This window comes from Pedobacter sp. KBW01, assembly GCF_003852395.1.
Taxonomy (GTDB): domain Bacteria; phylum Bacteroidota; class Bacteroidia; order Sphingobacteriales; family Sphingobacteriaceae; genus Pedobacter.
The window spans coordinates 1-57,671 of the sequence record NZ_QAJQ01000020.1 but is presented as its reverse complement, the minus strand read 5'-3'; the positions used below and the strand labels follow the sequence as shown (position 1 = coordinate 57,671).

The 57,671-nt window shown below is 40.3% G+C and carries 46 protein-coding genes and 1 tRNA gene (1 of these 47 running past the window's edge); 14 read left to right on the top strand and 33 right to left on the bottom strand.

Translation table 11 applies throughout. The annotated features are described in order from the left end of the window. From DBR40_RS19300 to DBR40_RS19290, 3 genes are all read right to left on the bottom strand, one after another. A protein-coding gene (locus tag DBR40_RS19300) for a glycoside hydrolase family 28 protein (RefSeq protein ID WP_124561386.1) crosses the window boundary here: on the bottom strand, positions 1-375 show its 5' portion. Its footprint begins 1,203 nt before the window's first position; the window shows 375 of its 1,578 coding nt (coding positions 1-375); the start codon lies at positions 373-375; its stop codon lies beyond the left edge, outside the window. Positions 376-658: 283 nt separating this feature from the next. Next, the gene (locus DBR40_RS19295; RefSeq protein WP_124561385.1) at positions 659-2,212 is read right to left on the bottom strand and encodes an MGH1-like glycoside hydrolase domain-containing protein; all 1,554 of its coding nucleotides are present in this window, start codon (positions 2,210-2,212) and stop codon (positions 659-661) included. Continuing rightward, on the bottom strand, positions 2,212-4,947 hold the full coding sequence (locus DBR40_RS19290) for a hypothetical protein (protein WP_124561384.1): 2,736 nt from the start codon (positions 4,945-4,947) through the stop codon (positions 2,212-2,214). Before DBR40_RS19290 ends, DBR40_RS19295 begins: the two co-directional genes overlap by 1 nt. A gap of 354 nt (positions 4,948-5,301) precedes the next feature. Between DBR40_RS19290 and DBR40_RS19285 the strand changes: the two genes are divergently transcribed. From DBR40_RS19285 to DBR40_RS19265, 5 genes are all read left to right on the top strand, one after another. Beyond that, the gene (locus DBR40_RS19285; protein ID WP_124561383.1) at positions 5,302-6,066 is read left to right on the top strand and encodes an SDR family NAD(P)-dependent oxidoreductase; all 765 of its coding nucleotides are present in this window, start codon (positions 5,302-5,304) and stop codon (positions 6,064-6,066) included. A 35-nt stretch (positions 6,067-6,101) separates the two neighbouring features. After that, positions 6,102-6,956 carry a fumarylacetoacetate hydrolase family protein gene (locus DBR40_RS19280; protein ID WP_124561382.1) on the top strand — a complete coding sequence of 285 codons (855 nt, stop codon included), beginning with the start codon at positions 6,102-6,104 and terminating at the stop codon, positions 6,954-6,956. Between the two features lies 1 nt (position 6,957). Then, positions 6,958-7,287: an L-rhamnose mutarotase gene (locus DBR40_RS19275; RefSeq protein ID WP_124561381.1), complete on the top strand. Its 330-nt coding sequence runs from the start codon at positions 6,958-6,960 to the stop codon at positions 7,285-7,287. Between the two features lie 12 nt (positions 7,288-7,299). Beyond that, on the top strand, positions 7,300-8,121 hold the full coding sequence (locus DBR40_RS19270) for an amidohydrolase family protein (protein ID WP_124561380.1): 822 nt from the start codon (positions 7,300-7,302) through the stop codon (positions 8,119-8,121). A 148-nt stretch (positions 8,122-8,269) separates the two neighbouring features. Next, entirely contained in the window at positions 8,270-9,439 is a 1,170-nt protein-coding gene (locus DBR40_RS19265) for an alpha-hydroxy acid oxidase (RefSeq protein ID WP_124561379.1), read from the top strand. A gap of 312 nt (positions 9,440-9,751) precedes the next feature. Here the strand turns inward: DBR40_RS19265 and DBR40_RS19260 are convergent, their stop codons facing one another. Next, positions 9,752-10,903, bottom strand: coding sequence for an aldose epimerase family protein (locus DBR40_RS19260; RefSeq protein ID WP_124561378.1), 1,152 nt, complete (start codon positions 10,901-10,903; stop codon positions 9,752-9,754). A 201-nt stretch (positions 10,904-11,104) separates the two neighbouring features. Here DBR40_RS19260 and DBR40_RS19255 point away from each other — a divergent pair, with 201 nt between their 5' ends. The 3 genes from DBR40_RS19255 to DBR40_RS19245 all read left to right on the top strand — a co-directional run bounded on the left by DBR40_RS19255 (position 11,105) and on the right by DBR40_RS19245 (position 12,758). Further along, positions 11,105-11,776, top strand: a complete 672-nt coding sequence (locus tag DBR40_RS19255; RefSeq protein ID WP_124561377.1) for an HAD family hydrolase — start codon at positions 11,105-11,107, stop codon at positions 11,774-11,776. 2 nt (positions 11,777-11,778) lie between these two features. Continuing rightward, complete coding sequence (locus DBR40_RS19250; protein WP_124561376.1) at positions 11,779-12,480, top strand: NUDIX hydrolase; 702 nt, start codon at positions 11,779-11,781, stop codon at positions 12,478-12,480. Positions 12,481-12,685: 205 nt separating this feature from the next. Next, positions 12,686-12,758: transfer RNA gene (locus tag DBR40_RS19245), tRNA-Lys, on the top strand. 233 nt (positions 12,759-12,991) lie between these two features. Here the strand turns inward: DBR40_RS19245 and DBR40_RS19240 are convergent. The 11 genes from DBR40_RS19240 to DBR40_RS19190 form a co-directional block, all read right to left on the bottom strand. Beyond that, positions 12,992-13,561: a hypothetical protein gene (locus DBR40_RS19240; RefSeq protein WP_124561375.1), complete on the bottom strand. Its 570-nt coding sequence runs from the start codon at positions 13,559-13,561 to the stop codon at positions 12,992-12,994. Positions 13,562-13,767: 206 nt separating this feature from the next. Next, the gene (locus DBR40_RS19235; RefSeq protein WP_124561374.1) at positions 13,768-14,118 is read right to left on the bottom strand and encodes a ferredoxin; all 351 of its coding nucleotides are present in this window, start codon (positions 14,116-14,118) and stop codon (positions 13,768-13,770) included. 175 nt (positions 14,119-14,293) lie between these two features. Next, positions 14,294-14,650 carry a hypothetical protein gene (locus tag DBR40_RS19230; RefSeq protein WP_124561373.1) on the bottom strand — a complete coding sequence of 119 codons (357 nt, stop codon included), beginning with the start codon at positions 14,648-14,650 and terminating at the stop codon, positions 14,294-14,296. A gap of 40 nt (positions 14,651-14,690) precedes the next feature. Beyond that, complete coding sequence (locus tag DBR40_RS19225; protein ID WP_124561372.1) at positions 14,691-15,344, bottom strand: hypothetical protein; 654 nt, start codon at positions 15,342-15,344, stop codon at positions 14,691-14,693. Positions 15,345-15,674: 330 nt separating this feature from the next. Next, positions 15,675-16,103 (bottom strand): DUF1801 domain-containing protein, encoded by a 429-nt coding sequence (locus DBR40_RS19220; protein ID WP_124561371.1) that lies wholly within the window; start codon positions 16,101-16,103, stop codon positions 15,675-15,677. Positions 16,104-16,566: 463 nt separating this feature from the next. Continuing rightward, a complete protein-coding gene (locus DBR40_RS19215; protein ID WP_124561370.1) occupies positions 16,567-17,433 on the bottom strand; it encodes a class I SAM-dependent methyltransferase in 867 nt (288 codons plus the stop codon). 555 nt (positions 17,434-17,988) lie between these two features. Beyond that, the gene (locus DBR40_RS19210) at positions 17,989-19,485 is read right to left on the bottom strand and encodes a sulfatase family protein (RefSeq protein ID WP_124561369.1); all 1,497 of its coding nucleotides are present in this window, start codon (positions 19,483-19,485) and stop codon (positions 17,989-17,991) included. Then, positions 19,486-21,138: a RagB/SusD family nutrient uptake outer membrane protein gene (locus DBR40_RS19205; protein ID WP_124561368.1), complete on the bottom strand. Its 1,653-nt coding sequence runs from the start codon at positions 21,136-21,138 to the stop codon at positions 19,486-19,488. Between the two features lie 11 nt (positions 21,139-21,149). Further along, positions 21,150-24,473, bottom strand: a complete 3,324-nt coding sequence (locus DBR40_RS19200; RefSeq protein WP_158674085.1) for a SusC/RagA family TonB-linked outer membrane protein — start codon at positions 24,471-24,473, stop codon at positions 21,150-21,152. A 171-nt stretch (positions 24,474-24,644) separates the two neighbouring features. Next, positions 24,645-25,808, bottom strand: coding sequence for a FecR family protein (locus tag DBR40_RS19195; RefSeq protein WP_233603937.1), 1,164 nt, complete (start codon positions 25,806-25,808; stop codon positions 24,645-24,647). A gap of 80 nt (positions 25,809-25,888) precedes the next feature. Continuing rightward, positions 25,889-26,452 (bottom strand): RNA polymerase sigma factor, encoded by a 564-nt coding sequence (locus DBR40_RS19190; protein WP_124561365.1) that lies wholly within the window; start codon positions 26,450-26,452, stop codon positions 25,889-25,891. Between the two features lie 729 nt (positions 26,453-27,181). On the opposite strand from DBR40_RS19190, the gene DBR40_RS19185 reads away from it, so the two are divergent. After that, positions 27,182-29,005, top strand: a complete 1,824-nt coding sequence (locus DBR40_RS19185) for a M60 family metallopeptidase (protein WP_124561364.1) — start codon at positions 27,182-27,184, stop codon at positions 29,003-29,005. 106 nt (positions 29,006-29,111) lie between these two features. Here DBR40_RS19185 and DBR40_RS19180 read toward each other — a convergent pair whose 3' ends face one another. From DBR40_RS19180 to DBR40_RS19150, 7 genes are all read right to left on the bottom strand, one after another. Further along, positions 29,112-29,648, bottom strand: a complete 537-nt coding sequence (locus DBR40_RS19180; RefSeq protein WP_124561363.1) for a DUF3347 domain-containing protein — start codon at positions 29,646-29,648, stop codon at positions 29,112-29,114. 1 nt (position 29,649) lies between these two features. Next, positions 29,650-32,100 (bottom strand): zinc-dependent metalloprotease, encoded by a 2,451-nt coding sequence (locus tag DBR40_RS19175; RefSeq protein ID WP_124561362.1) that lies wholly within the window; start codon positions 32,098-32,100, stop codon positions 29,650-29,652. A gap of 4 nt (positions 32,101-32,104) precedes the next feature. After that, positions 32,105-33,529 carry a RagB/SusD family nutrient uptake outer membrane protein gene (locus tag DBR40_RS19170; protein WP_124561361.1) on the bottom strand — a complete coding sequence of 475 codons (1,425 nt, stop codon included), beginning with the start codon at positions 33,527-33,529 and terminating at the stop codon, positions 32,105-32,107. 10 nt (positions 33,530-33,539) lie between these two features. Beyond that, positions 33,540-37,088, bottom strand: a complete 3,549-nt coding sequence (locus DBR40_RS19165) for a SusC/RagA family TonB-linked outer membrane protein (protein WP_124561360.1) — start codon at positions 37,086-37,088, stop codon at positions 33,540-33,542. A 95-nt stretch (positions 37,089-37,183) separates the two neighbouring features. Next, positions 37,184-38,347 carry a FecR family protein gene (locus DBR40_RS19160; RefSeq protein ID WP_124561359.1) on the bottom strand — a complete coding sequence of 388 codons (1,164 nt, stop codon included), beginning with the start codon at positions 38,345-38,347 and terminating at the stop codon, positions 37,184-37,186. Between the two features lie 60 nt (positions 38,348-38,407). Further along, positions 38,408-39,001: an RNA polymerase sigma factor gene (locus DBR40_RS19155; RefSeq protein WP_124561358.1), complete on the bottom strand. Its 594-nt coding sequence runs from the start codon at positions 38,999-39,001 to the stop codon at positions 38,408-38,410. A gap of 172 nt (positions 39,002-39,173) precedes the next feature. Then, complete coding sequence (locus DBR40_RS19150) at positions 39,174-41,327, bottom strand: GH92 family glycosyl hydrolase (RefSeq protein WP_124561357.1); 2,154 nt, start codon at positions 41,325-41,327, stop codon at positions 39,174-39,176. 223 nt (positions 41,328-41,550) lie between these two features. On the opposite strand from DBR40_RS19150, the gene DBR40_RS19145 reads away from it, so the two are divergent. Both DBR40_RS19145 and DBR40_RS19140 read left to right on the top strand, forming a co-directional pair. Then, a complete protein-coding gene (locus DBR40_RS19145; RefSeq protein ID WP_199748387.1) occupies positions 41,551-43,815 on the top strand; it encodes a glycosyl hydrolase family 95 catalytic domain-containing protein in 2,265 nt (754 codons plus the stop codon). A gap of 218 nt (positions 43,816-44,033) precedes the next feature. Then, a complete protein-coding gene (locus DBR40_RS19140; RefSeq protein ID WP_124561356.1) occupies positions 44,034-44,387 on the top strand; it encodes a nuclear transport factor 2 family protein in 354 nt (117 codons plus the stop codon). On the opposite strand, the gene DBR40_RS19135 is transcribed toward DBR40_RS19140, so the two are convergent. From DBR40_RS19135 to DBR40_RS19125, 3 genes are all read right to left on the bottom strand, one after another. Beyond that, a complete protein-coding gene (locus tag DBR40_RS19135; protein ID WP_124561355.1) occupies positions 44,388-44,582 on the bottom strand; it encodes a hypothetical protein in 195 nt (64 codons plus the stop codon). After that, a complete protein-coding gene (locus DBR40_RS19130; protein WP_124561354.1) occupies positions 44,569-45,765 on the bottom strand; it encodes a GAF domain-containing sensor histidine kinase in 1,197 nt (398 codons plus the stop codon). The genes DBR40_RS19135 and DBR40_RS19130 overlap by 14 nt, the downstream gene beginning before the upstream one ends. Positions 45,766-46,014: 249 nt before the next feature. Beyond that, complete coding sequence (locus DBR40_RS19125; protein WP_124561353.1) at positions 46,015-47,439, bottom strand: glycoside hydrolase family 125 protein; 1,425 nt, start codon at positions 47,437-47,439, stop codon at positions 46,015-46,017. Positions 47,440-47,710: 271 nt separating this feature from the next. On the opposite strand from DBR40_RS19125, the gene DBR40_RS19120 reads away from it, so the two are divergent. Further along, positions 47,711-48,898 carry a DUF1624 domain-containing protein gene (locus tag DBR40_RS19120; RefSeq protein WP_124561352.1) on the top strand — a complete coding sequence of 396 codons (1,188 nt, stop codon included), beginning with the start codon at positions 47,711-47,713 and terminating at the stop codon, positions 48,896-48,898. Here DBR40_RS19120 and DBR40_RS19115 read toward each other — a convergent pair. From DBR40_RS19115 to mutS, 4 genes are all read right to left on the bottom strand, one after another. Next, positions 48,895-49,500 (bottom strand): thioredoxin family protein, encoded by a 606-nt coding sequence (locus tag DBR40_RS19115; RefSeq protein ID WP_124561351.1) that lies wholly within the window; start codon positions 49,498-49,500, stop codon positions 48,895-48,897. The genes DBR40_RS19120 and DBR40_RS19115 overlap by 4 nt on opposite strands. Before the next feature lie 6 nt (positions 49,501-49,506). Continuing rightward, positions 49,507-49,974, bottom strand: a complete 468-nt coding sequence (locus DBR40_RS19110) for a TlpA disulfide reductase family protein (RefSeq protein WP_124561350.1) — start codon at positions 49,972-49,974, stop codon at positions 49,507-49,509. Positions 49,975-50,122: 148 nt separating this feature from the next. Beyond that, a complete protein-coding gene (locus tag DBR40_RS19105; RefSeq protein ID WP_124561349.1) occupies positions 50,123-50,623 on the bottom strand; it encodes a C40 family peptidase in 501 nt (166 codons plus the stop codon). A gap of 63 nt (positions 50,624-50,686) precedes the next feature. Continuing rightward, entirely contained in the window at positions 50,687-53,299 is a 2,613-nt protein-coding gene (gene mutS, locus DBR40_RS19100; protein WP_124561348.1) for a DNA mismatch repair protein MutS, read from the bottom strand. Positions 53,300-53,486: 187 nt separating this feature from the next. Here mutS and DBR40_RS27140 point away from each other — a divergent pair, with 187 nt between their 5' ends. Together DBR40_RS27140 and DBR40_RS19095 are read left to right on the top strand one after the other, a co-directional pair. Then, entirely contained in the window at positions 53,487-53,615 is a 129-nt protein-coding gene (locus DBR40_RS27140) for a hypothetical protein (RefSeq protein WP_255420126.1), read from the top strand. Between the two features lie 80 nt (positions 53,616-53,695). After that, complete coding sequence (locus DBR40_RS19095) at positions 53,696-54,013, top strand: HPF/RaiA family ribosome-associated protein (RefSeq protein WP_233603936.1); 318 nt, start codon at positions 53,696-53,698, stop codon at positions 54,011-54,013. Positions 54,014-54,092: 79 nt separating this feature from the next. Here DBR40_RS19095 and DBR40_RS19090 read toward each other — a convergent pair whose 3' ends face one another. From DBR40_RS19090 to mqnE, 4 genes are all read right to left on the bottom strand, one after another. Then, positions 54,093-54,695, bottom strand: coding sequence for a hypothetical protein (locus DBR40_RS19090; RefSeq protein WP_124561347.1), 603 nt, complete (start codon positions 54,693-54,695; stop codon positions 54,093-54,095). After that, positions 54,692-55,438 carry a menaquinone biosynthetic enzyme MqnA/MqnD family protein gene (locus tag DBR40_RS19085; protein WP_124561346.1) on the bottom strand — a complete coding sequence of 249 codons (747 nt, stop codon included), beginning with the start codon at positions 55,436-55,438 and terminating at the stop codon, positions 54,692-54,694. Before DBR40_RS19085 ends, DBR40_RS19090 begins: the two co-directional genes overlap by 4 nt. Before the next feature lie 45 nt (positions 55,439-55,483). After that, complete coding sequence (locus DBR40_RS19080) at positions 55,484-56,107, bottom strand: histidine phosphatase family protein (RefSeq protein WP_124561345.1); 624 nt, start codon at positions 56,105-56,107, stop codon at positions 55,484-55,486. A gap of 107 nt (positions 56,108-56,214) precedes the next feature. After that, the gene (gene mqnE, locus DBR40_RS19075; RefSeq protein ID WP_124561344.1) at positions 56,215-57,408 is read right to left on the bottom strand and encodes an aminofutalosine synthase MqnE; all 1,194 of its coding nucleotides are present in this window, start codon (positions 57,406-57,408) and stop codon (positions 56,215-56,217) included. Positions 57,409-57,671 lie beyond the last annotated feature (263 nt).

Here is a 57,671-nt window from a genome sequence, read left to right as displayed (position 1 = left end):
GATATTTTCGGCTTTATAGGCGTAAAACAATGGCGAGAAACTGCTTACATCTACCCCTTCGTAACGGCTCTTCACCATCGGAAGGTAATCGTCGAAGTTATCGCTAAAATGAAGCTCAGCGCCGGCATCAATCAAAATCGTGATGTTGCTTTTTAAATGGATTGCGCCAGTTAAATATTTACCTGCAGGGAAATAAATGGTACCACCACCTGCTTTTGATGCTGCTTCGATGGCATTTTTAATGGCAGTAGTGGCGAGCTTGCTGCTGTCGTTTTTAGCGCCATACTTGATTACATTATAGTAGCTCTGTGCACTAAGGCTTACGGAAGCTGTTATCGCAATTACAAAAGTTAAAGTCCTGATTAAATATTTCATCTGCTTTGTTAATAAATTTCGTCATGCTGAATTTATTTCGGCATCTCTATATCGTCCTCGTTTGTAACGAGGACGGACCTGATTAGCAATTTTATCGCTTAATTTCCTCATCTGTCCGTAGAGTTCCGAAGGGCTCTACGGATTTTCGCATGGAAAAGAGGCTCTGACTCGTTCTTTGTTACTGAGTTGTAAACTCAATTCTATTCGCCAATCCGTAGTGACGCGTTGCTTAACACTACGGACAGGGCTTGCATGTGATCAGCGATTTCATCGCTTCATCCCCTTAATTCAGCTGCACTTTTATTGGCTTCAAGTCTTTGCCTTTAAAAATCACTTTACCATCTGCAAATACCAGAAATCCTTTGCCTTTATTGTATTTAGTTCCGGTTTTATCCCACAATACTGTTAAAGTTTTGTTGTGGTATGAAACGTTATCAAGCATAAACCAATCCCATTGGTTTTTAGGGATTAGCGGATATATTTCCAAAGTATTGTCTGTTCGTGGTTTAATGCCAACCAGGTTGTTGATGATTAAATCGCAAAAAGTAGAATGGTTATAAAAACTACTTCTCGGATTATCGCCTTTTAACCATTCGCCATTCTTTTCATCCTGATATTCACCAATATAAGGCTTGCCGTTTTTAGTATGCGATGCAGCGAATTTATGTAACGCTGCATAAAATACGCTGGCATTCATTTTACCATGCTGCTTGTAATTGGTAAGCAGGTTCGCCAATCCTTTCAGGGTTTGAGAACTGGCAAATGGCCAAAGCGCACCGTCCCATTCGCAACTGTGACCCGAGCCACGTGTTCTGAAGGTTGGGTTTCTCCGTTCAGCTGTAGTTAAGCCCCAGGGCGCATTAAAACCTGCGGTATCCAATAGCTGATCCCAGGCTTTTGCATAGGTAGCTTTATCATCAGGTAAATTAAAATCCCAGGGAATAAAGCCAATGGCTTCGCGAACCTCGGCATGACCTCCCTTTGCTTTTCTGGTTTCGAAAAAGGCCGAGGCGGGGTTCCAAAGGCTATCCTGAACCAGTTTCTTAACCGAGTCCGCTTTGAGGTTGTATTTGCTAACTAAGGTTTTGTTGCCAAGCATTTTACCAATCTTACTTAAAGCAATGGCATTTCCATACATGTAGCTGTTAATGGTTGGTCGCTGGTTCTGGTCTTTCCGCGATCCGCTGATCGACTCTTCCATCCCATCTTTCACATCGTTCTGCCAGAACAATCCGTTTTTAAGTTTACGTTCAGCTTCCCATTTGGTATAATCTTTATCCAACGCAGGCAGAATTTCCTTTAAAAATTCCTGATCAGGCTTTACCAGATTGTTTTGATATACCGCATCGTCGATCCAGCTGCTAAATTGGTGAAAACGCTGCTTCGTTTGACCTACATCAGCATGGTACAACCAAAATTTCACATAATCCTGCAGGTAACTGTTGTCTTTTAACCACCTGCCCTCGTAAAGGTGATGACCTAAGGCACAGCTAATTGAGTTGTATTTGCCAGCATGTTTAACCGGTTCTATGAATTCAGTAAAGATGAACCCTTCCGGTGTTTTTACCAGATGCTTGCGGTAGGTCCACCAGCGGTAATAATAATTTTGTTCCAGCACTTCATCCGGGCATTCAAATAAAGGGATTTGACCTGCCAGCCAGGTAAATGCTTCGGCATTGGGAACATAGTTTTTTACCGCTTCCGTATCAATTGAATTGAAATAGGTAACGTATTTCTTCAGCTTTTCTGTTCCTAAAATAATTTTTTGCTGTGCAAAACCGGTAATAGTGCATAACGAGAGTGTCGCAGCAGCTATCAAATTTCTTGTATTTATCATTATTCAAATAACCAATCTATGTCTTTTCCCCTGCCATCTAAACCAGCGTTAAAAATCCGGAGTTCCTGTTTATCATCAATAAAACCTAAAACCAAACAAGCTCCTTTACCTAAAGTTAAGCTATGTGTTCCGGCTGCAAAAGCGTAAGCGTGCACATTTACCGGAGGGAAACCATAAGGCACCAGAGCATTTGATATTTTAATTTCCGACTGACCATAATTATTGGCGCTTGCATCGGTTTCCAACTGTGGCGGCGCAAGGAATTGCGAATTCTTCTGATTGAAAAAACCTACCAGTAATTTTACCGGCACAGCTGTACTGAACTTAATTTCAGTTCCGTTTTTGATCTGATCTGCTTTAGCCAGTTTAATGCCTTTTAAACCCAGCAATTCATCGGCAAGCTCTTTAATTTTAACGGTTGTGTCAGTAAAAACAACAGCATCTTTGGCTAAAATATAGCTTTCAGGATGGTTTAAAATCTTTACTTCGGCAGCTTTATAGGTTACCGTTTTAGCTGTTGCTCCTTGTTTAACCGATTTTAGCGAATCGATACTGTGTTTAAAATGGTTGAGCTCTTTAGTAAAAACCGGTAACATTTCGCGCCAGTGTATAAATGTTTTATCAACCCCGCGCATGGGGATTTTGCGTTGTTTGGTTTGCATGCTATTGGCATACAGGTAGCTTTTTTCGGTGCGTTTAACCAGTTCGGCATAATGTGTTGCGCTTTTTTCGAGAAACGGAAGTGCCTGATCAAGGTCTGCTACGCTGTTAGAATATTTATAACGTAAAATCCAGAGTGCAGCTTTTACCTTTTCGGCATAAAAGTTCGCCATGGCATCGTAACAATACATGTCGTTTTTAAGGCGGTTAAATTCTGCGGTATCTTTGGTTACCGTTGGTGCAGCGTTTTGTATAGCAGTTAATGCTTTCTGACCATGCGCTACCACTTCTTTGGCTATTTGTACAGGTGTTTCGCCAATGTGCCCCTGCTTTTTCCATTCTTTTTCGGCGTAATCGATAATCATTTCGCCTTCAGGTGCTTCCGATTCGTACATTAAAGTAAATACACCATAACGGAAAGGGTTAATCAATTGCGTCATTAACATGCCCAGTGTTAAGGTTTGGCGGTTTCCATCGGTGATGCCGTATCTGCGCAAGAGTTTGGGTGAGATTTCTCCCGATTCTTCATAAGCATTTAATATGGCTTTGCCGCCAGTTAATGTGGTGCCATATTTATTGGCTAGTGCCTTACCCCAGTAATTAACTTCCTGGTTGCGGTCTCTTTGCGAATTCCATGCATACCTGGCCCATTCTTTATACCAGATCCAATCGCGGTCTACCTCCAGTAAGCGTCCTTTTACTTCGTCGGCAGTGTAAGGCCAGTCCCAATAGCTGGCTTGCGGGTACAAGTGTAAGCCTTTAGCACCATAAATCTTGTTCATGGCCTGTGCCGATTTCTGAATAAAATCAGCCGAACCATATCTGAAAGGCTCTAAATTGGCCAGAATGTGTACGTTAGAGATGTTTACTGTACCGATTGAGGCCAGTTTACGGTTCAGCTCTGCCCAGGCACCGCGTGGTGTGTAGGTGGTTAAAGCTTCGCCGTTGAATTTATTTTCGGTGTACAGGTTTTTATATAGCGGTAATGCGGCTTTCATTACGCTTGGCGCATCGGTATCGTGTGCGCGCAATACAATAGGTGGCTCTTCTTTTATCCTGGCAGCTTTTAATCCGTCTTTTACACCCGGGATAATGGTTTTGGTAAACCAATCGATATCATCCTGCCCCACGCCTTCCATAGCTTCGCCCAATGCAACCATTAAGCCTACATTTGGATATTTTTCTACAAATGCTGCGATCGATTTTTGGGTATAATCGGCAATTAACGGAATAATCGGACGGTTACGATCTTGTGTTTTTAATCCATGTTTATCAGCAAATGGCTTTGGGATAATGATATTGTAGAACATCTGGATCACCCAAATGCCACGCTTATCAGCTTCGTGGGTTAAAAACCTGAAAATTTCCTCGTTCTTTTTAAGTGTGGCATCGTCTACTTCTACTGCGTAAGGATAGGCTTTTAGTCTCAATAAAGAAGAAAATGGATGGCCGTTCCAAAGATAAAGCGAATTGTAACGGTTTTCTACCATCATATCCAGGTATTTAATCCACAAGGCTTTGTCGTAAAGCCAGGGGAAAGTTTCTGGTGTGTAGGGATATTCGTAAACATCGTGACCAGGAAGATAATCGGGCTTTTGCAAGCCAATACAAGTTCCGCGGAGTACCATTTCGGGTTGATCTGAAACGGCTAATGCAGTTGGTAATTTACCTGTTTCGTTAATTTTATCGGCCAGTTCAATACAGCCATATAAGGTGCCCGATGCATCATGACCTGCTATATATAAGGTGCCACTTTTATCTGTATAAATGGTATAAGCTTCTTTTTTTGCATTGGCTATTTTGCTTTTTAAGGCAGCCGGAAGTTTGCTGGCCAAAACCGCATCAGTAAATATGCCGATGATGATACCTGGTCTGCTTGTAGCCTTTTGGCCTTGCACGGTTATGCTGGCCTGATAACCAATTTTATTTAAGGCTTTTAAAACCTGCTCTGCGCCAAACTTTACCCTTACATGCGCAGTTGCTGGTATTAATATATTTTTTTCGGCGCGACTAGCCGCACTTGAAAAAGAGATCGATAAAAAATAACAGGAAATAAAAATCAGAAAATTTCTCATGCAATTGGCTCTTATAACAAACCCTTAAAAATTAGGATTTTGTGTAATATTTGGTTGTAATATTATTTAAATATAAAAATAATATTCAAATATAAGTAAATTAGCCTTTGGCTTTTGTAAAATTTATGCAAGGTAAAGCCCTTTTAAAGGTTTGTGGCAGGTATGACAATATCTGTTAATATTTAGACAAGAAGATAAAATTTTTAATCAACAATATTTATTTTATTTGTAGTCGTATTCTAATCAATTATAACATTAAGTCCGTTTTTTAGGCGCTGGTAAGCTCAATTTATAATTTAAGGATGCCAAATCAAAATACGTATATTACATTATCAATCAATTTAAACAACAAACATGTTTTCACTCAAAAATAAAAAAGCAGTAGTTACAGGCGGCGGAAGTGGGATTGGCAGGGCTATTGCAACTATTCTGGCCAAACAGGATGCCGAAGTACATATCATCGAACTGGGTACAGCACAGGCACAAGATACACTTGATGAAATTAAGACTGCCGGCAAACAGGCTTTTAGTTATGCCTGCGATGTTTCAGACCACCAGGCGGTTAAAGCTGTTTTTGAACAGATTGGAAGCATAAATATTTTAGTAAATAATGCCGGTATTGCACATATTGGTAAAGCCGATACCACCGAAGAAAGCGATTTTGACCGTGTAATGCGCGTAAATGTTAAAGGTGTTTACAATTGTTTGTATGCTGCCATTCCGCAAATCCGTTTGGCTGGCGGTGGCGTGATCATCAATATGGCTTCTATTGCAGCACTAATTGGCTTACCCGATCGTTTTGCTTACAGTACCGCAAAAGGTGCAGTAAAAGCCATGACCATGAGCGTAGCTAAAGATTATATCGGCGAAAACATCAGGTGTAATTCAATTTCTCCGGCAAGGGTACACACGCCCTTTGTAGATGGCTTTTTACAGAAAAACTATCCGGATAACATCCCCGAAATGTTCGAGAAATTATCTAAAACACAACCTATCGGCCGCATGGCTAAACCTGAAGAAATTGGTGCGCTTGCTTTATATTTATGTAGCGACGAAGCTTCGTTTATTACCGGCTGCGATTACCCGATTGACGGTGGATTTACTACCCTGAACAATTAATACCCTATTTTAAATACAATAAAGAACCTTTTAACATGAAATTAATACGATTTGGCGAAGCTGGAGCAGAAAAACCAGGAGTAATTATCAACGATAACTATTTCGATGTATCTGCATTGGTTAGTGATTATAACGAAGAGTTTTTTGGTGGCGATGGCCTTGAAAAATTAAAATCAGCTATTGCATCGGCTGATTTACCACAAGTAGATAAAGGTGTACGCTTAGGTCCTGCTTTGGCACGTCCCTCTAAAATTATCTGTGTTGGTTTAAATTACAAAGACCACGCGGCAGAAACTAATGCCCCTATTCCAGCCGAACCCATTTTATTCTTCAAAGCTACCAGCGCTATTGTAGGCCCGAATGATGATTTGGTGATCCCTAAAAACAGTAAAAAAACAGATTGGGAAGTAGAATTAGCTATTGTTATTGGTAAAAAAGCCAGTTACGTATCAGAAGAAAATGCCTTAGATCATATTGCTGGTTATGTATTGCACAACGATTACAGCGAACGCGAATTCCAGCTGGAGCGTAACGGACAGTGGGTGAAAGGAAAAAGCGCCGATACCTTTGCACCAATCGGGCCATTTATTGCTACACAGGATGAAATTGCTGATGTACACAACTTACGTTTGTGGTTAACCGTTAACGGCAAAACTTTACAGGATGGAAATACCTCGAACCTGATTTTCAATGTGCCGTTTATGATTGCTTATATCAGTCAGTTCATGACTCTTTTACCTGGCGATGTAATTACCACAGGTACACCTGCTGGTGTAGGTTTAGGACAAAAACCTGAGCCATGGTATTTAAAGGCAGGCGATGTAGTTGAATTGGGTATTGATGGCCTGGGTACAAGTAAACAGACTGTTAAAGCTTACATCGAAAACTAATATGAAGAGATATTGCCTGGCGCTCGATCTGGTTGATGATGAGCAGCTTATTGTAGAATATAAGCAATATCACCAATCAGTTTGGCCTGAAATTAAAGAAAGCATTATTGCTTCCGGGATCGAAAACCTCGATATATATTTAACTGGTAACCGGTTATTTATGATTATGGAGGTAAACGAAAGCTTTTCTTTTGAAGAAAAAGGAAAGGCCGATTTAGCCAACCCCAAAGTGCAGGAATGGGAAACTTTAATGTGGAAATTCCAGCAGGCATTGCCAGGTGCCAAACCGGGCGAAAAATGGATCTTAATGGATCAGATATTTAAACTTTAGTGCTTTTACAATATGATTGATACCCACGTACACTTTTGGAATTTCGACCCTGTTAGAGATAACTGGATTAATGAGGATATGCAAACCATCCGTAAAGATTTTTCTCCTAAAAACCTCTTAAGGGTGTATAGCGATTTGAATATTACCGGATGCGTTGCAGTGCAGGCCAGTCAATCGGAAGAAGAAAACGATTTTCTTTTAACCCTGACCGGAGAGAACGAAATTATAAAAGGCATTGTAGGCTGGGTTGATTTGTTAAACCCTGATCTTGATGAGCGCTTAAGCTACTGGAACAATCATAAAACCATTAAGGGCTGGAGGCACATCCTGCAGGCTGAGAACCGGGATTTTATCCTCAATCCAGCTTTTATTGCTGGAGTTAAACAGTTGAAAAAATACAATTATACATACGATTTGTTGTGTTATCACGACCAGTTGGAAGCCATTATACAAATGGTTGATCAAATTCCCGATCAGCCATTTGTATTGGATCATTGTGGCAAGCCAGATGTAAAAAGTCAGGATTTGAAATTGTGGGCTGAAAACATTAAAACTTTGGCTGCAAACCCCAATGTGCAATGTAAAGTATCGGGTTTATTAACTGAAGCAGACTGGAAAAACTGGACAGAGCAAGAACTGTTTAACGCCTTTGATGTAATATTTGAACATTTTGGCCCTGAACGCGTAATGTATGGCAGCGACTGGCCGGTAATGTTACTCAGCAGGCCTTACGAGGATTGGTTTAATTTAGTAAATAAATATACCGAACGTTTCACTGTTGCAGAAAGGAGATTGATCTTTTCTGATAACGCGAAGGTTTTTTATAGTCTTTAAAGACTGTTTTTAAGCCCCTTGTGGCTATTACCTGGCACTTAAATTCTCCAGAAACCAAACATGGCCGATAGTGCAGGATGGAGATTACAATATATAGTGTTAGTTTTCGGTTTTTAACACCCCTGCGGCCAAGATAATAAATTTAATAATGAGCAAAAAAATTACCTTTCCTTATCATTCTCAATATCCTTCTGTAGCTGACCTTAGAAGTAAAGCAAAAAGAAGAATACCAAAATTTGCATTCGATTATTTAGAAGGCGGCTGTAACGAAGGGCTAAATCTGGTCCGTAACGAAACTGATTTCGATAATATATATTTAAAACCTAACTATTTACGTGTTGGTGGAGATATTGATATGTCGGTTGAGCTTTTTGGCCGCAAATACAGTGCTCCTTTCGGTATTTCTCCTATCGGTTTGCAAGGCTTAATGTGGCCCAATGCGCCCGAAATTCTAGCTAAAGCGGCAGCTAAACACGATATCCCCTATACATTGAGTACGGTATCGACCAGTAGTATCGAACGGATTGCTGAAGTTTCGGAAGGAAAAGCCTGGTTTCAGCTTTACCACCCTACAGAAAATAAACTTAGGGATGATATTTTATCACGTTTGAAAGCAGTTGAATGTCCGGTTCTGGTTGTGCTGGTAGATGTGCCTGCCTTCGGGTTAAGGTACAAGGAAATTAAAAGTGGCCTTTCAATACCACCTAAAATGTCGGTAAACAACATCTTACAGGCATTTGCAAGACCATTATGGGGTATAAAAACACTACAGCATGGTATCCCCTCTTTTGCCACCTTAAAACCTTATATGGAAAAAGGAATGGACATGTCGCAGCTGGGACAGTTTATGAACCGAACGTTTACAGGGAAGGTTGACATAGAAAAGGTTTCGGCCATCCGCGAAATCTGGAAAGGGCCATTGGTATTAAAGGGCATAGCTACTGATGAAGATATGCAGGCAGCTATACAGATTGGTGTGGATGGGGTTATTGTTTCCAATCATGGCGGGCGACAAATTGATGCTGGTGAATCATCGATTAACTCTTTAATTAAACTCGCCGGAAATGAAGCCTATAAATCAAAACTCAAGATCATGCTGGATGGAGGAATCCGTTCTGGAGTTGATTTGGCCAGGGCACATGCAGTAGGTTCTGAATTTAACTTTATGGGCCGCCCGTTTATGTATGGCGTTGGGGCATTGGGTAATGAAGGTGGAGACCATACCATCAATATGTTTAAAACCCATTTATACCAGATTATGCAACAGCTCACGATCGAAAAAATTTCGCAATTCCCTGAAAGGTTATTAGCGGTATAAGTTAATAGAGTGCCCAGGTACCAAAAACAGGATTATCCGAAGATTTGGTTAAAAATAAAAAAAGCTCCTGTATAGCAGGAGCTTTAATTTTATATACCGGTTGGTGAGACACCGAACAATAAGCGAATAAGAAAAACACTATTCCTTGCTCATCCGTGGCCAGAAAATAGTTGCGCTAATTCTGATCTATTGGTGAGTGAGATACCAAACAAGAAATATGTTATTCCGTGCTTATCCGTGCCTCCGTGGTCAGAAAAAAGCTACGCTAAATTCTGATCTACTAGTCGGTGAGACACCGGCCAATACCCGATCTTATTTCGAGAACTTATAAGTTGTACTGGTCTTATACGTTTCGCCCGGTTTAAGCACCGTCGATGCAAAATTCGGGTGGTTTGGGGCATCAGGGAAGTGTTGCGTTTCTAAACAGAATGCCGAACGGTGAGGGTAAGATTTACCACCTTTACCATCTTTATCAGCGCCCGTTAAAAAATTACCACTGTAAAACTGTAATCCAGGCTCTGTTGTAATCACCGATAACACAATACCTGTTTTAGTGCTTTTAACAACCGCTACGGGTGCTTTACCATCGTGATGGGTTAATGCAAAGTTATGGTCGTAACCTTTACCAAATTTTAATTGCTCGTCGTTATCGCCAATTTGTTTGCCAATCAATTTACTTTTGTTAAAATCGAAAGCAGTGCCTGCAACAGGTTGTAATTTACCGGTTGGAATCAGGGTAGAATCTACCGGCGTATAAGCACTGGCATCGATCACTAATTCGTGATCTAGAATTGTGCTGTCGCCTTCGCCGTTTAGGTTAAAGTAAGCGTGGTTGGTTAAGTTTACGATGGTAGTTTTATCTGTAGTGGCCACATAATCAATTTGCAGGGCATTATCGTCGGTTAGCGTATAGGAAACCTTAACATCCAGTTTACCCGGATAACCAGCTTCCCCATCCTGAGAAACATAGCTCAGTTCCAGTTTGGTGCTATCCACTTGCTTCGCTTCCCACACCTTGCCAAAAAAACCATCGGTACCGCCGTGCAAGGTGTTTACACCATCATTAAGCTGCAATTGATATTCTTTTCCATCTAAAGCAAATTTACCTTTGCCAATCCGGTTTCCATATCTGCCAATCAGTGCGCCAAAAAACGGTTCGCCTTTTTTACGATAAGCCCCGATGCTATCGTAACCCAATACTACATCAGTTAATTTATTGTTTTTATCGGGTACCAGTAACGAAACCACCCTGCCACCGTAATTGCTAATCGAAACGGAAGCCCCCTGCTTATTTTTTAATGTGTAAAGTTTAACACTTTTTCCATCAATCGTGCTGTTGTATTTTAACGAATCGTGCTGTGCGGCTGTATCGCTGCCTTTATCCGATTTGGAGTTGCAGGAAGAAAAAGCAAGGGCTAAACACAATGTAGCCACTGGTAACGCTTTAAGAAATGGTTTTTTCATCAGTTATTATTGGTTTTAGGGTGATGAAGCAGTCGTGATTTGTACAGATTAAAACCCGCATGCTTTCATATAGATTTATTTTTGGTTAACGCTAAAGTAGTAAAAAAATAATTAACGTTAAGTTAACGATTATAATATTATTTCTCTTAATATTGATCATCATTCCCTACATCAAAAAAAATCACATAATTTAGCAAGAATATGCACGATTTGAATTTCAGACCTAAAGCTTTTCTTTTCGATTTAAACGGAACCATGATTAACGATATGGAATACCATACGTTGGCCTGGTACAGCATTATGACCGAAGATTTAGGTGCAGCACTGGATTACGAAAGTGTTAAAAAGGAAATGTACGGTAAAAATCACGAAGTTCTGGAGCGTGTTTTCGGCAAAGGTAAATTTAGCGCCGCTGAGGTAGAACGCCTTTCAGTAGATAAAGAAAAGCGCTATCAGGCCGGTTATTTACCCCACTTGGCATTAATTGATGGGCTGGCTGGCTTTTTGGAGCGGGCAAAGGATGCAGATATTCCAATGGCTATTGGCTCAGCAGCCATTCCTTTTAATATCGATTTCGTGGTTGATGGTTTAAACATCCGCCATTACCTCGATGCGATTGTAAGTGCCGATGATGTGCAAACAAGTAAACCCGATCCCGAAACCTTTTTAAAGGCTGCAGCTGCGCTGAGCACTGCACCGGCTGATTGCCTGGTTTTTGAAGATGCGCCAAAAGGTGTAGAATCGGCCCTGAATGCGGGCATGCCTTGCGTGGTATTAACCACAACACATACCATTGAAGAATTTGAAGGTTATCCGAATATTTTAGGGTATATTACGGATTACAATGACACTAAATTAAATATGCTTTTTTAAACATGGGAAAATATTTAAATCAAAAACCTGTACTGGTTGCCGTAGACTGCATTATTTTTGGTTACGATGGCGAAGAACTGAAACTTTTGGTTATAAAAAGGGCCATTGAGCCAGTTAAAGATCAATGGAGCTTAATGGGGGGCTTTATCGGCGAAACCGAAAACCTCGACGGCGCTGCGAAGCGCATCCTCTTAGAACTTACTGGTCTGCACGATGTATATTTAGAGCAGCTGCACGCTTACGGTAGTCCCGATCGTGATCCGATTGAACGTACTGTATCGGTAGTGTACTTCGCCTTGATCGATATCAATAAATACAGCAAACAGATTAACGATCAATACCATGCCGAATGGTTTAAAATTAAAGATGTACCTGAACTGATTTTCGATCACAACATTATGGTTAAAGCCGCTATGGATAAAATCCGTTATCAGGCAGCCCTCCACCCTGTTTTGTTCGAACTTTTACCTAAACGTTTTACCATCCCGCAATTGCAGGCACTATACGAGCAGGTGTACGATGCACCAATTGATAACAGGAATTTTATCCGCAAAATAACTGCCAGTGGTTTGCTCATTAAACAAACGGAAAAAGATAAATCGAGCTCCAGACGTGGTGCTTTCTATTTTAAACTGGATAAAAACAAGCATAAAGCCCAGTTTCAATCCTTTTTGAACTTTATACCTAAGGCCACAAAACAGTAATTGGCTAAGCTTAAGCGCTCGTTTTTGTTCTGCCTATTTTTTTAAGAAAAAAGATGAAAAATATTTTCAGATCTTACAAATTTAAAATCAGCAGGTTACAAACAGATAACATTATTTTAACGCTAAGAACCAAAAACATTTTATAAAAACATTTGCAAAGAAAGGATAAATCTCTATATTTGCACCTCCTTAAACAAAGGGAAATGATTCCGTAGCTCAGCTGGTAGAGCATTACACTTTTAATGTAGTGGTCCTGGGTTCGAATCCCAGCGGGATCACAGAAAGCCTCACAGAAATGTGGGGCTTTTTTGTGCTTAAAAAGTGTCGGCGCTAATGCGCTTTCACATTTTTTTGTGGTATTAAATAAGTATAAACTTAAGATAGCGATAGAATTGCAGTTCTTCACACCTGGCGCAAGTCTTAGGGCAGCAAGGAAAAGAGCTAAGCATGATGCAAAAATGCATTGCTTAGCTCCTTAAGATAGCAAATTGTTGTTTCGAACTCGGCTTATTTAAAATTTCGCCGAAATACCAACATTGATAATACCGTTGTAACCAAAGCCCAATTCGGCGAAGGCGCCTATGTTCTTGCCTGCTCTTATTCCGAGTGCATTAACCTGGTAGGCAAAGTCTGTACTGCTGGCTGTATTTGTACTGTTTCCATTTTCAGGCTTAGTTTTAGCTATGGATGCGCCTAGGCTAATGCCAGAATACAACTGAATTGTTTTATTAACGTAACGGTAATCAGTTCTTGCCATAAAAACGTTGTAGGTATTCTTATAATCCGAGCCAGCTGTACTTCCGGCAGAAACAGTTGATTTTGATGAGGTGTTTGAATATAAAACACCAGCGGTTAGCCTTGCAGTAAGGTAATAATTTGCGCCAACAATGATTGGCCCAAAGCCATGAGATGTAGTGCTACTGGCATTACCACCTGTTATTAATGAAGTGCCCATATCTGATAGGCCATCTATGATTTCTTGCGCTGAACCTAGCCCATAAGCTCCGTAAATTTCAAATTTCTGTGCCCTAACTAAATTGGTAAAACCAATAAGCAATACTAAGAGTAATATTCTTTTCATATCTAATTATTTTGGGTCGTAAATAATATAATTATAAACATTAAGTTGTATTAATGGAAAACAATTAAGGAGCTTTTTAATGTATAAATCCAGTAGTAAAAGGCAATACACCTTAACTACGTTAATTGCTTAATGGTGGCTAATTTTATCATTAAGTAATTAAGCACATTAAGAAATGTAGAATCGCAGTTTTCAGCAATCCCCCGTTATAAACGAGAACGGTATTTACTTTTAGGTTTGTGATCACATTCATCAGCTAGTCCCGCCTCGTAAAGCCGTTTTAGTATTTCCTCATCCTTACCTCCGTATCGAAGCCCTGAGATACATGAAACCTGCATTGCGCTTATTGCCCTATTGAGTTCATCGGGAGTTTGTGGCTGCTTTTTAAAATAGCAATGTCCGTATTCGATTTTCGAATGTTCAATCAGATCTGGCGCTTCGGCTTCAGGTGCTCCACAAGTAATACATACCTGGTTCTCTACATAAAAATCTCCCTGAACGTTTTCTGGGTATCTGCCTGGTAGTTCCTTATCGAAAAAATTTCCAAATATTTTCATTATGCTATTATTGATTGTGGAGGAGTAACCACTTATTTAGCGTTTTACCAGCCAAATTTTCTTTCCTGCGCATTAAGTAATTTATCCACTTTCCTCCACTTAGGATCGAAGTCAATTTTATAAGTGAAAGATACGAATCTGTCTTCTGATTGCGCAGACATTGTTAAAAATTGCGCTACAGGTGCATCCTTTTCAGCATAAATAACATATCTATTCCTTTATCTGCTGCGAGCCTGGAAACTAAATGGCAAATGCACATTTTCTTTAGCCCATCTAAAAAGAAATCCTCAATTGTTCCCATATCCAAATCAGGATTATCTTCAGCAATTTTATCAGTAAGGTCGATACTTATCCTAATGTGATAAGGACAAAATTCTTTGAACTCATATTTGCTAAAAGCCTTATCAACCCAGCCTGTCCCTGGCTTACCGTTTGGCATGGTCAACTTTAGCAACGTAAATGAATGTTGTGGATATACCTTCTCTGAATAGCTCACTTTCTCCCAATCAATGGATGAGGACTTCTTTGCCAATATTTTTTTTTAAAAACTCCACGCTATTGGGAATAAAAATCTAGTTTGTAGAAGATAGAGACATCGGAAGTTTATTTGCAGGAGCTTTGCCGTAGTGGGCAGTGTACCATTCAATGAGTTTATCCGATTTAAACTGACTATTCCCATTCACTCCCCTAATAAACCGTTTAGCGGATTTGGTTCCATCTTCGCCTTTTATGGCCTGGCAAATAACATAATCTACTATAATTTTGTCATCTGGTTTTGGGCCTTTGTAAGCTAATATCGCACCATCTTTTCCAATAATGAATGGTGCAGGATCGCCAAGTTTCAAAATCTCTCTGAATTCAGCCGATGAAGCATTGTTAACTAACCTATTGGTATTTAATGTCGTATCAGAGCCTACATAAAGCGTAGCAAAAACTACATCCGGATATTTAGCAAAACGTTCCTTCAATAACAGGTATGATTTTTCTTGCTGCTCAGACAGTTTCTTATTTCCCCAAACATATAGATAAACCGTTTTTTGCGGGTACAAATTGCCAAATGTTTCACTCTTTCCATTCTGATTTACAATTTGGATATCAGAAATATGGGTACTGGTGTAATCATTGTAATCTTTAACCAAGAGTTTGGCGAAACCCTTAACCATCATGGTGCAAGAGCTGGTAAAAACGCAAAGCGCGAGGATAAGCAGGTAAGTAGATTTTTTCATAGTTTAAAATTTCTTTGGTGCTGTAAGTATCTAGGTAATTATGTTTTTAGGAAAGACGACGAGGATCAATAGAAGGTTGCATCGCTATTCATATTTTTGTTCATCACATGCTTATTTTAATCACCAAGGGATTGAATACATTAAGAAAGGGCTGTTTCATTGTCAGGATAAGATGTGCTAATTATCTGCTGAAATAAGCGGCTTAACTATCTTAATTGGTTGAAGGTGGCTTATTTTAATCATTAAGCAATTAGCACGTTAAGAAGGACTGTTTCAAATTCAGGATGTAATTAACGCTCAAATGTATTATGTAGTAATGATTGATATAGATTAAATCACTCCTCCCTCAACCCTATCGCGTATTGCTGTTTGAAGTACACTTACATCAATATCTTTCAAAGCTTTAAACTTAATGCAATAGCCTGTAACGCTGGCTTTGCCAATTGTTGCGCCGTAGGTTTGGGCTAAGTATAGCTTATCTTCAATCCCCATAATGTACACCGAAATACCAGTTGTATTGGCGCTGAGACCAATCTGATAAAAATCTTTGCTTCTGCCATCAGCATAGGTGATGGTGTAAAGCCCATACCCGATGTTTGGGTTGGAAACAATTTTACCTTCACTGTTTTTGCCATCGAGAAACCAGAGTTGAGCAGTTGGCATTAGTGCTGTAATGATGTGGTGTAACGCCTGCATGTCGCTGCGTTTGGCTTCGGGTTGACTGGTAATGTAAGCTTCTATTTGTGCAGGGATATTCATTTATATGTTGAATTATACTGTCAGGCGTGGCGCTAACAACAAATATATCGATTTTAACAATCGGATATTTATACCCTTATTTTTTTGTATCTTAGGGTAAAGAGAATGATTCCAATTTAATCGATCTGATTAAATTCCAAATAACCACTAAACCCCACCTTAATTCCGCATTCACCCCACGTTTAGGCCACCTTTTAGCCAGGTTTACTTCGTACCTGCTTCGCCCCGTGCTGGGGATTGCTTTGAGCATACAAGGTGAAATAGTAAGTACCATTGGCTATAGTTGTTGGCTTTGGTTGATAGGACTTTGGATTATAGGGTTAAGAACAACTAAATATTAGGTTGAGCAATGCTAATCATGGGCCGATTTTGGGGTAATTTTGTGTTAGCGGATGGTGAGCTATATCTGATGGTTTCAAATCTGTGATTTTCTATGCATCTGTGACAAAATAAAGCGAATTACCTAGCCCTTTTCACCCACAGCCACCAACATTTCGCAGGGTCCCTCAAAACCGTTTTCTGTTTCAAACTGTTTGAGCGCTGTTTCTATTTCATCCCATACCGTAACTTTCTCAGGTTCGGATAAACCGCTCATCATTTGATGCAAAGCCCCGAACGATTCTTTTTCAAATTGCAGGCATTGTTTAGCAGATTCGCAAATTAAAGGAGCATTAATCAGACACGATTTTACATCTTTAAACCCAGCCATAGAAAAAGCCAGCTCAATAACCCCTTTCTGGCTTAAACTAAAAGGCCCCGGCTGGCCCGGTAAAGTAGGTGGTAGTTTGGCATGTGTGCGGATAATAGCGGCCGGTATAGCGAAAAATGTATTCTTTTCGGGTACGGAATAAACAATGGCAGCTATTTTTCCTCCCGGTTTAAGTACCCGTAACATTTCTTTCAGGGCCTTTTGCTGATCGGGGAAATAAATCAACCCAACCCTCGAAATTACAACATCAAATGTTTCATCATCGAGCGTTAGCTTTTCGCCATCCATTACAGCGGTGTCAATGTTGCTCAATCCGACCTGTGCGGCCATTTGTTTGGCATATTCGAGAATATTAGCAGAAATATCGGTAGCTAAAACCCTGCCTGTTGGCCCCACCATTCTGGCAGCAGTAATAGATTGCTCTCCGGCACCAGCAGCAATATCAAGCAGGTTTTGTCCGGTAGTTACGCCAGCCATATTGAGCATTTTTTCGGTGGTTTTGCCCAGCCATTGGTGCAACAAAGGACTCCAGCGATACCAGGCCTCTGCCGCTTCCTGCCATTGCTGGTGGGTGGTTTGTTTGTATTTCAGAGGATCAAATGGTGGAGGGGTTGAATCCATAACTTTAATTATTGCTGCTACTTAAATTTAAGCATTGGGATTGGTATTAATTGTATAGCCAGTTTACAATTTAACCTACTGCTCTGGCCATTGCCCTGATCCGATTTTATACCTGGGAAATGAATATCGAAGCCCCGCGGCGTCAGGCGGAAAAAAGCCTGTGGATATGGAACAATAGTGAAAGCATTACGGTTCCCGCATACGCGGGAATGACGGACCTACGCAATAACGATAAGCGAATGGAATAACAAAGGCCCTTCGATTCCGCTATTATTGACAGACCCAATAGAAGAATCGTCATTTCGACTGAAGTGAACCGGTTTTTCACCGGTAGCGAACGGAGAAATCTATAAAGACAGATTTCTCGACTACGTTGCACTTCGCTCGAAATGACGACACCGAAGTATCCGGCATAGGAGATGCTGAAATACATTCAGCATGACGATCCTTTGAATAGCATCACTTGATAAACAACTTAAAACAAAAAAGCAGGCAGCTCCTTTTACGGAGTGCCTGCGCTATAAACCGATGCTTTTCACATCAAAATGTAGGGTGCTATTTACTTTTAATCTCTGCCAGTAAAGCAGCAAGTGCCTTTACTTTATCGGGATAAGTAGCAGCCAGATTATTTTTTTCTTCCTTGTCTTTACTCAAGTCATAAAGTTGTGGCGCATCCAGGTTTCCGGTTTCAATACCTACCGCCTTAGCATAAGCAGGTCCTTTTTCTGGTGTAATGTATTTCCAGTTATCTTTAATAATGGAAAGCGCTCCACCCTGCTCAATATAAACAGAGCGACCGGTTTTATTTTTTCCTAAAAAAGAAGCCAATTGGTTTTCACTATCCGTTGCCGTTCCAGCCGGTATTTTGGCCTGCAATAAGGCAGCAAAAGATTGAATAAAATCGATTTGCGATACCAGCGCGTCAGACACAGCCGGTTTAATACCCGCTGGCCAGTTGATGATAAACGGCACACGCGTACCGCCTTCCAGTGCGCTATATTTACCACCCCTAAGTGTTCCGGCAGGGGTATGTCCGTTGCGTCGTGTAACAGCCTCATCCTGGTAACCATCATCCAGCACCGGACCATTATCACTGGTAAATACAATCATGGTATTTTGTGCAATGCCCTGATGTTCAAGTTCCTTCATAATTTCTCCTACTGTCCAGTCTAATTGCAAAATAGCATCACCTCTGGCGCCTAAACCACTTTTATCTTTAAACATGGTTGCCGGCATACGCGGTACGTGCGGCTCAGTTAAAGCGAAATAAAGGAAAAAAGGCGATTGTTTTTTCGATGCAATAAATTGTTTGGCCTGCGTAAGGAAGGTGAAAGAAAGCTCTTCGTCTACCCAACGGGCCATTTTTCCACCCGTCATAAAACCGATGCGACCAATGCCATTTACAATGGTATTATCGTGCCCCTGTCCCGGTGTGCTTTTCATTTTTAGCAGCTCAGGGTTTTCCTTTCCGGTAGGTTCGTCGCCAATTTTCTGCTTGTAATCTACTGCAATCGGATCTGCCTTATCCAGCGCCACTACCTGATGATCCTGAAGAAAAACAGTAGGAACCCGATCGGCCGTAGCCGGAAAAATAAAAGAATAACCAAAACCAACTTCATTAGGTCCGGGTTTAATTTCTCCGTTCCAGTTTTTTTCTACCTGATCGCCAAGGCCCAGATGCCACTTACCCACAATTGCGGTTTGATAACCAGCTTCTTTAAAAACTTTTGGTAAGGTCTTCCTGTCCGTTGGAATAATCAATGCAGCATCGCCAGGAAGAATACCTGTTCCTTTTTTCCGCCATGGATATTCGCCAGTCATTAAGGCGTAGCGCGCAGGTGTACAGGTAGCTGAAGTAGAGTGTCCGTTGGTAAAGCGGATACCTTTGGCAGCAAGTTTATCCAGATTTGGGGTGTGCAATTTAGTTGCACCGTAGCAGCTCAGATCGCCATAGCCCAAATCATCGGCACAGATTAAAATTACATTGGGTTTTTTCTGGGCAAAGCTCTGCAGACCAAAAAAAGACATTAAAATCAGTAATGGAATTTTCATTTATTTAAGTTTAGGATTAATATTCACCTCGCTCTGTGGTACAGGCCAAAGTTCGTCCTGCCCAGTTCTGAAAGCTTTAGACGTTACAAACCATCTGCTGTAAGGATCTACAGCTGTTCCTTTTTTCCGAAGATTGGTTGCTCCCGGAAAAGCCGCACCGTAGAAATCGCCGTTCAGTACCTGTCCGATATTTTTCCAGCGTAACAAATCCCAATAGCGGATTCCTTCCAGTGCCAGTTCACTCCTTCTTTCCCTGCGTAAAATGGTACGCAATGCTGCCTGATTGGTTTCTGTTACTTTAGGCATGTTAACTGTGGCCCTGCCGCGAACTTTATTGATGGTTTCATCAAGCAAAGATTGATCGATAGCCGCACCAGATTCGAGTTTGGCTTCTAAATAGCTTAGCAAAACCTCTGCATACCTGATAATTGGTAAATCGACGCCCGAGTTTTGCAGGTCGCCACCACTAAAAGCCTCGCTGTTAAACTTTTTAAGTGCATAACCGGTACGGGTGGCTTGTTTGGTTGTAGTTAACTGGTCGGGAGAACTGCTGTCATCTGGATTACTGGTATAAACGATATTTTTGAAAGCCTGCCCGTTATACAATACCGTATATTTCAGGCGCGGATCGCGGTTAAGGCCTACATTGGCTGCATTGTACCTTGCATCAGCATAAGAAAAAGGCGTACCATCTGTAAATTCGTACGATTCTACCAAACTTCCCAGCGGACAGTATAAAACATAACCGCCCAGTTTAGCCGGATAATTATGCTGCATCATGGCATTGGGTGCCAGATCCTGAATGTATTGTGTGGCAAAAATAATCTCTTTACTGGTTTCGTTGGTGCCATTAAAAAGACTTTCATAATTCGGATCAATAAGGTTCTCATTGAGATCGATAAGCTGTTTATAGGTAGCTGCAGCTTCAGTCCATTTTTGTTGGGCAAGATAAATGCGGCCTAAAAATGCAAGTGCTGCCTGCTGTGTAGCCCTTCCACGTTCGGCAGCCGGCATGCTGTTCTGTTTCGGTAATGTAGCAGCAATGGCCTTAAATTCCGTTTCGGCATAGGCCTGAACCTGATCTTTGGTACTTTTGCTTACGGTATTGGCTTCGGTAAGGGTGAGTGTTTTTTCGACTAAAGGAACAGCGCCAAAATATTGCGAAAGATAAAAGTACTGGCAAGCCCTTATAAACCTGCTTTCTGCAGTCATTCGGGCTATTTTAGCAGCATCAATCGGTGCTTTGGCAATATTCTCTATAAAGTAGTTACACCTTGCAATACGTTTGTAACTTAAGCTCCAGTAATTGGCCAGGTAACTGTTGGTTGCCGTTAGCGTGCCATTGGTGAGTGTATTAAAACCCGAATTGTCTCCTCTCCTGTCGTAAGCATTATCGGTAGCAAATTCGAGGTAAAGCAAACCATGGTAAGACCACCAATCGGTAGCCGAAAACTCTGCACTGGTTGGATTAACCGACATCTGAATATTTCCTTTGTATACCCCGGTTAGTGCCAGCATGGTATTTTGTTCGGTATCCCAGAATGTTTGGCTCGAAAACTGATCCAAAGGCGCTCTGTCCAGTTCTTTCCTGCACGATACCATCAGTAAAAGTACAATTAAGCCTGGTAATATAGATTTATATAATATTTTCATCTCAGTAATCATTAAAAATTAACATTTAAACCCAGTGTGTATACTGCCATAATCGGATAATAAGAACCACTTGTAATGGTTTCAGGATCCCAGCCTTTAGGATATTTGCTGAAAGCAAGTGGATTTTGTGCTGTAGCATACACCCTTAGGCCCTCAATTCCCTTATCTTTTAACGATGCTGAAGTAAATTTGTAACCCAGTTGTACATTCCTCACTTTCAAATAACTACCGTTCAACATCCAGAACGAAGAAGTTAAGGTATTTGCTGTGCCGGTATTCGAAATGGTTTCTAAGCGTGGGTATTTGGCATTGGGATCGGGATTGGCAGTCGACCAATGCGAATCAGCCTGGTAACGCTGAATATTTCCGTTCTGGTAAAAAGCCCATCCGGCATAACCATCCAAATAACCGTTGGCACCACTTATGCCTTGTAGCAGGATAGATATATCAAATTTCTTGTAGCTGGCTGAAAGGTTTAAGCCAAAAGTGTATTTAGGTATCCTGCTGCCCAAAAAAGTACGGTCGTAAGTGGCATCTACCTTACCATCAGGAACACCATTGGGGCCACTTATATCCTGGTAACGGATATCGCCCGGTTTTACATTCGGGTTAATGCTTTTCTGATTGGCATAACCGGCAATATCGGCGGCATCAACAAACAAACCATCAGCCCGATAGCCATAGTACATATCCATAGGAAAACCATTAAACAAGGTTGATCCGTTTCCTACCATTCCGTTAGGTTGGGTAATATTACCTACACCCAAATCGAGTACTTTATTGCGGATCACAGAGAAGTTTCCGTTTACTGCGTAATTTAAACTGCCAATGTTATTTCTATAATCTAAGGTAAATTCCCAGCCACGGTTGCTTAAGCGGCCAGAGTTTTGTAAGCCAACGCTAAAGCCCAATACAGTTGATACACTGGAAGCCGGACTAACCAAAATATCGTAAGTATAACGATCGAAATAGGTAGCACTAAAGCCCAGTTTCCCTTTAAATAAACTACCTTCAACACCTAAATCCTTTGTTCGGGTCGATTCCCATTTAATGGTTGGATCTACCAGTCGGGTATTGGCTACACCGGTTGATAAAGTGCCACCAAAGGGATAATTAAATCCCGCATTCAGTACGTTTTGATAAGCGTAGTTACCAATGTTCTGATTCCCTAGTGTACCGTAAGAAGCTTTAATTTTAAGGTCGCTTAGCCAGTTGAATTTATCTTTTAAAAATGACTCTTCCGAAATACGCCAGCCAATAGCCCCGGCCGGAAAGGTTGCATATTTACTGGCGTCAGGAAAGCGTGATGAACCATCGTAACGTACTGTAAACTCGGCCAGGTAGCGGTTGTTGTAATTGTAATTCAATCTACCAAAATAAGAATCGAGTGCAAATTCAGCTCCGTTTCCAGTATTTTTTTGGGTACTGGCATCTCCGGCATTAATTTGGGTAAGGGTATTACTATTGTATCCTGATCTGTTTGCCGAAACGGTATCTGTTTTATTGAATTCGTACGAATGTCCGGCAAGAATACCAATCTCGTGGTCTTTGATCTTTATTTTATACTCAGCCAGTTGTTGTAATGTTTTGTAGTTATTATTTAAACTAACCTGATTAAGGCTTCCCGGGCCAAGCGTAACAGTACTGTTTAAGCGTTGGTTGGCTAAAAAACGTTGCGAATTACCCGTTAGTTGGGTATATCCACCAATAACAGAAAGTTTTAAATTTTTAATTACTTCCCAATCCAAACGCATATTGGCCAATAAATCGGTCTGTTTGCTTTTAAAGAAAGATTCGTTATCCGAATAGGAAACCGGTGTACCTTTAGCCACAACACCCAGTCCATAATCTCCGTTACTCAGTTTGTTTACATAAATGGCTGGTACCCTGATTACCTGGCTAATGTTGGTTAACATATCAGTCCAGTCTAAAGTGGCTGGCGGTGCAGGCTCGTTATTAATGTATTGCGCTCCCGAAAGACGCGTGGTTAATTTAAGCGTTTTGCTAATTTGATTAGCCATATTGAACCGGATATTATAACGGTTATAATTGTTCTTTTCTACAATACCATTTTGATAGAGATAACCAGCAGAAAGTAAATATTGTGTATTACCTAAGCTATTGGATAGCGATAAATTATGCCCGGTTTGAAAAGTTGATTTTTTTAATACCTGATTGATGTAGTTTTCGTTGGGGTAATTATCCGGATCAGAGCCATCTTTATATTTTTGGATTTGCGTTGCTGTATAAGCACCCGGCTGTGCTTCGTTAAGCAAGGTAGCATACTCCCACGAATCGACAAATTCGGGGTAAGCTGTAGCCCGTTGTGTACCGGTGTAACCGTTATAGGCAATTTTAATTTTACCGTCGCTACTGGTTCCTGTTTTGGTGCTAACCAAAATTACACCGTTTGCCGCCCGCGAACCGTATATGGCAGCTGTTGACGCATCTTTTAGGATCGAAATATTCGCTACATCGTTGGGGTCGATATCATTAAACGAGTTTACAGGAATGCCATCAACAAGGATTAATGCACCTGCATTAGCTCCAAAGGAACCTACACCCCTGATTTGAATGTTACCAGTACCTACACCTGGCTGACCGCTACGCTGTATTACCGTAACACCCGGCAACTGGCCGGTAAGTGCGTTGGCTAAAGAAGATACCGGCCTGTCGTTGATGTCTTTGGCTGTTAATTGTGAAACTGATCCGATGAGGTTGGCTTTCTTTTGTGTACCGTAACCTACAACTACTACATCGCCCAATTTGGCAGAAACCGGACTAAGTTTAATAACCAGTTGGCCTGATGTATTTACGTTCACATCTTGTGGTTCATAACCTACAAAGGAAATGGTTAAAACAGCATCTGCTGAAATTCCTTTCAGGGTAAATACCCCATTGAGATCTGTTGTTGTACTTATATTTTGTCCTTTAACTTTAATACTGGCTCCTGGTAAGGGACTTCCTGTTTCATCGAGTACTTTTCCGCTAACATCTTTAAGCTGTACAATATTGCTATTTTGAGGCAGTACATTACTTTTCTGCTGAACGATAATGGTTTTATTGCTAAGCATATAATCAAGCGGTTGGTTTCGAAAGGCATCATCCAGCACTGCTGTAATGCTTTGATTATTGGCTAATATGCTTACGGGTTTCGCATTTTTAAAAACATTGCCCATATAAATAAAGCTATAGCCACTCTGCTTCTTTATTTTTTTTAAAATATCTTTCAGTGCTGCATTATTTTCTTTTAGGGTAATATTCTGACCATCGGCACCGATACTGATCTGTAGAAAGATCGATGTCATCAAAAACATGGTCAAAGAGATTCTCATAATAAGGTATCGTTTTAGTCCGCGTGGGGCACAAAATGCCCTACCCAAGATTTTTTGTTTAAAATTCATACATTTGGTTTGCTAAGTTGGTTTATTGAAATAATTAATATTGCTTTAAGCCTTTATCAGTAATCGGAGGCGTTGCCGCGCCTTCGATTTATAGGCTAAATTTTAGTGACTGATGATTAACCTCCTTCCTTCAACTTTGAAATTTAACCTGGTAGTTAACCTAAGCACCTGTAGTACCTGATCAATATTATCGAACCGAGATACAGAACCTCCTATTTCAACTGCTCCAAACTGCCCGGTGTACACTACCTCGAGGTTGTACCATCGTGCTACTTTTCTAACAGCAGTTTTAAGATCTTCGTTATCGAATACAAAATAACCGTTTTTCCAGGCCACAGCTTCTTCGGTATCTACTTCCTTCACATCAAACTGGCCACCATTAAATTGAGAAGCTTGTCCGGGTTTTAAAAGTACTGTAGCGCCTGTTCCTTTGTTTTTTTCTGTTACGCGTACACTTCCTTCGAACAGCGTTGTTTTTACACTGCTTTCTTCGGGATAGGCATTAATATTAAAATGAGTACCCAATACAGCCACCTCTTGCTGAATGGTTTTTACAACAAATCTTCTTTTTTTATCTTTTGCCACTTCAAAATAGGCTTCTCCTTCAAGCTCAACAACTCTATCATGGCTGCTAAAAGCCATAGGGTAACGTAATGAAGAAGCTGCATTTAGCCAAACTTTGGTGCCATCTTCGAGTATAAGCTGATATTGTCCGCCATTGGGGGTTTGTATAGTATTCGATAGGTGTTCTAAACCAGTTTTTTGCGTTGATTTTGGTATCCGGTAAAGTAATTGGCCATCTGCCAGTTTTACAATTTGAATTCCAGATTTTTGAGCAAGTTCTCCGTTCTTAGAGTCATCAAGCGCCACTTTCGTTCCATCAGCAAGCGTTAACAATGCGCGGTTGCTACCGGGTATTACAGGTGTAGTTTGCTTATTTACCAATCGGTTATCTTTGGCATTTTGCGTACTGTAAAAATAAAAACCAATGCCCACCGCTACAATAAGGGCAGCAGCAATGCCGAGGTTCCGAAATAGTTTAATGGTTTTGCTTTCTGGAGAAAAGTCTTGTGCCCTAAAACCTGCTTTTTTCGAAAACTCATCCCATACGGCAGTTTTAATCCCATACAGTTCAGCTTCACTGTATGCGGGTATCGGCTTTCCGGCTTCTGCCAGATACCAGCTCTCCAAAATGTTAAGCTCCTCCGGAGTACATTTTCCGTCCTGGTATTTTTGTAGAAGTTCTTTAAAGGTGGATTCTTCCATGTTCATTTCAATAGGCTTGTTAAACTAAGACGATTGAAAGCGGCGATGGTATGAGAAAGAAAAAAATATTTTAATTTAAGCTAGAAAAGCATCAGGCAGGCACCTATTTTATTGCGCAAAATACGAATAGCATTGCCTATCTGGCTTTTAATGGTGTGTTGGGTAATGCCTAATTTTTCAGCAATTTCTTTGTGCGACATGTTTTCCCTACGGCTTAACAAGAACACTTCTTTCATTTTACCGGGGAGTTCGTCAATCCCCTGTTCAATAATTTTCTCCAGTTCTTTACGCCTGACCTCCTGGTCAGTAACAAGTTCACCCTGATCGGAAAAATTACTAAAGGATTCGAGATACCGGTCAACTATTTTCTGGTGTTTGATATGATCCAATACCATATTCTTTACCGAACGGTATAAATAGGAAGAAAGCGTAGTTTTAAAATCAATATTATTGATGTTGGTGTAAAGGCTAAAAAACAGGTTCTGAACAATATCTTTAGCTTCATCTTCATTGCCTAGTATTTTTCTGGCATGTATAAAAAGCATCCCCCAATACCTTTCGTAAATATGCGAAAAAGCAAACTGGTCTCCTTCTTTTGTTAATTGAATGAGTGCCAGGTCGGGAAGTTCAGTATAATTATCCATTAACAATAGAATGACCTCAATTTAAAATTACCAGCTACCGTTTACAGTAGCCTATAATTTAATGAATTCCGACCTGTTTGGTTTTGTGAAATCGAAATTCTTCAAATCAATATTAAGCATTACTTTATAAATAAATTACAGTTAATTTTTGGTTACCATTGCGCAAACGTTTGATCAGCTGAAATTTAACTTAGTGTTATCAATCAACTTCTTAGCCTATCGTCTTTCTATTGGTACCTTTATGGGCTAAACTGCTAGGTCGTTATATGTACGATTTTACCTTTGCAGAAAATTTAAGGAATCTGTTTTTAAAGATGAGCCAGAATGGCTCGTCTTTATCGTTAAATGCTTAAGAATATGCAGGGTAAATCAGCATTGTTAAACCCAAATACGGTTGCTACTCTCTTTAATATATAGACTTGCAGCTAACAATAGGGCCATTTTACGATTACAATCAAACGGTTGCGCAATCTTTTTTCTTTTATCTGTTTGTAAATCTTTATACATTCGATTGACGTTGTAGAAAGACTTATTGCTTATCATCGATTGACTTTCAATGATTTATATGAAGTAAAAAACTACGTTATAACCAAATTTAAATAACCGTGCATTAATACCCCGATTTGTGCTGTCTGAAGGTTATTTAACCCCAACAACTAAACCAATTAAGCCCTGCAGCTAATATATAGTTTCGGGATATTTATAACCTAACCTACAAAAAACCTAATCATGAAAAGTAAACTTTTATTCTTTACTGCCCTGGCCATAACGTGCCTTGCTGCCTGTAAAAAAGCAGCTGTATTGCCCGAAGAAGTAGCAACAAATCAACCCCCTAAAAGCGGAGCAGTGGTCGAATCGGCTACACAAACCAATATTTTTAATCTTACCGAAAAGATCAGTGCTTCAATTGAAAAAGACCGCTTAAAAAACGGCTACCAGTTAACAGATTTTACTGCAACCGGTTTGTACATGGCCCCGAATGCAACCCTTGATATTACTGTAGAACAAACAGCGGGCACCCGTTTACCTAAATTATTGATTGGTACCTACTCCAGATATGGCACCTGGAATACCCAGCCAACCGTTGTACAGTTAACCGCCGGAACCAACACCATTACCAATGCAGCGGGTGGTTTGTTGTGGATCAGGTACACTAATGCCACTACAGGATCAACCGCTAAACTAACTTTTAACAGTGGATACCAGTATGCGCCTTACTTTAAACTCGGGGTAAGTACAAATTCCGACTGGATTAATCAATTGCAAACCTACACCACACCTGATGTAGTATTGGAGGGTAGCAATTGCTTTATTGTTGTTTCGCGTGCAAAAGCAATACAGTACCAAACAGAAGACCAGGCGGCGATATTGAATAAAATTACCCAGGTAATTGCTCTCGAAGATGATTTGAATGGTTTAGATAATTCATTGCCTGCACATGCAAAAAATGTGCATACCTATTTGCTTACCCAGCACGAAGATCCGGCTTATTATTTTTTCGCTTACGATTACCGTACGGCTTATATTACTTCGGATGTAAATGCCATTTTAACCTTAAGCAGCGTGGGTACCAACGGCTGGGGCATGTGGCACGAGTTGGGTCACCAGCACCAGATGATGTGGCGTTGGGGTACTTTGGGCGAAGTTACCGTTAACCTTTACAGTTTATATGTGCAGCGTACCCTTACCCCTTCTATCAACAGGCTCGTAAATGATGGTACCTGGCCAAAAGTTTTCACCTATTTAGGCAAAGCCGATGGCACCAAAGATTACAACGGATCAACAAGTTATGCCAATCCTTTAACCGACGTTTGGATCAGGTTAGCCATGTTCCAGCAATTAACCCTTGCTTATGGCGATAATTTCTACAGAACACTGGCCAAAAACATGCGTGTAGAGAATCCGACATTATCTAATGATGATGCAAAACTTCGTTACTTCATGCTAAAAGCCTGTAACATATCGGGTAAAGACCTGAGTTATTTCTTCCAGAAATGGGGTTTAAATTTATCAACTGCGGCAGCTACCACGCAAATTTATGCAGATATGGCCGCATTAGGCCTACCTGCACCAACTACCGATCCTTCTACCCTGCAGGATAATGTTGCACCACTAACCGAGTTGAGCAAAACCGGCTGGACCATAAATTCTTTCAGTTCAGAAGAAACCAGTGGCGAAGGTGCTACTAATGGCCGGGCTGCAACTTTAATTGATGGCAGTTACAGCACTTACTGGCACTCAAGGTGGACAAGCACTGCTACCAGCTATCCACACCAGATTGTAATTGATTTGGGTTCTTCTAAAACAGCAAAAGGATTAAGTTTAGTTCAGCGAAGCGGATTAAGCAGGGCAATTAAAGATTTTCAGGTGTTAACCAGTACCGATAACGTAACTTTTACTGCGGTAAACAATTACGTGGCACAAAATGCCGGCGGAGCTCAATATTTTGCTTTTGGCAGTACCAAAACCTTAAGATATCTTAAAGTAATTGCCAATAATGCGCACGATGGTTTGCAATTTGCATCCTTAGCAGAGCTGGGGCTTTATAATTAAAAAAAAACGGGCCGGTTTCGGCACGCTCTTCTGTCTCAAATAATCAATAAAAAAGCGGCATCTATCCAGATAGCCGCTTTTCATCATTAACTAATTATTTATTTTCTTAAATACTGGCTTTAACTTCGCCACAGGTAAGCATGTTTTTAGGGTAATAAGGATTTTGGATGGCCTTATCGTCGCTAATCCAGCTGGTACCTGTCATAGGGCAAACTTGCTTATAAAGGCTCATTTTTTCTGGTTTGAACCGCTCAATTACCGACCACATTTTAACCGATAGTTTATCCATATCGCTGCGTTGCTTATTGATTGATTTGGTTGATGCAATAGCCTGTGCCAGGCCGATCATTTCCTGACGGGTGGTGGTGGCCTCGTTCATTTTTTCGAGCGACAGCTTTTTAAACTTGAACTGGTTTAAACCTGTTATCAGTTCGTTTGCAAACTTTACTGCACTGAGCGAATCTGATTTAACCAGGCTATTTTTAATACCCAGGTAGCTGGCGATAAGGCTTTCCTTCAAGGCTTCGCGTTTCTGTGCCAGTTCTGGCGTACCCACTTCTTGCAAAGAAGTAAGTACCTGTGCTTTTGCACTGTTGCCAAACCATAAGGTGGCGCCGAGCAAAACAATAAGGTAAGGTTTCATATTAGGCATTTGAATTTGATTTTTTAGTTATTTTTTCGATTTCCAGCAACATGTCTTTCAGGTGCAGCTGGTTTATTCCGCTCGTTTGCGGAACAAGCAGTTTAATGGTTTCTTTAATGTCGTTTAAATGCGTTATGGCTTCTAATCGTACATCACTGCGCTGGGCAGTAGTCATGGCCTTACCATCAGCAATATCTTTCGGGTTAATAAGCATATTTAACTTTTCGAGGTAAGAACGTTGCAGGCTCCGGCGAAAAACATCGCTGGATTCTACTCCACTGAATTTAATCCAGGTGGTGTTTTTCAAATCGTTTAAATATTCTTTTACCGGATACGGATCGGCAGAGTTTAGTGCTTTCTGACTGATATTATAAATTAAGCCCTGGCTCAAAAACATGTTTAGCATCTGGTTTTGCTGCTCAACAATATCGTCCATACTTTTGGTGGCAATCCTGCTAGTAATCGATGCCGGGTATAGCCAGAGTGGCGCATCAAAAAGCTGACGACCTACGTAATCGACTACTCCTTTTACACGCTTTTTAGGTACTTCGGTATACACAACACCTGCCTCATCCGTACTTCTTTTGGTTACATAACTGTTGCCAATATTTTTCATTACATGGTACAGGTAACGGCTAAACTGGCGCACTACGGATTTGTGCATATCGCTTAAATTGCCGTAAAGATCGCCCGGTTCGTAAGTCCATTTTACCAGGTTAGGCACTACCCTTTTCAGGTTTTTAATGCCGTAATCGCTGGCAGCAATTGCATCGTCGCCAAGATCTTCGGTCTGACTGCGCGGATCTTCTTCCTTACCTTCGCCACCAAACCAAAGTTTTGGGTTGGCTGTAAGCGAATCGAGAATCATTTTTTTGGTAATCTTCTCTTCTGCATATTCATCTTTTGCCTGATCGTAATAGCGGTAACCCCAGTTAATGGCCCATTTATCGTAAGCCCCAATACGTGGGTAAATACCTGCCGGTGCAATGTGATCTTCTGGCTGGGCCACGTAGTTAAAACGGGCATAATCCATAATCGAAACGGTATGGCCGTTAGCTTCTACCCATTTCTTATCCCTTAATTTTTCTACAGGCGTTTGGCTGCTTGCGCCCATATTATGCTTTAAACCAATGGTATGGCCTATTTCATGTGAAGAAACAAATCTGATCAACTGCCCCATCAACTCATCGTCGAAATTCATTTTCCGTGCCCTTTCATCCAATGCACCCGCCTGGATCATGTACCAGCTTTGTACCAGTTTCATCACATTGTGGTACCAGCCTACATGACTTTCGATAATTTCGCCACTACGCGGGTCGCTAATTCTGGGGCCATAAGCATTTGGTGTTTCGGATGCGTAATACCTGATTACAGAGAAACGGGCATCTTCCAGGCTCATGGTGGTATCGGCCTCAGGCCATTCTTTACCTACAATGGCATTTTTAAAACCCGCCTTTTCAAAAGCCTTTTGCCAGTCGTTTATCCCTGCTATTAAGTATGGACGCCATTTTTTTGGTGTTGCCGGATCGATATAATACACAATCTGTTTTTTAGGCTCAACCAGCTGACCACGTTTATACTTCGCTAAATCAGCATCTTTAGGCTCAAGGCGGTAACGCTCAATAAAGTACTTAGCATCTGCATGTTGTCTATCTTCATCAAACAGGATGTATTTGTTGTTAAAATAACCTACCCTTTCATCAGCAAAACGTTTGCGCATCGGTACTTTAGGCAACAGTACGAAAGATGTATTCAAGCGTACAGTTACAGCTCCGGTTAAGGTACCTGAAGGAATATTGCCTGCAGAGGTGCTGTAGGTTTTGGTGGTCTTAATTTCGATATTGATAGGATAAGTACTGATCTTTTCAATAAATGAGCGGTCATCAGCTACGCTACCCAATTTCTTATCCGATTTTTCTGTTGCACCAATGGATACAATTGGGTTATCCTTTTTAAAGAAATCGGTAACCTCAATTACGGCATTGCCTGTTTTAGGGTTTTTACCCTTAATTTCGAAAGCAGCCACAATCGGGTTTTCCTGCGATTGCATTACCGCCTTATAAATAGATTCTTCGCTGCTTTTTACATCCTGACGGTACAAAACAGATCTGAGCAACAAGTTGTTGTTATTGCCTTTTTCAAAGTAAATGGTTTGCTCGTTGGTTTGTTCGCCACCGAAACTGCCCATACCCTGTGGGGTGGCCACATAACGTGTTACCACTAAAATATAACGGTTAAGCATACTGTCGGGCACTTCGAAATACCATTTCTGTTCTACGCGTTTTACATCGAACAACCCGCTTTGGCTTAGGGCACTTTCGGGGATCAGCTTGCTGTAATCGGCAGGGGCTTTCTTTGTTGTACTGTCAGTTTTTACTTGTACTTTACTTTGCGCAAAGCCACTTAAGGCAGTTGAGCAAAGTAAAATACTAAGGGTTTGTTTTATATTCATTATTTTAAAAAGGAATTATTTCGTCAGTATTTAGTTTTAAGGAAGGGTTTTTCTTCAATACATCCTGTGCAAAAGGAATAATATATAATCTTGAATTCGGCTTCAAAGTATAGGTTTGTTGCGGAACGGTTTTGTTTACTATTGGGAATAAACGGGTAACTGTTTTAGCATAATCTGCTTCCAGATTAAAGCGTTTCAGATCGAAGAAACGATTAAAACCAAATAACAGTTCTTTTCTGCGCTCTTCTATAATGAGGTTCATGGCCTCTTTTACTGTGACAGGAACAGTTAATGTTACTGTACCCGAAATAATCCGTTTTTCGCGGATTTTATTCAAGGTTGCGATGGCTTCAGTGAGTTTATTTTCGCGGGCATAAGCTTCGGCCAGAACCAGGTAAACCTCAGTAGTTTTCATCCCCACAGTCGGGTAGAAAAATTTGGTATACCCAATACTGAAATAAGCCGTACCTGAGCCTGCATCAAGTAAACTAGTACTGGTTGTATTAAAAAACAGATTGAAACGCGCATCATTACTGCCAAATAAATTCCTCAATTCGGGACTAATAATACAGGTATAGGCAAAATTCATTTCTGTAACCCCTGTCATGTACATATAGCTCAAAACTTCAGGATTGTTAGCTGCAGGTACTGGCACCACATTTGGTCCGCCTTGTTTAGTATAGGCTACCAGATCGAAAATCTGATCGTTATAACTTAATGATTTTAAAGCTGCTTCTCTGGCTTGCGCATACTCGCGTTTAAACAAATGAATCTTTGCTTTAAATGCCCAGCCAAATGCCAAAGAGGGATGATAAGGATCCGCAGGTTTATCCTGTAGATATGGAAGTGCCTCATCGATATCTTTTTGGATAAAATCGTAAACCTCTTTTACACTCGATTTAGCAGGCTGTGCTTCCAGATCGTATTTATCCATAATACAAATTCCACCATCCGTGGCTGCAGTTGCCGGATCAAAAGCCTTGGCATAAGTATTAACCAGTAAGAAGTGATCGAAAGCGCGATATACTTTAGCTTCCGCTTTAGCTAATTCCTTTAGGTTGTTTTCTCCTTTGCTGGCATCAACCAATGAAATGATCGTATTCCAGCGGTTAATGTATTTATAGGCCTGGTTGTAAAAGGTAGATGAAGAAATTAAGTTTACGCGGTTTTCGGTTTCATCAAAAGTAAAGTGCACTACATCCAGTGATTTGCGTGCGCCGATAACGTATGATTCCCGGATCCACATATCATCAACTAGATATTGGAAGTTCGTTATCGGGTAAGCCCGGTTTGGTAACGAAACCAGATCATAAAAATCTTTTGTACTTTCTACCAGAAGTGAACCTTTTGGTGTAATATCTGTATATTTTTTACAGGCTGCGAGGTTAAGCAGCACCAACAGACAGCTAATTTTATATATTATTTTCATGATCTATAAATTAAAAGGTTACATTAAGGCCCATTAAGAATGATTTTGGAATCTCGTAAGCACGTGTGCCCGAGTTAAGCGAATACGCTTCAGGGTCTATATCATCGCCGGCAGCACTCCAGTACCATAAATTATTGGCCTGTACAGTAAGTTTGGCTGAAGCAATTCTTAAACGCTGACTGATTTTTTGCGGCAAACTGTACGACAAAGAAATATTGCGCATTTTGATGTAACTGGCATCCAAAACCTGTACATCTGAATATTGCCATAAAGAGGAAAGCGTACCGGCTGAGTTTTGCAGTGCCAAAGGATAATCAACATATAAACGAGGTAGCTCTGAAGTACCACTGCTGTTCCACCTACGTGTTAAATCTTCATCAGTGATATCATAACTACTTAAACTAGTCACATCTTTACGCAGTTTATTGCCTCCCGAAAAGATGAACAGTGCCCCTAATTCAAAGTTTTTATAGGCGATACGTTGTGAAAAAGATCCGTTGTATAGTGGATTCAGCTGCCCTACACGTACCATCGCATCCGGACTGGTAATATCCTTAACGCTGGTTGGATTTCCATTAGCATCAAATGTAACATTAGCCTGCCCGTTCTGATCAAGGAAATAAGGATAACCATTGGTCATACCACCATAACGGTAGGCATATAATGAATTGTAAGGATCATTTAGCTTAAAATAGTTACTTGGCGAACCAATATAAGAGTAAGCAGTACTTGCTCCGCTGTTAACCTCGGCTACAGTATTTTTATTATAGGCAAAAATGATATTAGAACTCAATTTCCAATCGTCGGTCTTGAACCAGTCCCCTCCAACACTAACTTCTATACCTCTGTTTTTTAATGCACCGTTATTGAGTGTACGCGACGTAGCTCCAACGGTTGGATCAAGATCAGTGGTGACCAACAAGTCGCTACTGTATTTATTATACACATCAATACTTCCTCTTAAACGATTGTTAAACACCGCTATATCAACACCAAAATTAGTAGTTGCAGTTTTCTCCCACCTCAGTTTCGGATTCGGAAGCGTAACAATATCGGTGTACTGTAAGGTCGGATAAAGTGTATCGTTACGTCTGCGCGCTACAAGGTAAGGTGATGAAGTTTGGTCCACGTTTCCGTTTATTCCATAAGTTGCCCTTACTTTAAGTAAATTTAACCACTCGTAACGACTTAAAAAAGATTCAGAACTAGCATTCCAGCCTGCACCAACAGACCACAGTGGTCTGTTCCTGTATTTCGGATCAGCACCGAAAAAATCAGCCTGATCAACCCTTACACTTCCTGTTAGGTTATACTTTTGATTAAAGGTATAACTCATGTTGCTATAAAATGAAGCGAAACGATGCTTGGTTTCCTGCTGTGTTCTACCTAGTATACCCAATGTTTTGGTGCCACCAAAATAACTGGTGATGCCAGCAGTGCTTATAGTATTATTATCTAAGTTTACAGAAGTTAAAGTTATCGGATCGTAACCGTAACGGAGTTGTTCAATGGTACGCGGTGCAAAGGTCTGGCGAATTTCCATGCCTGCTATGGCAGCGATAAAGTGTTTTTGTTTGTCTTTACCGAAGCCTTGATTATAGTTTAACTGGTTACGAAAGGTATAGTTGTTAGTACCTTTTTCGTATTGATAATACCGGCCACCATCAGGTAAATTATGGGTGTATTTAGCTGTTGAGCTGTTATAGCTAGTCAGCATATTATAGGCATAACGCATTTGGTAGCTTGAAGCGTCATAGTACTGTTCGCGGTTCAATTTAGAATCTTCATACTGAAACTGCGTGTTAAAGCTTAAGCCTTTATAAATTTTTGCCTGTATATTGGCAAATGTTCTAAGTTTAAGATATTTTTGATTGGTAATACCTTGGTTCAGCTCATCCAGAATATTAAAACCGAACGATTTAAATTCAGGGTTAGCCTTTATTTTAGTTAAGGTTAATCCATTAATACTTCCACCCGAGCTAAAATTATCGTCTAGGTTAACGTAGTCGGAGATTACATGGTTACCAGATGCATCAACAATTTGCGCATACCGTGGCTGAATAGTAAAGCTATCATATGTATTTTCTGTAACGTAATCGTTGGCATAGGTGCCGTTAAACCCAAAGGTTGCGCTTAACCACGATTTAAAATGGTAGGTTGACTTAAAGTTCAGGTTAAAGCTTTCGTTAACATTATTTATGATTCTTTCTTTTCCCCGGTCGTAGTTTAATGAAAGAAATGTATTATTTTTATCTGTAGCCGAACTGAAGGAGACATTATAACGCTGACGCACTTCGTTCTGCCATACATTTTCGGTATAATCTCTTATGTAATCGTTCTGCCGCCACTGGTTTAGTGTGTTGTTAACCTGTTGATTTGTTACACTTCCGTTGGACTGATTACGATACAATTGATATAAAGGTGAGTAATATTTGTTATCGCTATAGCTTTCAAACATAGATTCGGTAGTCGCGAAACGTGCTCGTTCAGCATTGTAAACGGCCGTTTCGTAATCAATCATATCACTTGTGGAAGCATAATGCATTTTGCCAAGGTCTGGTTTGCCGGTAATAAAAAGATCGGCATTCACATTGATCTTTACTGCACTGCCCTTGCCTTGTTTGGTGGTTAGCACAATTACTCCGTTAGCAGATCGCGAACCGTAAATAGAAGCAGCTGCTGCATCTTTCAATACCGTAACAGATTCAATATCGTAAGGGTTTACCTCATCGAGAGTATATTCTGTTGGCAATCCATCAATTACGATCAACGGACTTGTGCCTACTGCATTTGAAAAAGTACCGATACCGCGCAAAAGAGGTTTATCTGGCGCAGAACCAGTAGGATTTTTGATATTAAGTAGTCCTGCTACCCTGCCTTCTAAAGCAGAAAGTAAATCAATATTAATCTGTTCGTTTAATTTTTTGTTATCTACAATGGCATAAGCTGCCGCCTCGCGTTCTTTACTTATGGTTTGATAGCCGTTCACAAAAACCTCTTTCAGTAAAGAGGGTTCGCTGGCCATTACAATCGAAATTAAACTTCCTGCAATACTGCTGCTGGCGGTATATTCTCTTTCTTTATAACCAATAAAAGTAAATACAAGTGTAGTGCTATTTCCTTGTCCTTGAATGCTAAAACTACCGTCCTGACTGCTTATTACACCTGTTGATTGGCCTTTAACACGTATTACAGTTCCAGGTATAGGCCCGCCAAGGCTATCAATCACTTTTCCTTTAATGGTAAAAGTATTATCGTTAGCAATAGCAGCTTTCTGTTTTAAAACAATCGTATTGTTATTAATTTCATAATCGAAAGGCTGATCTTTGAAAATCGTTTCGAGTACCGTTTTTAAGGAGCTGGTACTAATTTTAGCCGTAACAGGTTTGGCCTTTTTAAGGTATTCGGCATCAAAAATAAATTGATAATTACTCTTTTTCGCAATTTCTGTAATTACACTATTTATGGGTGCATTATTGAACGTAAAAGTATAAGTTGCAGTTTGTGCCTGCGTGGTTTTAAGGCCCAGTGTAAGCAAAAACAGCATTACAAAAGCCATAACCCTATTAAGTTGAAGGGATGATTTCAATTTAAAATTCTTTAAAGTTTGTTAGTGGTTGTTGATAAGGCGGTAGAAATGTTTTTGCGTAAAGCTTATTTCATTACAGTTACCCTCCTTCCTTCTACTTTAAACTTAAGGCCACTGGTAGTCGATAACATATCTAATACAGTAGCCAGGTTTTCCTGCATAGCTATACGGGCGTAAATGCGTTTTTCGGGGATTGATGTATAATCTACATCCAGCTGGTACCAGCGGCTCAGGCGTTTCATAATTACAGCCAGTTCTTCGTTTTCGAAAGCGAAGAATCCTTGTTGCCAGGCGGCCATATTGGAAACATCAACAGCCGATTTACTTAACTGGTTGTTTTGGATTAACGCAGCTTCGCCCGGATGTAAAGTCAGACTGGCATTGGTTGTAACATCTAAACAGTTTACCTTACCTTCCAGTAAGGCGGTGCTTATAAAGTCATCATCCGGATAGGCAGATAGATTAAACTTCGTTCCCAGAACGGTAATTCTTTCCCTTCCCGATGAAACTATAAAAGGATGTTCGGCATCTTTGCTTACTTCAAAATAAGCCTCTCCGCTTAAAGAAACTCTTCTTTCGGCCTGGTTAAACCCAACAGGGAATGTTAAACTCGATCCTGAATTTAAAACCACCTGAGTACCATCAGAGAGTGTAACTTTGTATTTTCCGCCCAATGGCGTAGTAATGGTTTGTAAATAACTGTTGGTATCTGCAACGGCACTTACGCGTGTATACACAATGCGGTCGCCTGATGATTTGGTGATCTGAACTCCGTAAGCCGTTGTAAAGGACTTGTTGGCTAAACTATCGAGGTTAATTTCCTGGCCATTACTCATTTTAAGTGTAGCCAAACTTCTGCCCGGCAAAACATCGGCCTGTTTAAACAAATAAGTATAAGCCAGGTAACCGATTGAGAGTACAACTAAAATACTGGCCGCAATTTTAAGCAGCGATTGTAGTGTTGGCTGTAACCTTACTGTTCGTGGTTTTTCATCAGCTGCATCAATATTTGCAGAAATCAGCTGATGGATATTGCTTAAATGATTTTGCAGATTTGTATTGGCCTCATATTGCTCTTCTGTTTCTAAAAACGCTGCTTCAATAAGCTCATGTAAATCAGCACGATCGGCCACGTTAAAATAATCCAGCAGCTGATTTAGTTCAGCTTCGGTAATTTCGTTGCTTAAAAAACGGGAATATAAGTTTTCTATTTGCGGAGTTATTTTCATCTTGCTTTGTTAGGTATACGCAGCAAAAGCAAAAACACACTACTCCTGAAATAAAATAAATTATTTATTTAAATGCAGTGCAATTGCGAAAATCATGAACTCTTTCGAATGGAAAAATACATAATCCCTCATGCTTTTGGTAGCTTTTACCAGTTGGTTGCTTACCGTTGAGGGACTGATGTTTAATATAGATGCGGCTTCTTCGTAACTCTTCCCCTCTATGCGGCATAGCATAAAAATCTGTTTTCTTTTTTCCGGTAACCGGTCCAAAGCCAGATTTAAAACTGCCCGCCGCTCTTTGTCCAGCAAATATTCTTCGGTTTCGTTGTAAAGCTCCGAATAATGATCAATCAGGTATTGTCGCATTTTGGCATGTTTAGCCAATAAACGGTAATGATCGTAAATGCAGTTTTGGGCAATTTTATAAATCCAGGCCTTAATGGGCTGGTGCTCGTCAATGAGGTCGCGTTTTAGCCAAACTTTTAAAAATACATCCTGCAAAAGTTCATCGGCCACTTCCTGTACTTTTACCATTTTTAAAATGCGTAGGTAAAGGTTACTGCTATAATGGTGGTAAACTTCGTCAAAAGCTGCTCTGTTTCCAGATTTTAATAAGGAAATAGTATCAAGACCAACCTCCGTGCTTTTGTTCATTAAGTATTTTACCTGTTTGGTACACAAAAGTAAGTATAAAATTGCAAAAGCTTTTATTTTACAGCTTTACAGCTATATTTTAACATTTAAAATGGCGTATTAAAACAAAACAGTCAGGCTTTTTAAAACCTGACTGCTAAAATTCAATTAATTTTAAGCAAAAGCAAAATTGTTATTTAGTTTCGATTAGTACATTTCCGCCGTTTTTAAACAGATCGTGAGCAATAAAATAGCCCTCATTCGTTTTACCGTTTACCTTAATCTCGCTAATGCCTCTTCCCTTTCCGGGCTTGGTAATGGTTAAGATTTTTCCGGTACTGGTTTTCCATTTCACTTCATCAAACAAGGGTGCAGTTACAATATATTTGGGGTCGGTAGCCGAAAATGGATATATACCTAGCGCGCTGAATACATACCAGGCCGACATTTCGCCGGCATCGTCCATACCCGACAGTGCTAAACCATCGCTACCTATGCCATATAATTCGTTTAAAATTTTATCGATTATTTTCTGCGATTTTTCGGGCTTACCAATAAAAGTATAGGCAAATGGAGCTTCGTGATCGGGCTGGTTACCCTGACAGTATTGGCCAATCATGGTTTCTACGTTGCGGGCAATGTATCTCGGGTTCCAGGGCACGGTAAATAACGAGTCTAACTTCGATTCAAAACCTGCTACACCACCATAAAGTTCAATAAGCCCCGGCATATCGTGTGGTGCATAAAAAGAAACCTGCCAGGCATTGGCTTCGCGGTACATGTATTCGTAGTAAGGATATTGTGGGTTGAAGGGTTTAATCCAGTCGCCGTTTTCTAATCTGCCACGCATAAAACGGGTTGAAGGATCGAACATGTTTTTATAGTTTTTCGATCTGGCCATTAAAATGCGGTAATTGGCGGTATCGCCCAGTTTTTGCGCAATCTGTGCAAGCGAATAATCATCGTAAGCGTACTCCAGCGTTTTAGATACGCCGGCTTTGGCTTTGGTTTCTACATGCGGGTTCTTTACATCAGGATCAGAAATGTAGCCCTTTTCGATATACTCTTTAATAAACGGTCTTGCACCACCGACTACATTGGCATTGCGTAATAAAATCTGGTAGGTAGCCTGGATATCGAAATCATCAATTCCCCTTAAATAGGCCCCTGCAATAGACGAAGCGCCGTGGTCGCCATGAAAAAAGGTAGGTATAAAACCTGTTTTTTCGCCTACATCCTTCATTGATTTAATTACATCTAAAGTTACTTTTGGTGTAATTAAGCCCAGCAGCACATCTTTATTGCGGTAAGTATCCCAAAGCGAAGGCTCGGTATAATACCTGAAATCGCTTTTTACCACCTGGCGTTTGGCATCTTTATATTCGCCATTTACATCGCTGCGTAAGGCCGGCCATAAAAACGAACGGTACAAACTAGAATACAACATTTGCTTTTGTTTGCTGGTACCACCCTTTACTTCGATACTGGATAATAAGTTTTCCCAGGTGCTGCTTGCTTCGTTACGGATTTGTGCAAAGGTTTTTTGGCCAATTTCCTGTTTAAGGTTTTCTTTGGCATTGGCAATGCTCACAAACGACAAGCCTATTTTTAAAGTTACGGGCCCTTTGCTTCCATCGGCTAAATGTACAATGGCATAGCCCGAACGTTTGCTTGCATCGGTAATATCAAGTTTATCAATCTTTCCGTTTACTTCAGCATAAAAATAAACGTTCTCACCTCCCTGAAAACCTTGTATAGCCGATTCCCCATCCTGTGCTATGTTCCAGGTAGAAACACCACTATTGGCTTTACCCATGCTAAAAAGGATTTGCCTGTCGCCATTGTTTTTATAGTCATATTCGTGGAAACCACATCTTAAGGTTGATGTAAGCCTAACATTTACCTGGTAATCATCCAGATAAACCTGATAAAAGCCAGGAGTAGCGCTTTCGTTTTTATGCGAAAATTTAGAACCGAATTTACCTAAAGGGTTCGATAGTGGTAAAACAGGGATATTACACAGGTTCCAGTGCCCTTTGTTGGTATGCGCAAATCCGTAAATGGTATCGTCTTCATACTCATAGCCTGCGCCTGAACCAAATTCGGTTATCGGGCTCAGTTGCACCATGGCATTCGGCAATGAACTACCCGGAAAAGTTAAACCAGCCCACGATCGCCAGCCCTGTGGCAACTCATAACCCAGTATTTTAGGATCGGTTAAAGGTGCTGTGCCAATAAAGGTATTTACATATTTGGTTAATCTGGCTTTGGTTTGCGCCTGTAGCTGATACAAGCTCAGGGCACTTAGAAATAAGATAAAGTGTAATGATTTGGTTAGAGATTTCATTTTACATAAAACGTTTTAGTGTGTACTATCAAATATAGAAAATCTATCAGGTCCATCAATAAAATATCATATTAGTTACCAATTGATTTTAAGTGGCTACGTATAATCTTATGCTTAAATAATTGAATAATATGCCAAATATCGGGATGCTTTATTCGGGGTGTTTCGGTTCTTGCCACGCTATTTTATATATCTTTGGTTACACACTAATCAAATAACCATCATGCTTTTCAATTACAGGCAACTCCTCATTTGTACACTATTTTCGTGCTTGCTATTTCAATTCACAAACAAGGCAAAAGCCCAGGCTAAAGAAAACCCTGCTTTCACGATGTGGGATAATAAACCTGCAAAAAAATGGATGACCGAAGCTTACCCTATTGGCAACGGCCGTATTGGCGGGATGATTTTTGGTGGGGTTGATCAGGAACACATTCAGTTTAACGATAATACCTTATGGACTGGCGATGAAAACGACCGGGGCATGTATCAGGCTTTCGGCGATCTGTTTATCGATTTTAACAATAATGATCAGCAATTTACCGCATACACCCGCAAACTGGATATCACCAGAGCAGTTCATTCCATTGATTATAAGCAAAATGGAACGCAATTTAAACGCGAGTATTTTTGTAGCTTTCCGGATAAAGTGATGGTGTTGCGCTTTACAGCTAACCAAAAAAATGCTTATTCGGCTGCTATTGGCTTAAAAGATGCGCATCAAGGCACGATAACAGCCAACGGAAATATTCTTCAGCTGACTGGTAAATTGCTAAACGGCATAACTTATCAGGCTACTGCTTTGGTTAAAATTGAAAATGGAAAATTGAGTACCGTAAAAGATGGCGATAACGAAAAAATTAAAATAGAAAATGCAGATGCAGTAACCATTGTTTTTACAGCTGCGACCAATTATGTTAACAAGCGCGAACAAAACTGGAAAGGCGAAGAACCGGCTCCTAAAATAGACCGGATTTTAAATGCTGTTAAAGCAAAAAGTTACAATAACCTGCTGAAAGCGCATATTAGCGATTATAGCCTGCTGTATAACCGCCTGAGTTTAAACCTGGGTACCAGTGATGCAGCAAATCAAAACCTGCCAACTTACCAAAGGTTAATTAACTATAAAAAGGTAACCGACCCTGCACTTGAGGCTCTGATTTTCCAGTATGGTAGGTATTTGTTGATTAGTTCTTCCAGGGCAGGTGGTTTACCGGCCAATCTTCAGGGTTTATGGAACGAAAGCAATACTCCGCCCTGGGGAAGCGATTACCACTCCAACATCAATATTCAAATGAATTATTGGCTGGCAGAACCTACAAATCTTTCCGAATGTCAGGTACCTTACCTCGATTACATCAACAGCATGCGCGAGGTGAGTAAAATGCATACCCGAAAGCAATATCCAAATACGCGGGGATGGACAGTAAAAACAGAGAACAATATTTTTGGGGGCATGAGTTTCTTGTGGAATACACCGGGCAGTGCTTGGTATGCACAAGCCCTTTGGGAGCATTATGCTTTTACCCAGGATAAAGCTTACCTGAAAAACTTCGCCTACCCAATTATTAAAGAAATTGCTGAGTTCTGGGACGACCACCTAAAAAGACGTCCTGATGGTACTTTGGTAGCCCCTATGGGTTGGTCGCCAGAGCATGGCCCTACCGAAGACGGGGTAACACACGATCATCAGATTATTTACGATCTCTTTACCAATTACATCGAATCGGCTGATATTTTAGGCATAGATGCCGATTATAAAAAACACATTGCCGATTTAAAAGCACATTTATTAAAACCAAAAATCGGTAAATGGGACCAGTTGCAGGAATGGGAAACCGATCGCGATGATCCGAAAGATCAGCACAGGCATATTTCGCACCTCTTTGGCCTGCATCCGGGCAGAGAAATCAGCACCATTAAAACACCAGAACTGGCGCAGGCTGCAAAAGTAACCTTAATTGCCCGAGGCGATGAATCGACAGGTTGGTCGATGGCCTGGAAAATGAACTTCTGGGCCAGGTTGCAGGATGGAAACCATGCCTATAAAATTTTACAGAACTTTATTACCCCTGTGGGTGGTTCGGGTACCGATTACAATAAAGGTGGTGGTATCTATTCGAATTTGTTTTGTGCGCATCCACCCTTCCAGATTGATGGAAACTTTGGCTACACGGCTGGTATTTCTGAAATGTTGTTGCAAAGCCAGGCTGGCGAATTGCAGTTCCTACCTGCATTACCCGATAAGTGGAAGAATGGCAACATTAAAGGCTTAAAAGCCCGCGGTAATTTCGAAATCATCAACTTGCAATGGAAAGATGCTAAAGTGGTAGCCTTAGCGATCAAATCATTATCAGGAGAAAAATGCATTGTGAGAAGCCCTAATCAGCTTAAGGTTACTGCAAAAGGCATAATTGAAGAAAAGTCGGGCAAAGATTTCAGGTATAGTTTTAATACCCAGGCTGGCAAAGTATACCAGTTTAATTAAATGTATTACTGTGTGATTGAATGGCTTTTCTTTATTCGTCATTCAATCATTCAGAAGCTGTTCATAAATGAATGAAAAATTCACAAGTCTATCAGGTGGGTGGAGACAACCCACCTCAAACATTGCTATTGGGCGGTGTCTCCACCGCTCATTTGATATTTCACAGAAATTCAAACATTTATTTCTTCCCCACGTTTTACCTTTAAAGCAATTACAATATGAGTACGCCCAATAAGTTACTAACCGAGCACAATGCAAAAGTTGTTGTACAGGATTTTTTAAATGCGTTAAACACTGAAGATTTTAATCTGGCAAGGCAGCAATTGCATAACGAGGTGTATTTTAAAGGTGTAATGGGCGAAAGAAATGGAGCTGATATTTACATTGCTGATATGGAGAAGATGAAGTTTAAATACGATATTAAAAAAGTATTTACAGATGGCGAAGAGGTTTGCCTGTGGTATGATATTAATATGGGCAGTAAAACCATCTTCTGTGCCGGCTGGTACCAGCTTGAGGACGAAAAAATTAAATCGATTCAGGTCATATTCGACCCGCGACCCATTTTATAATTAACAAACCTGCTTGAGCTTTCTTACACTAATTTCGCCTTCAGTAAGCACAAAGCGAAACATCAAAAACTCATCTGTTTCTGTGATTTCTATCAGCTCAATCACGCCGGATTGATTGTTTTCGTTTTTAATTGCGTCACCAGTTTTTAACTCCAGAAGTGTTGAAGTGGGCAGCTGATTATTAACTGTTATCATTATTGTTGGCAAAGTTTAAGGTAAAACAAGTTTTATCTGCATTTGACGATACTTTAAGGGTACCATTGTGTGCATGGGCAATTTCTGAAGCAATATACAAGCCTAGTCCAAGTCCTTTTTGGTTCGGTTCTACCTCACCGCGTGAGAAAGGTTGAAATAAGCGTTCCATCGCGGCTGCAGGTATCTGCTTTCCGGCATTGGTTACGCACAAATTAAATTGATTGCTGGTACTGCTGGCCGTTACTTCTACAACCGAATCAATAGGCGAGTAATTAATTGCATTAGCCAGTAAATTAGAAAAAAGCTGCGCCAACCGTTTCCCATCTGCATTAATTGGGTGTGTTAAGTCGAAAACCATATTTATTCGTCGTTCCGGCCAAATGGCTTGCAACTCTTCTACTACCTCTTTTAATAAACGCTCATGGTCTTCGTCTTTAGTACGGTTTACTGAAATACCTGCACCTAAATGGCCGCTTGCAAAATCAAGGATATTATCAATCAAGCCATTCATTCTGAAAGAAGCATCGGCGATAATTTTAGTTAAGCGGCTACCTTTTTCATCTAAATTTAAGCGGGATAAAAGTTGAGTACTGCTGGATATCGCATTCAAAGGATTTTTTAAATCGTGACCGAGAATTGCAATAAACTGATCGCGTACAATGGCAATTTCTTGCTCCTTTTTAAGTTCCTTTTCTGCTTCAGCTACCTGTTCAAGCGCATCTAAATGAGAAGCAATTAACTCACCAAATATGGTAAACATGCCAATAATGGCCGGGTTTTTAAGCTTTGCAGGCTTCGGATCGATGGCGCAAAGGGTTCCGAAAAAAACACCGTTTTTTAAGGTGATTGGAACAGAGATATAACTTTGAAAACCATACATTAAAGGTGTGTGGTGCCCTGCATATTCAGGGTCTTCGGCAACATGATCAATAACAACTGCACTTTTGTGCTGTCGGATTTCGTTGCAAATTGTGGTTTCCAGTTTAAGTTCGCCGCCAACCTTTAAGCCAAAGTTTATTTCGTCGTGCACAGCACAAGCAATCCATTTATCGGTAGTTACGCGGGCAACAGCTGCAAAACCCATCCCGGTAGTGCGGCATACGATTTCTAAAATATTGGCTACAGTGGGGATATTATTTACTGCTTCAATATCAGCTTGAATGTTTGTTACGGGGTTTTGCAAGGCCGGAATGAATAATTTTCCAGCAATTTAACTATATTTCTTTTCTCAAAAAACAGGATCTGTACAACTTAGCTTTTATTTTACACAGATTATGCTGTAAAAAACTAAAAAGCGTATAAATACGGTGTAGATTATTGCTAATTGTGAAGTTTGATGTGAATGTTGTTTTGGGCAAAAGCAAAAACCGCATTTATATGTTGAGCCATTTTTAAATAAGCATCAAAAACACATAAATGCGGTGAAGTGATATTAAGCTTTTAATAAAGCTGGTTTTTCGTGGTATGTTTTCCAAAGCAACTCGCCAAACAAAGTGTTCGACCATGCAAACCAGGCTCTAGTAAAGTTGGCAGGATTATCTTTATGAAACGACTCGTGCATAAATCCTTTGCCTGCATGCGTTTTACGTAAACTTTCGATACACGCTTTAATTTCGGCATCATCTTTAGATGTTAAGGCGCGCATGGTGATACTCATTGGCCAAATCATATCCTGACCAGCGTGCGGTCCGCCAATACCTTCGGCTGCTGTGCCTTTAAAGAAGTAAGGATTATCTTTTGACAAGGCAAATTTTCGTGTATTCTGATAAATCGGATCTTCGATTTTCATCGCGCCCAGGTAAGGCAAGGCTAATAAACTAGGTACATTCGAATCGTCCATCAAATACGAACTACCAAAACCATCTACCTCAAAAGCATAAATTTTACCATATTTCGGGTGGTTTACAATGGCGTGTTTTTGAAGCGCAGCACTCACCTCATCGGCCAGGTTTAATAAGCTGCTTTCTAATATTTTATCACTGTTTAAGACTTTAATCATTTCGGCCGCATGCCTTAAACTCGATACTGCAAAGAAGTTTGAAGGTACGAGGAAAGGAAAAATAGTCGCATCATCGCTCGGACGGAAAGCCGAACAAATTAAACCCACCGGGTTAACCGGAAAACCATAACCTGCCATTGGCAACGAATCAGTTGGTTGTGTAGTTTCCCTTTGGAAATGATAAGGGCCTTTTCCTGCTTTACGTTGTTGCTCTTTAAAGGTTTTTAAAGTTGCTTCAATTCCTTTTTTCCAATCGGCATCGAATGGTGTTTTATCACCTGTTTTTTTCCAGTAGTGGTAAGCTAAACGAATCGGGTAACATAACGAATCTATTTCCCATTTACGCTCGTGCACTCCCGGTTGCATAGCGGTTTTATCTGTTTTCCATTCCCCTACTTTGGTAGCATCGCCATAAAAGGCGTTGGCATAAGGGTCTTTCAAAATACATTTGGTTTGGTGGATAATTACACCGGCAATCAGTTTTTTAAGGGGTTCATCCTCATTTACAAATTGCAGGTAAGGCCACACCTGCGCCGAACTGTCTCGTAACCACATCGCATCAATATCGCCGGTTATAACGTAAGTATCGGGTCTGCCACCATTTTCGCTGTGATAAACCGTAGTATCTAAAGTGTTTGGAAAACAATTTTCGAACAACCAGGTTAATTCAGGGTTTTTAACATTGGCCTGGAAGGTTTTTATGGCATTATCTACCGCCTTACTTTGAAAATGTCTTTTTGCCGCAGCTACACGTACAACCGGAAATTCGGGGGCTAAATTAGCTGCAAAAGAGAATTTGGAAGCCACTACGCCTGCGCCTAACAAACCTGTGTTTTGTATAAATGTTCTTCTTTTCATTATGATGTGTTATGGTCTTTTTTTAATTTTGTCTAAACGAGGTTCAGCTATCGTTGATGCATGATCTGTTTTATTGATAGGGATTATTCGGTTAGCGTTTAACAAATATTATTATAATTTTTTGAAGATCAAAATTGAAATTGCCAATTCAGCTACTCCTAAATCGATTTTCCTATTGAGCTTTAATAACCTGGCCAATACCGGCAACGGTAAGTTTAGAAAGGCATAAAAACCAATTGAATTTGTATCTTTATTAACCAAACTTATCGCTATGGATGCAGCACAAAGCACACTTTCAAAACGTATTTTATCGATTGATATACTGCGTGGATTGGTGATGATCATTATGGCTTTAGACCATACCCGCGATTTTTTTCATATCGGTGCCATGACAGGCGATCCATTAAATCCTGATACCACAACAGGAATGCTGTTTTTTACCCGCTGGATCACGCATTTCTGTGCGCCAACCTTTGTTTTTCTTTCCGGATTATCTGCTTATTTATCCGCCCAAAGCAGAACAGCTGCACAGGCCAGTGCGTTCTTATTTAAGCGTGGCTTATGGCTCATATTGGTCGAAATCGTAATCATCACCTTTGGCTTAACCTTTAATCCTGGCTACAATTTTATTATCCTGCAGGTAATTTGGGCTATTGGTACCAGCATGATCTTTTTGGCTATTTTCAGCCGGATTTCTTATAAAACGGTGCTGATTATTGGGTTGGTGCTGGTTTTTGGACATAACCTTTTTAACTTATTCCCGGCACCAAAAGACCTCGCAGGCGGAATGATTTTAAAAGTATTTTTTACTGCATCGGGTACGGTTGTACCGCTATCTGCTAATCATTTTGTAGGTGTGTTTTACGCCATCCTTCCGTGGACAGGTGTGATGTTTGTGGGTTATGGTGTTGGCGCCTGGTATAGAAAGGGATACGAAGCCGAACGCCGGCAACGCAATTTATTGATGGTAGGTTTTTTAGCGGTGTTTGTATTTGTAGCCTTGAGATTAATCAATGTATATGGCGATCCGGTTCCGCGTAAAGAATATGATGATCTGTTTAAGAACCTGCTCACTTTTTTCAATGTAAACAAATACCCGCCATCGTTGCAATATATATCTATGACCTTAGGCCCGGCAATGCTTTTTTTGGCCGTTACCGAAAACCTAAGCAATTGGTTTACCAGAATAACTTCGGTGTACGGTGCTGTTCCATTTTTTTACTATGTGCTGCACTTTTACCTGCTGCACACGTTACTGGTAATCGTATTTTTTGCAACTGGCCATAGTACTAAAGAAATTGTTCAGATTCCGTTTATGTTCAGGCCGGCAGCTTTTGGCTTCAATTTGCCACTGGTTTATGTAATATGGCTTAGTGTGGTTGCCTCGCTTTATTTACCTTGTAGATGGTTTAAGCAATATAAGGAAACACACCGGCAATGGTGGCTAAGGTATGTTTAGCCTTTTTTCCATTTTATACTGCAACCCACAGCCTTGGTTGTGGTAACAGCAGGCTTTTTACCTGTGGCTAAATTATTGATCGCATTTTTTACATAATCTTCTTTTGTGGCGTTTTCACCTTCAGGGTCATTATCTATTGCACCAATGTATTCAACTACATTTCCTTTGTCGCTTTTATTTACCAGGAAAACATGCGGCGTTCTGCTTGCACCGAATTGTTTGGTAACTACATGGTCCGGATCGAGCAAATAAGGGTAAGTGAAATTCTTTACTTTGGCCAGGGCCTGCATTTTATCGAAACTTTCGGCTGGAACCGCACCGGCATCATTTGGGTTAATGGCAATAACCGGATATCCTTTGGCGGCATAACTGGCATTTAGCTCAGCAACACGATCCTGGTAAGCCTGAGCTACCGGACAGGTATTGCAGGTAAAAACGACAATAAAGCCTTTAGCATCCTTGTAGTCGGCCATCGATACCATTTTATTGTCTACATTCTTTAAAGCGAAATCTTTAACCACATCGCCAACTTTATACCCTTCGCCTTGTGCACAGGCACCTAACGAAATTAACATCAAGCCAATTAGAAATAACTGTTTCATAACCTCTTATTTTAAGTTTAACAAAGTACTTTTGAGTTGTTTCTCTGTAAAATCCTGTTCGTAAAAGCGTCTGGTTTTTTGTTTCACAAATAATGTTGCAGGTATAGCGCCTGTCCATTTGGGGTCTACCCTTTCGATATATTTTTGCTGGTCGGTTTCGTTTAACAGAAACACTTCAGCTTTGATCTGGTTCTTTACTACAAAAGGAATTACCTCTTTTTGCAGTTTCGATTTAAAATCTACACTGATCAGGAGTACTTTTACAGGCTTTTTTAAATTGGCTACACGCAGTTTTTCAAAGTTCGGTAGCTCGGCTACACAAGGGGCGCACCAGGTTGCCCAAAAATTAACCACATAGGTGGTATCCTTACCAGCGGCAATGCGTTTATCCAGTTCATCGAGCGTTAACAGTTTTACCTGTGCGCTTAACGAATAACTAATTAAAGATAAGCAGATTAAAAGGAATGTGCGCATAAGATGAATAACGAAATTTAAGCGGGTTTGTTTTAACGATAGTCGTCATCTCGACTAAAGCACAGCGAAACGGAGAGATCTAATGTAGATTTCTCCGTTTCGCTCCCGATGAAAATCGGTGAGCTTCAGTCGAAATGACGGGAGAGATCTAATTAACCGAACCTGATTTAACAAATACGCGCTGATACGCCGGCAATGTCAAATCATCAACTATTACGCCCCGGGTAGTACTGGCATGCACAAAAAAACCATTATTTAGGTACACACCAACATGGTCTACATCGTTGCCTCCAAAGGAAAAGAAAACCAGATCGCCTTCTTTTAAATTATCTATACCTTTTTTCCTTACCACATTGGCCTGATCGCGTGAGATACGTGGCAAGGTTACACCGTAAATTTCCTTTTCTAACAAATAGGCAAATCCCGAGCAATCTATCCCGCCTTTATCCAAACCGCCAAAACGGTACCGAACACCAGTCCAGTCGGTAATGAAGCGGTAAAGCGGCTTGCTTTTTAAATTACTCATGGCATCGGCCGCCTTTGCTCCTTTCGTATCGGTTTTAACGGTGTATTTACGCGTACCACACGATGAAAGGAAGAGTACTAAAGCAACCAAATAGAAAGCGTAAGGTTTAAAGCTAGTATGCATAGGTATAAATTTAGTAACAAGGGCTTATGGTTAAATATTTTTATCCATAAGCCCCTAATCTGCTTAATTCTTAATTAAACGCTGTATTTCATCCAGTTTAAGTAATGCTTCAACTGGTGTTAAAGCATTTACATCCAAATTATTAAGCGTGTCTCTTATTTTTACCAAAACAGGGTCATCAATGGCGAACATTTGTAACTGGTAAGCCTGATTCTGCACTTTTTTAATACTGTCTTTAATGCTTTGGCCTTCCGTACGGTCGATTTCTAATTTTTTAAGTATTTCGTTTGCCCTGCTGATTAATTTTGGAGGCATACCCGCCATTTTAGCTACATGGATACCAAAACTATGCTCACTTCCACCCGGAACAAGTTTCCGCAAGAAGATTACTTTATTGGTCATTTCTTTAACCGAAACATTAAAGTTTTTAATGCGCGGCATGGTATTGGCCAGTTCGTTTAGCTCGTGGTAGTGCGTAGCAAAAAGGGTTTTGGGGCGCGATGTTGGGTGCTGATGTAAAAACTCAGCAATGGCCCATGCAATCGAAATACCATCGTAAGTACTGGTACCACGACCAATTTCATCCAATAAAATTAAGCTGTTGTCTGAAATGTTATTCAGGATACTGGCCGTTTCGTTCATTTCGACCATGAATGTACTTTCGCCTGATGAAATATTATCGGAAGCACCTACACGGGTAAAAATCTTATCTACAATACCCACCTCAGCATCTTTTGCCGGGACAAACGAACCCATTTGCGCCATCAATACAATCAAAGCAGTTTGACGTAAAATGGCCGACTTACCCGCCATGTTGGGACCAGTAATCATAATAATCTGCTGACTATCGGTATCCAGATACACATCGTTGGTAATGTATTCCTGCCCTACCGGTAGCTGTTTTTCAATTACCGGGTGGCGGCCACCTTTAATGTCAAGTACCTTATCGGGTGTAACTTTTGGTTTATTGTAATGGTTTTTGGCCGCAAGCTGGGCAAAACACAGCAAACAGTCCAATTGGGCAATTAAGAACGAATCGAGTTGGATAGGTTTGATATAACCTGCCGTTTCGTACATCAGTTCGTTATACAAACGCACTTCGATAGCCTGTATTTTCTCCTCGGCTCCTAAAATCTGATCTTCGTATTCTTTAAGTTCAGGTGTAATGTACCTTTCGGCATTAACCAGGGTTTGCTTACGGATCCAACCTTCTGGTACTTTATCTTTATGGGTATGGGTTACTTCTAAATAATAACCAAATACGTTATTGAAAGCAATTTTTAAGGAAGGAATTCCTGTGGCTTCAGCTTCGCGTTTCTGTATCTGAACAAGGTAATCTTTACCACCAAAAGCAATTTTACGCAGGCGGTCCAGGTCTTCATCAATGCCGTCGGCAATTACGTTTCCTTTTACCAATAGTGCTGGCGGATCGGCCTGTAATTCTCTTTCAATCCTGTCGCGAATGGCCAGGCAAGGGTTTAACTGATCGGCAATTTTGATTAAAAACGGATTTTTAGAATCGGCAGCCAGTTTTTTAACGGATTCGATATGGTACAAAGCGCGTTTCAAAGCCACCAGTTCGCGTGGCCCAACACGTTGTAAACCAACTTTAGAAATCAGGCGTTCTAAATCGCCGATTTGCTTAATGTGCGATAAAAATTCCTCTTGTAAAGTATCGTGCTTCACAAAATATTCAACCATGCCCAGGCGTTCCTGAATAGGTTTCAGCTCCTTCAAAGGCATAATAATCCATTTCTGCAGCAAACGCGCGCCCATTGGGGTGCAGGTATGGTCCAAAATATCGAACAAGGTTACTGCATTATCGTTTGGAGAGTTAACCAGTTCGAGGTTACGGATGGTAAAGCGATCAAGCCACATGTAACGATCTTCTTCAATGCGGCTAATTGAGGTAATGTGCTGCAGGTTACGGTGTTCTGTTTCGCCTAAATAGTGTAAAATAACACCAGCAGCAACAATTGCGCTTTGTAAACGGTCTATACCAAAACCTTTTAACGAAGTTACCTCGAAATGTTTCATCAGCGTTTCGTTACCGTAATCGCTGGTAAAAGGCCATTCATCCAGACCGAAAATATAAAAGCGATCGCCGAAATTTTCGGTAAAGGCCTGTCGTTTCGATTTCTGGAAAATAACTTCTGTAGGTTTAAAACCTTGTAAAAGTTTATCGATATAATCGCTGTTGCCCTGTGCAATTAAAAATTCACCTGTTGATATATCTAAAAATGAAACGCCCAATTGTGTTTTATCGAAGAAAACGCAAGCGAGGAAGTTATTTGATTTCTGGTTAACGATATTATCGCCATAAGCCACGCCAGGAGTAACCAGTTCTGTTACACCACGTTTAACAATGGTTTTGGTTGTTTTGGGGTCTTCCAGCTGATCGCAAATGGCTACACGCTGGCCCGCACGTACCAGTTTAGATAAATAGTTATCAAGAGAGTGGTGCGGAAAACCAGCAAGTTCGAGGGCGCCGCCATTTGGCCCCGTTCCTCTGCGGGTTAATACAATACCTAATATTTGTGCTGTTTTTACGGCGTCTTCGCCAAAGGTTTCGTAAAAATCGCCTACCCTAAATAATAACAATGCGCCCGGATACTTCGCCTTTATAGCGTTGTATTGCTGCATTAACGGGGTTTCTTTATTCGTGTCTTTAGCCAAAACTGAAATTAATTTGCAAAAGCCATAAAGATAGCACGAATATGCATTGTACGGTTGTTTTGTTGAAAAGTTGAAAGATTGTTAGTGAAATCAGTTTCCAATCCACAGTTGGCAGTTTTAAGTTAGCGAACATGAACAGTTAACCAGTTCAAACAATTAACCAATTTAAATAAACCCTTATTTGAAAATGAAGCGTTCTTCACCTTTCGGAAAGTTTAGTCCTGCTATCCGCTTTACTTCTCGCGATGAAAAATCGGGATCGTGCCCGCTCCTATCAGGTTTAAAAACAATAGCCGGTTTTAAGCCTTCCTCATAAAATTAACTTATTTACATAATTTTATAATTTAAACAAATACCCATACTTATGCGTTAAACTATATAAAACTTAATATAAATATGATGACGATCCAACTGAATGCCGACAAGAGTTTAACCATACACCACGAGTACGAAGAAAAAATTAAAGGCCAGCTAAATGAAGGGCTGAGCAGATACAGTGATTTGATTACGCGTTTGGAAGTTCATTTATCTGATGAAAATGGCAGTAAAGATGGTTTAGACGATAAAAGATGTTTATTAGAAGCCCGGATTACAGGAAAAGATCCTATTGCAGTAACCAACATGGGGAACACTTACGATTTAGCCCTTAATGGTGCTTTAACAAAATTAAAAAGTACACTCGAAAAAGTGGCCGGTAAGTTGAAAAGCCATTAAAATTGATGTGTAAATAGATAGAAATAAGTTCTGCAGTGCTATGCACGGTGAATAAAGCAATCTGAATTGGGTTGCTTTATTATTTTATTGGCTTCCTATCGTTCATATCAAACTGGAAAACACATCTTTCACTTAAAAACTCAAATTTTGTACTACATATAGCGCTTTGGAATAATTCATTGCTGTTTTTATTCATCAGATCAATATGTATATTGCCAACATTACAAAACGAACCTAATATGCTTTGACATTTATCGATAAAATAAATGTATTGTACTATTCCGTTGGTGCGAACAAGATCAACAAAGTGTTTAATAAACTGAGGTAAAGATGCTTTGTTTACGATTAGACCTCCCTTAAAATCCTTTTTTATACCTGATTTTGTAAAGAAATCCATCCCTTTTTTAAAGGTTTTATATTTACCTTCCCGAAAACGCCAGGCCAATTTTTCATCACCTAAAAAGATAAGGGCATCTAATTCCAGGGCATCTAAAAGCTTTGAAAGTTCTTCGCCTAAAGCCTTTAAATACTTTCTATATGTTTTTGATTTTAAAGTTAAAATATGGCTGGCAAAAGTATTAGGATAGAAACAATCATAATCTTCTATTTCCTTATTGTAGGTTCTTTGTGGAAATATTGGATATGCTTTAATGCATTTCTTCCTTTTTATTTGCTTAATCACCTGACAGCTAGTTTTTCATCTAGTTGTCCAATAAAGCCTAAAAACAAATTAAGGGCTTTCATCCTATCCTCAGTTACCTCGAATTGTAATTTGTGGTAAAGGTAATCTTCCAGGTCAAAATTGCTTACAGGTGGTAATTCTGCTAAAACTTCTTTACGATGATCTAAGCCAAACTTTAAAGCGGCATTAAACTCATCTTTAAATTGCTGCGAAATTTCTTTATTGGCTACCCAGGCAGCGTACATAAAAGGCAAACCGGTAAACTTCTTCCATTCTTCGCCCATATCGTAAACAAAGGCAAAATTTTGTGTTTTACCGAAAGTACGGTCGCCGATTAAAACAAAGGCATCTGTTTCTGCATTTTGATCTGTTGTAAATTCTACTTCCTTCTCCCAATGGAATTTTAGCAAAACTTTAGCCAGGTTATTCGAGGTCCGGGAATGGGCATCCAATCGTAGGGTTTTGATTTCATTAACCGGAACATTACTAAAAATAAATACCGAATTTACCGCGCCATCGCTTCCTATGCAGTAATTGGTCACAATGTTAGCATTCGGTACTAATGGAATAGCGGCCACAGGCATCAAACCAATATCTGCCTGACCGTTAATTACTTTAGCGGCGCAATCTGAAGGAATATCTAAACTTAAATCTATCTTATCGATGATAGGCGAATGTGCTAAGCCGTATATAAATGCTTTGGTATTGGTGTAGGCAACAGCCGATATTTTAATCTTATTCAAGGTGTTATGCTAATGTTTTGCGCAACGCGTTTGGCGTTAAGCGGATTATCCAATCACTAAACCGTCTAAATGAACGGCACTATTAAATTCAAGAACGGTAAATTTTCCATCCTCGAAGCCCATTTTGTATAAAACAGTATTCTGATGCGGAAATTCGGTCATTTCGCTTAGAGGTTTTCCTAGCAGCAGGCATAAGAAAACCCTCATGGCCCTTCCGTGCATGCAAAGTAATACTTTCTGCTCTTCCGGCCGGGTCATTAAAACTTCCATGGGTTGTTTTAAACGTTCATACACATCCTGAACGCTTTCGCCACCTTCAAAATGGGCACTGTAGTTACCCTCCTGCCAGCATTGCAGCATCGAACGAAAAGCTTCGCGTGCCTCCTCTGTATTGGGTTTTCCTTCCCAAATTCCCCAGGCCAGCTCGTCTAAGCCCGATAAACGTTCCCAGGGCAGGTCCGAATCAATAAATTTCTGTACGGTTTGCCAGGTGCGTTTTAAATCAGAAGTGTAGATTTTATCGAAGCCCACATCTTTATACGTTTGATAAAAAGCCTCGGCCTGTGCCCTACCTAAATCATTTAAATCAGCATTTATACCCCTGCCTTGTACTATGCCCTGTCTGTTCAATTCCGTTTCGCCGTGGCGGATGATATAAATTTGCTTCATATTTTATATTTATTGAATGAGCGGGTTTTGAATGATTGAATAAGGGGACGTTAAAGTAACATTCTATTATTCAGTAATTTCACCCTTCAATCAATCATTCATTTAAATTAATTCACTACCGGTAATTTATAATAAGCAGGTTTCTTTTCTTCTTCGAAAACAACATGCTCAAAATCGGTTACCACATTGTATAAAGTGTCGCGCTCTATGGCTTTTCTGCCTACTTGCTTAATCAGGTTTACCAGTTCTTTGGTGCTCATTGCAGGAGTTTGCTCTTCAGCACCGGCCATTGAGTATATTTTTGTGGTATCATCCAATGTGCCGTCAATATCATCTACGCCATAATTCAACGACAATTGTGCTGTTTCGCGACTAATCATCGCCCAATAGGCTTTAATGTGATCGAAATTATCCATATAAATACGGGCAATGGCATAATTCCTTAAATCTTCAATTACCGAAACTTCGGGCACATTACTCATTTGGTTGTGCTGGTTGCGGAATTTTAGCGGAATAAAGGTTTGGAAACCACCTGTTTTGTCCTGTAGCTCGCGAAGTTTCTCCATATGATCAACCCGGTGCCAGAATTGTTCGATATGACCATAAAGCATGGTAGCATTGCTACGCATACCCAGTTTATGCCATTCTTCGTGTATAGCCAGCCATTGTTCGCCTGTACATTTATCTTTGGCAATCTGATCGCGCACCTCAGGGTGGAAAATTTCTGCACCTCCGCCCGGAATAGATTCTAAACCGGCCTCTTTCATCAGGCGCATTCCGGTTGCGTAATCAATTTTAGCTTTCTTAAAAATATAGTGGTATTCTACCGGCGTTAAAGCTTTAACATGCAAATCAGGACGGTGTTGCTTAATTGCAGTAAACAGTGCTGAATAGAAAGCCACATCATACTGTGGTAAAACACCGCCAACAATATGCACTTCGGTTACCGGCTCATCATCGTATTTTTTTACAATATCGAGCATTTGGTCCATGGTTAAGGCCCAGCCTTCTTCTTTTTGCTTTAATAGGCGCGAGTACGAACAGAATTTGCAATCGTAAACACAAAGATTGGTAGGTTCTAAATGGAAATTACGGTTAAAATAAGTTTTATCGCCGTGTTTTTGCTCCCTTACAAAGTTGGCCAAAACGCCCAGATAGCCTAATTCTGCGTACTCATAGAGGTAAACGCCTTCATCAAAACTAATCCGCTCTCCCTGAAGAACTTTGTGTGCAATGTTTTGTAGTTCAGTTGATAAGTTGGTATCAGCTAGTATTTTTTCAACCTGATCAGTTGTATTCATTCCTGAAATATTTTGAACAAAAATACAATAATGAGGCGATTTGAAAATCATTTTCTTGTAACAAACCGGTATTTTATTATTTCTCAATACATTATTTGAATGTTAGAAGGATTGATTTTTGAATGAGTAAATATGCATCCTGCCTTAAACATTCAATCATTCAAAATTTAATTGTTTATGTAAGCTATATTCTTCAGGGAAGCTTCCGTGCTAATCCGTGCTTCCGTGGCTCATAAAAATAGGTTGTAATCGAGTAGGAAGAT

What these genes read in the sequence shown, in the direction of transcription:
- DBR40_RS19205 (WP_124561368.1), bottom strand. Translation starts at nt 21,138, where the DNA reads ATGAAAATATTATATAAATCTATATTACCAGGCTTAATTGTACTTTTA.
- DBR40_RS27140 (WP_255420126.1), top strand. Translation starts at nt 53,487, where the DNA reads ATGAAGCGTTCTTCACCTTTCGGAAAGTTTAGTCCTGCTATCCGCTTT.
- DBR40_RS19220 (WP_124561371.1), bottom strand. Translation starts at nt 16,103, where the DNA reads ATGAATATCCCTGCACAAATAGAAGCTTACATTACCAGTCAACCCGAA.
- DBR40_RS19125 (WP_124561353.1), bottom strand. Translation starts at nt 47,439, where the DNA reads ATGAAAAGAAGAACATTTATACAAAACACAGGTTTGTTAGGCGCAGGC.
- DBR40_RS19270 (WP_124561380.1), top strand. Translation starts at nt 7,300, where the DNA reads ATGATTGATACCCACGTACACTTTTGGAATTTCGACCCTGTTAGAGAT.
- DBR40_RS19185 (WP_124561364.1), top strand. Translation starts at nt 27,182, where the DNA reads ATGAAAAGTAAACTTTTATTCTTTACTGCCCTGGCCATAACGTGCCTT.
- DBR40_RS19290 (WP_124561384.1), bottom strand. Translation starts at nt 4,947, where the DNA reads ATGAGAAATTTTCTGATTTTTATTTCCTGTTATTTTTTATCGATCTCT.
- DBR40_RS19110 (WP_124561350.1), bottom strand. Translation starts at nt 49,974, where the DNA reads ATGCGCACATTCCTTTTAATCTGCTTATCTTTAATTAGTTATTCGTTA.
- DBR40_RS19135 (WP_124561355.1), bottom strand. Translation starts at nt 44,582, where the DNA reads ATGATAACAGTTAATAATCAGCTGCCCACTTCAACACTTCTGGAGTTA.
- DBR40_RS19210 (WP_124561369.1), bottom strand. Translation starts at nt 19,485, where the DNA reads ATGAAAATTCCATTACTGATTTTAATGTCTTTTTTTGGTCTGCAGAGC.
- DBR40_RS19165 (WP_124561360.1), bottom strand. Translation starts at nt 37,088, where the DNA reads ATGGCTTTTGTAATGCTGTTTTTGCTTACACTGGGCCTTAAAACCACG.
- DBR40_RS19095 (WP_233603936.1), top strand. Translation starts at nt 53,696, where the DNA reads ATGATGACGATCCAACTGAATGCCGACAAGAGTTTAACCATACACCAC.
- DBR40_RS19235 (WP_124561374.1), bottom strand. Translation starts at nt 14,118, where the DNA reads ATGAAAATATTTGGAAATTTTTTCGATAAGGAACTACCAGGCAGATAC.
- DBR40_RS19120 (WP_124561352.1), top strand. Translation starts at nt 47,711, where the DNA reads ATGGATGCAGCACAAAGCACACTTTCAAAACGTATTTTATCGATTGAT.
- DBR40_RS19080 (WP_124561345.1), bottom strand. Translation starts at nt 56,107, where the DNA reads ATGAAGCAAATTTATATCATCCGCCACGGCGAAACGGAATTGAACAGA.
- DBR40_RS19180 (WP_124561363.1), bottom strand. Translation starts at nt 29,648, where the DNA reads ATGAAACCTTACCTTATTGTTTTGCTCGGCGCCACCTTATGGTTTGGC.
- DBR40_RS19105 (WP_124561349.1), bottom strand. Translation starts at nt 50,623, where the DNA reads ATGCATACTAGCTTTAAACCTTACGCTTTCTATTTGGTTGCTTTAGTA.
- DBR40_RS19190 (WP_124561365.1), bottom strand. Translation starts at nt 26,452, where the DNA reads ATGGATAATTATACTGAACTTCCCGACCTGGCACTCATTCAATTAACA.
- DBR40_RS19150 (WP_124561357.1), bottom strand. Translation starts at nt 41,327, where the DNA reads ATGAAATCTCTAACCAAATCATTACACTTTATCTTATTTCTAAGTGCC.
- DBR40_RS19255 (WP_124561377.1), top strand. Translation starts at nt 11,105, where the DNA reads ATGCACGATTTGAATTTCAGACCTAAAGCTTTTCTTTTCGATTTAAAC.
- DBR40_RS19145 (WP_199748387.1), top strand. Translation starts at nt 41,551, where the DNA reads ATGCTTTTCAATTACAGGCAACTCCTCATTTGTACACTATTTTCGTGC.
- DBR40_RS19215 (WP_124561370.1), bottom strand. Translation starts at nt 17,433, where the DNA reads ATGGATTCAACCCCTCCACCATTTGATCCTCTGAAATACAAACAAACC.
- DBR40_RS19115 (WP_124561351.1), bottom strand. Translation starts at nt 49,500, where the DNA reads ATGAAACAGTTATTTCTAATTGGCTTGATGTTAATTTCGTTAGGTGCC.
- DBR40_RS19240 (WP_124561375.1), bottom strand. Translation starts at nt 13,561, where the DNA reads ATGAAAAGAATATTACTCTTAGTATTGCTTATTGGTTTTACCAATTTA.
- DBR40_RS19250 (WP_124561376.1), top strand. Translation starts at nt 11,779, where the DNA reads ATGGGAAAATATTTAAATCAAAAACCTGTACTGGTTGCCGTAGACTGC.
- DBR40_RS19265 (WP_124561379.1), top strand. Translation starts at nt 8,270, where the DNA reads ATGAGCAAAAAAATTACCTTTCCTTATCATTCTCAATATCCTTCTGTA.
- DBR40_RS19280 (WP_124561382.1), top strand. Translation starts at nt 6,102, where the DNA reads ATGAAATTAATACGATTTGGCGAAGCTGGAGCAGAAAAACCAGGAGTA.
- DBR40_RS19140 (WP_124561356.1), top strand. Translation starts at nt 44,034, where the DNA reads ATGAGTACGCCCAATAAGTTACTAACCGAGCACAATGCAAAAGTTGTT.
- DBR40_RS19170 (WP_124561361.1), bottom strand. Translation starts at nt 33,529, where the DNA reads ATGAAAATAATATATAAAATTAGCTGTCTGTTGGTGCTGCTTAACCTC.
- mqnE (WP_124561344.1), bottom strand. Translation starts at nt 57,408, where the DNA reads ATGAATACAACTGATCAGGTTGAAAAAATACTAGCTGATACCAACTTA.
- DBR40_RS19260 (WP_124561378.1), bottom strand. Translation starts at nt 10,903, where the DNA reads ATGAAAAAACCATTTCTTAAAGCGTTACCAGTGGCTACATTGTGTTTA.
- DBR40_RS19275 (WP_124561381.1), top strand. Translation starts at nt 6,958, where the DNA reads ATGAAGAGATATTGCCTGGCGCTCGATCTGGTTGATGATGAGCAGCTT.
- DBR40_RS19175 (WP_124561362.1), bottom strand. Translation starts at nt 32,100, where the DNA reads ATGAATATAAAACAAACCCTTAGTATTTTACTTTGCTCAACTGCCTTA.
- DBR40_RS19200 (WP_158674085.1), bottom strand. Translation starts at nt 24,473, where the DNA reads ATGAGAATCTCTTTGACCATGTTTTTGATGACATCGATCTTTCTACAG.
- DBR40_RS19295 (WP_124561385.1), bottom strand. Translation starts at nt 2,212, where the DNA reads ATGATAAATACAAGAAATTTGATAGCTGCTGCGACACTCTCGTTATGC.
- DBR40_RS19285 (WP_124561383.1), top strand. Translation starts at nt 5,302, where the DNA reads ATGTTTTCACTCAAAAATAAAAAAGCAGTAGTTACAGGCGGCGGAAGT.
- DBR40_RS19155 (WP_124561358.1), bottom strand. Translation starts at nt 39,001, where the DNA reads ATGAACAAAAGCACGGAGGTTGGTCTTGATACTATTTCCTTATTAAAA.
- DBR40_RS19195 (WP_233603937.1), bottom strand. Translation starts at nt 25,808, where the DNA reads ATGGAAGAATCCACCTTTAAAGAACTTCTACAAAAATACCAGGACGGA.
- DBR40_RS19160 (WP_124561359.1), bottom strand. Translation starts at nt 38,347, where the DNA reads ATGAAAATAACTCCGCAAATAGAAAACTTATATTCCCGTTTTTTAAGC.
- DBR40_RS19225 (WP_124561372.1), bottom strand. Translation starts at nt 15,344, where the DNA reads ATGAAAAAATCTACTTACCTGCTTATCCTCGCGCTTTGCGTTTTTACC.